We start from the raw sequence: 57,671 nt of genomic DNA on the forward strand, positions 1-57,671 counted from the left end.
CAGGCCGCAATCAGGCTGACCATACAGACAATGGCAAGCGCCGTCATTACCCATTTCTTCACGTCTTTACCCCACATATTACCCCTCCCGTATCGATAGAAGTATCATACTGTCTACCTGTATGATAGGTTAAATATAAGGGAACGACGTTTACATTGTCAACAAGAATGTTAGATAATGTTTCGTCGTGTTGAATTTTGTCGAATGCTTGCGTTAGGTTACATTACATAAGAGTGACAAAGGAGATCAGGACTGCTCATATTTGCGAATCGCTTCTTCTACGATATCCATCATTTTATGGAACTCCCGCAGCGCATGCTCCGCATCATGGTTGACCAATCCTTCGAACAACGTGCGGTGAAAAGGGTAGGTGTCGTCAAACAGCTCCTTCACGCCGAATGGACCGGAGAAAAACTTGCCGTACAGCTCGGAGATTGACTCGAACACGCTGTTCAAGAGAGGATTGGCTGCCGCTTCATATATTAATTGATGAAATTCATAATCAATAGCCGCCGTATTCAGCCCTCTGCTCTTGAAGTCATCGTATTCCTCCAGGCAAGCGCGCATCTTGTCAATCATGTCACTGTCAATGTTGCGGGCGGCCAGTTCAACTGCCTTGCCTTCCAGTGCCCGGCGAACATCGAGCACATACAGCAGAAATTTCTTCTCGTTGTCGATTTTCACCGTGCCGCTGTAACGGAAGGAGCCGATATCCTTCACATAAATCCCCTTGCCGTTCACCACCTGAACAATATCCATCGCTTCCAGATAACGCAGCGCTTCACGAAGGGAGGAGCGTCCGACACCGAATAGCTGGGTCAGTTCCTCCACAGACGGAAGCTTATCGCCTTCCTGCAAGTTTTTCTCTTCAATGTATTTCTGAATCTCTTCGGCAACCAGTTCATGAACATGCCGCTTCTGTATTTTTCGGTTCATTCTCGCCATCCTTTCCACCTATCAGATAGGTGAATGATATTGGATTTCCCATCGATTGTCAACTGCATCCATATTTGACCCCTGCCTATCAGCCGCAACAGAAACGAGCTCATAAAAACATCCTGCATCTGACACAGATGCAGGATGAATTCATGAATCGCTGAGCGTTTCGGTTTATTGAATTGCAGAGACCAGCATCAACACCACGTCTCTGCGGGTTACAGCGCCATCGCCTGCCGGTGCGGCAGCTGCTTCATCGCCCGCCGCCGCAGCGATAATCGCCGCAGCTTCAGCCGCTGTCAACGTTTGCTTCGGACCGAAGGACGATCCAGCCAGCGTCTCCAGCAAGCCAGCTTCCTTCAAGGACGCTACGGCAGGCAGCGCCCAGGCTGGAATGCTGCTCTCATCCGCATAGCCTGCGGATGCTGCCGATCCGGCGATGTCGAACGCACGGCTGACCAGCACCGCAAATTCAGCACGGGTGACAGCCTGGTCCGGACGGAATGTGCCATCCTGATAACCGTTGACCAAGCCTGCGTCGGCAGCGGCCTGGATAGCGTCAGCATCCTTGTCATTCACAAGGTCTTTAAAGACGCTTTCTCCCGCTGCGCCATCCGTTGCGCCGCCAGCTTCCCCAGGAAGCGCAGCTCCCTTCAGGTCAATACTGCGTCCTTCCACAGCCGCATCCACAACATCAAGCTGCTCCAGATACTCGCGGAAGATTTCATAGTCTACAATATTCAGCTCATAGAAACGGTCAGCGTCCTTCGCTTGCTTCATCGCTCTGTAGAAGTCCCCGCCATCGGCCATGTAGGAGTTGGTAGCCACAATATAATATGCGTTAGGCTCCATATCTGTATAAGTGCCGTCCGCATTCTGGATTTGAACTTTCACGATGCGCTCGCCTTGCTGCGTTACGCTGCCGCTAACGGCGTCAATCTGTTCGCCCTGCTTCGTGGAATCATAGTAGAAGCGCATGCCCGATACTTGCGGGAAGCGTCCTTCCCCGTTTTCCACACCGCTAATACCGTTCTCCAAGGCAGCGGCGATCTCTGCACCTGTCATTTTCAGCGCCGACAAATTATTCGCAAACGGCATTGTCGTCAACAGATGCCCCAGCGTAATATCCCCGGCTGGAATCGAAGCGCGGATACCTCCAGCGTTCTGAATGGTCACGTACCCTTTTACATCGTCTTCCTGCACGAGGCTCATCACTTTGGCGCGCATGCCGTCCGCGATCAGATTGCCGAGATTCGTTTCCTGTGTACGGACATTGCTGCGCTCTCCGTCCAGCTCAACCTCGGAGCTGGCCACCACGGTTTTCTTCAATTCTTCCAGTGCCGCTGCATATTCCTGAACCTTTGCTTCAGCAGCAGCATCGCCTTGGATGAGGAAATTGCCTTCATCGTCCTTGGCATCAAGATTGATCAGCTTATAGTCCCAATCCGTCAAAACACCATTCTCGTCAAACGTCACATCCAGTTGTCCCAAATTGACGTTGTATTCACCTGTCTGTACGATCAGAGTCGGTTCAGCATCCGCATGAAACACTTCCGCTTGATCAAGCTTCGTATGGGAGTGGCCGCCAACGATAACGTCCAGGCCTTTCACCGCTTCGGCAAGCTTGCGGTCTTCAGCATATCCGAGGTGAGTCACTGCGATGATTTTGTTAACCCCGGCTGCTTCAAGCGCATTCACCTGTTTCTGAGCCGCTTCCACTTCATATTCGAATTTGATATGGTCTCCCGGGGAGGCCAGTACAGCTGTTTCCGGTGTTGTCAGACCGATGATCCCTACCTTCTCGCCTTTCACTTCCTTGATCAGGGCAGGGTAGATTTCACCGGCATTGCCTGGAGTACCGATCTCTTCATTAGCGAATCCGTTCAAGGCAGGCTCGGCGCTAAAATCAACGTTCGAGCTGACGAACGGGAACTTCGCTTCCTTCACGAATTCAGCCAGCACCTCCGGCCCGCGGTCAAATTCATGATTGCCGAAAGTCATGGCATCGTATTTCATCAAGTTCATAAAGTAAAGATCAGCAAGTCCATTATATTGATTGAAGTACAAGGTTCCGGAAAATACATCCCCGGCATCGAGCAGCAGCGTGCTGTCATTCCTTGCTTCGTTCACCGCAGTAACCCGGCGGGCTACATTGTCCAAATGAGCATGGGTGTCGTTAGTATGTAAGATACGAAGTTCAAAACCTTGGGCTTCTCCTTCTGCTGCAAAAACACTTCCCGTACCCGCCGGCAGCAGGCCAACGACCAATAGCGCAGCAATCAGAAGTTTGCCCAGTGGACGCTTGAATACATTCATGAATATAAATCCTCCCTATCAATTTATGTGGCTACCTATTAACTATAAATTTAATAGCTTTGCATGTAAATCCTCGTGTCACATCTAATCTTCTAAATTTTAGGATGCCAATGACGAAATAAATGGGGACCGGGGCAGGGATATCCACCCTGTCCCGGTCCGTTCAGCGATCAACTCGGTTCACTGAAATCTCCCGCTCCTATCGCAGGTTTCTCTTGATTCTCTCTTGTTCTCTATTCCAGAAAGTCTAGCAGTTTCAGCGTCCGATGGAGGACCAGCACGCCCTGTGCTCGCGTCACCTTGTCGAAGGATCCAAATTCGCTTCGCTGGTCGCCCTGTAGGATGCCAAGCCCTGCAAGGTAGCCGACGTCCGAGGCAGCCCACATCGGTATGAGTCCCTGATCACGGAAACGGCTCAGTGCACCGTTTGTATCCATGCCGGTGTCAGCCGCCGCTTCCTCCATGACACGAATCGCCCGGGCGGCCATAACCGCCATCTCCGCTCTCGTTAGACCCGAGTTCGGAGCGAATGCGCCTCCTGCGCCGCCTTGTACGATGCCGTATTGTACGGCCGCCGCAATTTCACCGGCGAAGCGGTCACTGCTGCGCACATCGGTGAATCCTGCGCTGCTCTTGGAAGGGGCAAGCCCCAATCCGTGGATCAGAAGCGCTGTAAACTCGGCTCTTGTCATTTCCCTTCCCGGGACAAAAGTCTCGTCGCTCATGCCGCTGACAAGCAGCCTTGATGCCAGAAGCTCGATCTCCTTTTGTGCCCAGTGACCGTTCGTGTCGGCGAAGGATTGCGTGTGCCGCAGCAGAACATACACACCCGAAGCCGCTGCGTGTCTGATCTCCACCGCCGGCTTCCCGCTGACCGTCACCCTTGACGAAGGCACAAACCGGAAGCTGTCGGTCTCCGGATCGTACAGCGCTGCGATGATGCCGCTTCCGCTCACACCGGAAGGAAGCGGAATGATCCGGCTGGCAACCGCCTTGCCGAAGCTGTCAAGCGGCTGCTCCTTCCCTTCTTCTCCAATCGCAACGCTGAATTGAAATACACCGTCTGTCAGTACCGATGCGCCGATGAACGCCGCCTTGTCCGCCACAGCAGCCGCTGTGACAGACCCTGCCGGTCCTACAGACACCTTCAGGTGAAGTCCTTCGCTTCCGCCAGACTGTGAATCAAGAGGAAGCGTGGCCAGCGGGATGCGGTAGGAGGCCAGCCCGGTCTCTACAACAAGCGCCGTCTCTTCCGCCAGCTCCAGAGCTTCGGCCAGCCGGGCTACCGGGATGTAAATATCGGCCGCGCGATTCAATTCAGCGGCGCTCACGATCAGCTCCTTCTGCTGGCGGCTTGCCACACTTTCCACCGCACGCCTCAGAGCTTCATCCTGTATCCGCACCTGATCTGTTGATGTGCCCGAAGCATCCGTCTGCGCCGTCACGAGCAGATCCTCGCCGCTTAGCACATTCGCTTCGCCAGATGGCTCATTCCCTGCCGATGGAGGGGCCGGCTGCGAGGATGGAGGCGTTGCGCTTCCGCCGCCGGAACCTCCCGATCCGCCTGTACCGCCGGAGCCGCCCGTACCAGGGCCAGGGGACGGACCGCCGTTATCGGCCGGCTTCTTCTGCTCCACAATCCGCCCTTCCACCGTCGGTGACACGGTGCCGCCAAGTCGGCTGACATGCTCCATGAAGATTTCGTAATCCGGATAGCCCAAATCTTCGTTATATTTCCCTTCGGCAATCGCTGCGGCGAAGGAGGCGTAGCCGTCTCCGCCGTTGGCAACGAAGCTGTTCGTGGCCAGACGGTAAACTTCCGTCAGGACTAGAGGTACATAAGCGTTGCCTTTTTGAATCTGGATATCGTAGACCTTATCGCCAGCCGGGGCATTCGGGTCCCACTTGAATTTCATGCCGGCAATTTGCGGGAATTTCCCCGGCAGATCCGCCAGCTTGGCGCCGCTGACCCCGTTCTCCAGCCCGTCCTTAAGCTGTTGCCCTGTGACGTCCAGCACGAACAGTGTGTTGCCAAACGGCATAACCGTGCGCAGCTCGCCCATCGTAATCTCGCCTTCATCGATGGAGGCGCGAATCCCCCCGCCGTTCATAATGGCAATATCGGCGTTTTTGATTTCCTTAGCTTTGGCCAGCATGCCGTCTGCAATCAGATTGCCGAGGTTCGTCTCCCTGGCGCGCACATGCTCCCGCTGCCCGTCGAGCGGAACCGCTGCAATGCCGATCACCTGCTTCATCAGCTCTTCGAGTTCAGCTTTATACGGCTCCAGCATTCTTGTGGCCTCCGGGTCCTCCGGAACGGTCTCGTCAACCACCAGCAACTCCCCGCTGAGCTGGCCTTCTTCCGTTAACACAACGCCTTCCTCGTTGAAGCGCAAATCCACCCGTCCGAGGAATTTGCCCCATTCGTTCGCCTGCACAATGACCGTAGGTGTCTGATGCTCCTCATCAATCACCACCTCCGGCTTCGATAACGTCGTGTGCGTATGGCCGCCAACGATAAGGTCGATGCCTTCCACCTTCTCGGCAATTTCCTTGTCTCTGGCATAGCCGATATGCGTCAGCCCGATGATGATGTTAATACCTTCAGCCTCCATCGCCGCCACAGTCTCCCGCGCAGCTTCCACCGCATCGCGGAAGTCAACGTCTTTGCCTGGACTGGAGGTTTCCTTCGTATCTTCAGTCGTCAGACCGAATACGCCCACCTTCTTGCCGTCCACCAGCAGCGTAACATATGGATACACGCCCGCGAGATCGGCTGTTTTCGGCTTCGAAACGTCGATTGCCGCCGGCGCCTTGATCAGATTGGAAATGTCCTTGTCCTTGCTCAGATCTACATTGGAGCTGACCATCGGGAATTTCGCCTGGCGGACAAAATCAGCCAGCACCTTGGTCCCCTGGTCAAATTCATGGTTACCGAAGGTCATTGCATCATAGCCCATATAGTTCATGAACATCAGGTCGGCCAGACCTAACCATTTCGTAAAATACAGATCGCCCGAGAACACATCCCCGGCATCCAGCAGCAGGCTGTTTCCGGCTTCGCTGCGCACCGCGTTGACAAGCGTGGCGCGTCTTGCCACATCTCCCAGATGCGCGTGCGTGTCATTCGTATGCATAACCGTCAGCTTCCAGCCCTCCTCGGAGGCGCCGTCTGCTACCTTGACTGCCACTTCTGCCGAGCCGTAGCCGTCGTCGCTCAGCACCGTAATGACAGCTTCCCCTTTCGATACCGGGGTAACAACACCGCTCGCATCTACTGTCGCCACACTTGCATCCGAGGATCTCCACTGCAGTCCCGGCACAGCGCCGCCAGCAGCCTCAACCTCAGCCACAAGCTGCACCGGCTGCCCGCCCGGGGAAAGCTCCAAGGATGTTCTGTCTACGGTGATTTTCGTCACCTTGAGCTCAAGAACCGCCACCGTGCCGCTTACTTCATTCGCAACGAGCAGCAGCGGCCGCCCTGTCGGGCTGTCCGAAGCCGGAATAAAATCCAGTCCCTCTGGCGCCGAATCGGATCCAAGTCCGGCTTCAAAGTCGCGCGTATTCGTATAATTCAGGAAGACCGGGCTGTACGGATCCGTCACATCATACGTCATGACGCCGCCAATGCGCTCCAGGCCGATGAAGGCCAGCACTTTCTGACCGACCTTGCCTACCTCAACATATTCCGGCTCCGGCCCCTTCTTCGTGCTTCGGTTGTCCATCTCAGGCTTGTCATTGCTGGCGTTGAAATAACGCGGAAGACGCTCGGCCGTTATTCGCTCAAAATCACTGCCGCTGTCATACACCTGAGACATATCCGCGGCATTCCAGATCGAGAACGAACGCGCCCCGTACAGATACAAGCCGTCATGACCCATATCGCTCGCGACTTCAACCTTGTCGTAAGTGCTGCCTTTATCGGCCAGGAACTGCGCTGCCGACGAGGAAGGCGACAAAGCGGCTTTCATCTCGCCGATGTCGCTCTCATTGGAGCGATCATCCCATCCGGTGGCATCCCCTTCGTTCGCGGACAGAATATACTGCTGACCGCCCACGCTGTACGAAGCGATGCCATCTGGCATATAGATGCCGTAGAATGGCGCATTTTCCAGCTTGATAGCTCCATCTCTCAGCAGATCCAGCTCATTGCCCGGCTGGCTGAAATCCTTATAACCAAGCCCGCGCACCGCCGTAATCGACTTTCCGGCGATATCGACGATCGCAATGGCATTGTTCTCCTGAAGAGATACATAAGCCGTCCCTTCATCCTCGGACAAGGCAATGAACTCCGGCTCCAGATCGAATCTGGCATCGGCTTTCGTGCCTTTGCTTCGGATCATTCCGTCTGCTTCCACCGGTCCGCGGATATGCACATCGTTGTCAATTATCGACGGATCGTCGAATTTGAGCAGATGGATCTCATCTGTCATCGTATCAATGATCGTTACGCTTCCCTCCGGATCGGGAGCATCCTCTATCCGAGGCTCCCCTTCATCCGCGGTCAGAATATAACGTCCGTCGGACGTATACTTAACCATATCCGGCTGAATGCCTGTCTCATACGAAGTGATCAGATTGCCCTCGTAATCGAGGACAAGCACCTTTCCGGCCTTGGTATGATCCTGCTCCTGCACAGCAACCGCCACCTGCTTCGTTGCCGTGCTGACATCGACGCTGGTCAAATCGCCAAAGACGAACCCGCCTGTGTTCACCAGCTCTTCTACATTCACCTGCTTGTCCTTCTTCGGAGTGCCGTCGGCCAGCAACGACACAATTTCCAGGCTTGCAGGCTGTGTCGATCCGTTCACCAGATAAAATTTATGATTATCTTTGTTGTATTTAATAATTTCGGCAACGCCGCCGTCCTTGTTCGATGTGCCCACCGCATAGTGACCTATTTTCTCAATTGTAATCTGGTCTGCTGCGATCGGATCACGCTTGCCAAGCACGCGCAGCTCATAATCCGACTGAGCCGTGTTCACGTCACGGTCCTGGACGGTCACCCGAATCAGGTACGTCCCTTCTTGCCCTGCAGCTGGCACGCCGGTGATGCTGCCCGAGTCCGGCGCGATCGACAAGCCGGATGGCAGTCCGTCTGCCGTGAACGTATACGGAGCTTGTCCGCCATATACGTCCAGTGTTACGGCATAAGCCTCTTCTTCGTAAGCTTCCGGCAGATCGCGATCGGCAAGCCCGAAATCGGCCGCCAACGCGCCGTGCTGAAGCGACTGTATGCTGCCTTCCTGCTGGGCAGTCTGGCTATTCTCCGCTGCCAATACAGCGCCCGGCGATAACAGCGAGGCTAACGTGATTTCAAAAGCCATCCATAATGAGACCACTTTCATGATCCTGTGCTTCAAAATTAGCTCCCCCTGTTCCAACTTGGAATCCATCATTCTCAAGTGTAAGGAGCGATTGTTAACAGAGCCTCAAAATTTTCGGCGAATTATGTAAAAAAAAGCCCCCCATGCAAAAAGCCGAGCCCCCGGGTTGGAACCCGGATTGGCTCGGCAGTCATGACAGGCGCGCACGAGATCCGTCTCGCGGCCCGCCCATCTTCATATTCAATTCGCAACGGAAGGCTTGGATTGCAGGGAAATGGCAAACAGCACGCCCCAGATCAGCAGGAACCCAAGCATCTGGGCGCCTGTGACAACCTCACCGAACACCATCCAGTTGATGAGCACGCCCGCCATCGGAAAGCTCAGTTCCGCCAGGGTAGCCACAGAAGCCTTGGTTGTCGTCAAGCCTTTATAGTACACGAGCAGACTGAGCAGCCCCGGCAGCAGCGCCTGCCCCAGCAAATTGAGCGCCACAGCCCCGAAGGCGACGGTGTTCACCGCCGGCAGATTCCATGCGGCTCCCTCGCTCGCCGTAATGACAAGCAGCAGCGGCAGCGCCAGCACAAAGCGCAGTGAAGTCACCGTCTCGTACTTCAGCTTGCCAACCATCAGCCGTCCCATCACGGTAGATCCGCCCCACAGCGCGGCCGCTGCCAGAGAGAGCAGGCTGCCGACCTGCACGAATTCATTCCAGTGCCCGATCGGCACCGCAAAGCCGAAAGTAAGCATGTAGGTCCCCGTCAGCGCAATCAGCAGCATCCAGGCAAAGTGGCGAGGAAGCTTCTCCTTCAGCAGCAGCGCTGCAAGAATGATGGCAAACAGCGGCTGCAGCTTCTGCAGCAAGAGCACTGCGTTCAGATTGCCGCTGGTCAGTCCCATGGTGAACAGCACGGTGGCCAGCGCCGAGCCACCCCATGAGATGAACAGCAGCGCCCCGACATGGCGCCAGCCAAGCAGCTTGAATTCCTTGCGATTTTTCCAAATGATCGGTATCGCTATAAAAGAAATGATGACATGCTCCAACAGAACGATCTGGGCCGAGGTCAGATTATTCAGCAGAATGACCCGAAATAACGGATCGGCGCCCCATAGCGCGGCTCCGAGCACGACCAGCCAGAATCCTCCCCGAAATTGGCTTTTGACTTGCTCACCGCTTCCCGAATTATACGATTGTACAGGCACGGTTGTACTTGCGTTCTCCATCTTGCTATCTCCTTGTCCTGAATACGGAGGTCTTACTACTAGCAGAAAACCCCCGTCATCGGCACATGGCCGACAATCGGGGGTTGATCAAATAAGCCTGCATGATGGCGACAGAAAGCCGCTTCGCATGCAAACCGTAACTTGATCTTCTCCCATCCGGACTTTAACCGTCGGCTTTGGATTTTCACCAAATCAGTCGCTAATCTCCATGCACAAAAGTGCACAACCATAGCGAGTCGCGGGCTTAGGCTTCTTATGACAGAAACAACTGGCATACGAAACCATCACCGCCGGTCAGGAATTTCACCATACCCCGAAGATCCATATTCATGTTTTATTTTTATAAGCTTCAATTTACTTATAATTCCTATAAGCTTACTTACCTACATGTATTATACCATGAATGCTTTCATGGAAATACATTTTTTTTCATAACAAGTGAATCGACCAATGGAAACGGCGCAGACATCCACATCCACTACACCGCTTAACCACGATACTGAGAATTATATAGCAAATATATAAAAGTTTCTACTATTCATTTAAATAATTTTAAGTAATTTAAATGAATGATGTTCTGATCACAGTATCTATATTTTAAACTAAACCAAAATGCCTCATCGTTGCTATGATAATCAGCACAAACCAGCGCAACACAAAAATGCCCCACACGACAAGGATCGCGATGAACAGCACCGCAACCGCTAACTCGGTTTTCGAATAATGGCCGTAATTTCTTATCGATTTGAATAGCCATCCGAACCGCTTTTTGAAACTCCGCTTGTACGTGGTCCTCGGCTCCATATAACCCCAGCCTCCTTAGCTTGACCCTTTAATGAACAGGCGGCTGCGTCTGTAATCATTATCAACGATGCTCCTGTTGCAGCGCTTGGTTGAATTGTACCATTTCATATGGGAAATTTCACCATCTAATCCTCTCTTCCCTGGTAAAACGCAAACAAGCGGCTCACACAAGGATATCCTTGCGCGAGCCGCTGTGCTGCGGGCTGATTGCGACGTATTAGTGTCTGTTACATCTTATTCACCCTGGTAACGATCATATGCCGTCTGATATACGCGCATATACTCCTCCAGCCCCATCCGGTTGATCGTGTTCACATATTCTTCCCACTGGCTGAAGGAAGCGGAGCCGTTCACGAACTTGGCCTCCATCTCATTCACGTAGTCCTGAATATCCTTACCGATCGACGACATAATTTCATTCTCTTCATTCGTGAAGTTGAAGTTGTACAGAATGTCCTTAACGGCATACGGCTCTGCCTTGGCAGCCGCCTCCATCGCACTCGGAAGCGTCTCGGAGCCCTTGAACCAGTTCTCGCGCACGAGGCCTGGATAGCTGCCGCCCAGCCAAGTGAAGTATTTGGCCATCGCCTGATCCTGAGTCAGCCCGTCCGGGTTATTGGTGATCTCGTCCACATACTCCAGCTCGCCGTTAGCCGTTGTAGTAAAGGTCTCGCCTTCCTTGCCCATGAAGTAGAACTGTGCACCCTCATCCCCATAGAAGTAATCCATCCAGCGAACGGTCGCTTCCGGATGCGGGTTCTTATCGGTGATCGCAAACGCGCCAACATGCACCATCGGCACCTTCACATGGGAATACAACTGGTCGCCATGCGGCCCTTTCAGTGCGCCAAGACCGATATACTCCGTGCGGCCCATCACCGTTTCCGGATTCGGCACGATGGTCGAGCCAAGCAGACCCTCCTGGCCTTTAGCGTTCAGCGCGCCGCCTTCAATGGTGAAGATCTCCTTGTCCAGCAGACCCTCGGTATACAGCTTGTTGACAAACTCCAGCATTTCCTTGTACTCCGGCTGCGTCTTCGTGAAGCGAAGCTTGCCCGTGTCCGGGTCCACATCCACGAATTTATGGCCAAGACCGCTGGTCCCAAGTCCCCATGATCCCTTCAAATGATCGATGAGTCCGGTGATGCCGGTTGCGCTGAACGGAACCTCATCATGGACGCCGTTGCCGTTCAGATCCGTTTCTTTTACCGCCTTCAAATATTGGTAGAACTCCTCGATCGTCTCCGGTTCCTTCATCCCAAGCTGGTCCAGCCATTCCTGGTTCACCCACAGCGGTGTTCCCACCAGCATTGACAGCAGCGCCGGATCATAGAACGATGGCATGGAATAGATGTTGCCGTCCGGCATCGTCAGCCCTTTACGGATATCCGGATATTCCTCCATCAGCTTCTTGAAGTTGGGCGCATATTGATCAATCAGATCGTTCAACGGAATGAACACCCCTTGCTCTCCATAGCGCATCAGATCTGAAGAACCGATCCGGGCCGAGTAGAATACATCGGGATAATCTCCACCGGCCAGTGCCAGATTCCGCTTCTCCGTCAGCGTCTCAAACGGTACCAGATCGAAGGTCACATCAATATTGGTCATTTCCTTATAGGTTTTCCACACCAGCGTTTCCTCGAACTTGCTGCCGTTGGTCGGCGATTTGCCTGTGAAGAAGCGGAGCGATATCGGCTCATTCACAATCGGCATGCCCGTCTCGTTCAGAAGGTTAGGCTGTTCGCCGCTCTCCTCCGGCGCGCTCTCCGAGCTGCCGCCGCAGCCTGCCAGAAGTCCTGTACCAAGTACTAACGCTAACGCGGCCGAAACCCATTTTTTCCGTGACATTGTTGTTGTCCTCCCATATTTCTTCATTTTATGAATCTATGCGTCAACCTTTAATCGAACCAATCATGACACCTTTCACAAAATACTTCTGCAGGAACGGGTACAGCATCAGCATCGGCAGGTTGGTTACAATAACAGCCGCATACTTGATCGCCTCCGCATCCATCAGGCTTCGCGCCAGGGAATCGTCGCTGATGTCCACCATCTCCTGCATCTGCCCCTGCACCAGAATCTCCCGCAGGAACAGCTGAAGCGGATAATTGTCGCGACTCGACAAGTAAATCATGGCATTGAAGTACGAGTTCCAGTGCCCGACGGCATAGAAGAGCACCATCACCGCCAAAATCGGACCGGACAGCGGAAGCACAATCCGCAGCAGCACCCGCATATTCGAGCATCCGTCAATAAACGCCGCCTCCTGCAGCTCCTTCGGAATCGAGCTTTGGAAGAACGTCCTCATGATGAGGATGTTCCATACGGACACAGCGGTCGGGATAATCATCACCCAGAAACTATCCAGCATGCCGAGTTCCTTGATGAGCAGGTAGTTCGGAATCATGCCGCCGCTGAAGAACATCGTGAACACGATGATCAAGGTGAATACGCCGCGCCCCGTGAAATCCGCTCGCGACAGCGGGTAAGCCGCTGCGATTGTCATGACCAGATTTAAAGACGTCCCCGCCGCCGTATACAGCAAGGTGTTCAGGAAGCCGCGTCCAATCTCCGAATTGGCGAACAGCCGCTCATAACCGACAAACGACCACTCCTTGGGCCACAGCCATACTTCCCCGCGCATGACCGTCTCCGGCGCGCTGAAGGAAGCAATCAGCACAAAATATAAAGGATACAACACCAGAAGGGTGATCACCGTCAGTATACAATAGATCGCCACGCTGGCTATCCGTTCACTTCGGCTTTGAGGCATCCGTCCATTCCTCCTTACCATAAGCTGCTTGAGCTGACCTTGCGTGCAATCCGGTTCACCGAGATCAGCAGAATGAAGTTGACAACCGAGTTGAACAGCCCAACGGCAGCGGAGTAGCTGTACTGCGCCCCAAGAATGCCGCTTCGGTACACATTGGTCGAGATGACGTCAGATGCTTCCATGTTCAGTGAATTTTGCATTAGAAACACCTTCTCAAACCCGACGCCAAGAATCGATCCGATATTCAAAATAAGCAAAATAACAATCGTCGGCATGATGCCCGGCAAATTAATATGCCATATACGCCGCAGCCAGCTGGCCCCGTCGACCTTCGCCGCTTCATGCAGTTGGGGATCGATGCCCGCCAGCGCCGCCAAATAGATGATCGAGCTCCAGCCCATGCCCTGCCACACGCCGGACCAGACATAGATGCTCTTGAACCAGGACGGCTCTGTCATGAAGGAAATAGGCTCCCCGCCGAAAGCGGCGATTACCTGATTCACCAGGCCGCTGACCGGCGACAGAAACATCATAATCATACCGACCATTACAACCGTGGACAGAAAATGCGGAGCATACGTCACCGTCTGCACCATTCTCCGAAACTTGCTGTTTCGCACCTCATTGATCATCAGCGCCAGAATAATCGGGATCGGAAACCCGACGGCCAGCTCGTACAATCCGATGCCCAGCGTGTTGCGAAGAATCCGCCAGAAATAATAGCTGTCAAAAAAACGTTCAAAATGCTTGAGCCCCACCCACGGGCTGTCCAAGATGCCTTTGGTCGCAATGAAGTCTCTGAATGCAATCTGCACGCCATACATCGGCACATAATGAAAGACAATGAAGTACAGCAGTACCGGAGCGAACAGCACGTACAGCTGCCAGTTCCTTCGCATGTGCATGGCCTGCCTTCGCCAGCGTATCGTCTTCTTCGTACGATGATGGGTTAACGATTCCACGCGCTCGATCCGCTGTTCCAAAATCGGCATTCCCCCTTTTTTCAGCCTAAGCCTGCGATGTGCGACTTTATGTGTTCAGATGGACGATCAGCTCTCTTGCTGGCCCTAGCCATCGCCGTGAGCTTGTCCACGTCTGCATCATAATCGAGAGATGCGCCGAGGACTATTGACCATTCTTTTGATATGATTCACTGGATTGGATCGCGGAGGGGTTAGCCGGATTTGCTAAATCAAGTCCTAATATCTTAAATAATGACTAATGATTTTTAACGGAGGATTAACATCGGGCAACCGACATCTTAATACTTATCCTTTTCAATCAGGGGGGGCATCATCCTGCTGATCGGCATACTCGCTTTTCTAAGCACAGTTGCATTTGCACGTTACATTGAACGAGGGGCGGTGTTTAAAATGAAGGTGATCGTTATTTTGACAATTTCAGCGCACGACTGCTGCTGGGAATTCTGTCTGTGTTCATCACAGCCCCAGTGAGTAAACAAAATCCCCCGGAGGTATCGCTCGTAAGCGGCTTTCCTCTGGGGGATTTCTGACATAACCTAAATATCGTTTATATACTTCGATGCAGATAGAATTTACCCACTAGACGACCTTTTCAACCTTAAACAATCTCATCAGAAAATGGGACAGGAACGCTGTCACGATACAGATCATTCCACTGTATGCAGCATAACGGAAGTCCAGAAAGCTGAAATCCATCCGAAGATAGTTCACCGCAGGAAATGCTGCGACAATGCCCACCAGAATGAAAATTCTAAATATTTTCAGTACAGTTTCACTTCCGTTGGTAGCCCAAACAATCGCATTAGCCATATACAAAAATGCAGCTATGCATAAAACAATGGTCAGACCAGAAGAGAAAAGACTCGTTGACCACGCAGACCTAAACCCTAACAGAGTAAATACAAACCAAATTAGAACACCATTCATGATTGCCATAGCTACAACGCGGATCAGGGCAAACAACCACACTGCAAGCATGATTTTACCGGGTTTGGACACTACCGCAAGCAGAAAACTCAGGTTCTTTTCAGCTTTTTCTTTCGTGAAGAACTGTAAGACATGAGGTATACCGACATACAATGCAAACACCAATGCAGAAGACAGGAGACCAACAGCAATCAATGAATTGGTAAACATGACACGATGTTCCCGGGTCTCATTCAACTTGTGCAACAGTGGAACAAGACCATCGATCGTCAAACCCAGACTTGCTTCCAGTTCCCCTAGTTGACCGATCGTAAACACGAAGAAAATGCCAAACATCAATATTTGCATGGTCAATGACCTTTTCCAATTGAGGGTTTGCACATCTTTTCTTAATAACGGCAGCAAGTACAGTCTCTCCTTCCCCAAAAAGATTACTTTACACGTTAGTTTTGTACAGCGGCTTGTTTGGTTGTTCTGTAAAAGTCCTCCAATGAGCTTTTTTCCTTGAAAAATTCCTGGATTTCTATGCCGTGCTGCAGTAGAATTTGTAGCGGCTGTTTAATAACCTCCGATTCAACCATAAATGTTACAGACTGCTCATCATGACTCACAACCGTCATTCCATCAATATCCTGAAGAATACTCACCACCAGTTGCGGGTTGTCACAAGTAACGACGTAACGTTGGGTCATTCCAGTGATCGCCTGAAGTGCTTGATCTGCTACAATGCGGCCTTGATGTATCATAATAACCTGATCAGCAATTTTCTCCAGATCAAATAAATCATGAGAGCTGATAAGGATTGAAGTACCCTGCTTCGAACAGATTTCACTGAGTTTGTCTCGTAGAAAAATTTTGGAATCCGGATCAAGACCGTTGAAGGGCTCATCCAGAATAAGCAGCTCGGGTTCGTGCAATAATTCACGTATTATCATAAGCTTCTGCTTCATGCCTTTGGAAAAACGTCCCACCTTCAAAGAAGTTTTCAACTCAAAATGTTGCACAAGCTCGTTGTATCGTGCTGCAATTTTCTCTTTTTGCATACCTCGGAGGCGTGCAAAAAACAGGACATTCTCCCAAGCTGACATTTCACCGTACAATCCACCCTCGTCAAATACGATACCAAAACGGTTCCTGCTCTTCTGACTCATGTTATACGCTGGCTCGCCAAAGATCGTACATGCCCCTGTCGTTGGAGGGTAAAGTCCTGCAATGCAGCGAATGGTAGACGTTTTACCCGCTCCGTTCTCGCCAATCAAAGCACAGATTTGCCCGGAGTGCGTAGTAATGTCAATATTTTTAAGTACATGGTTTCCCTGCAGGTTCAGATTTAATCCACGTGTTTCAATGATCTGTGATCCCATGATTTCCCCCCTCTAAGGATGACCACGAAGGGTCACATATTCATGTGTATCTGCTGCCCACCAGGGTTAGCCCCTCCATGGGCCATTTCCGTATCCAATGCATTTGGAAAATCGGAGATAAATGGTTGAAGCTGATACTTCTCCAGCAATGCCCTCAAATGAACGAGCTGTTCCGGCAGAGCATTCGGAAGGATATTGTCCAGAACTCCTCATCCTCCTTATACTCCCTTACTCTATCAATGCTACCATTATGGGATTTATAGTTACTCCAAAGTCAGCCATAGCCTGAACATTTCCCAGCACTTTTGCAAGGTAACCTGTGAAAGATACATACTCACCTAAAGTTAGCGTTTTCCCCAAAATCATGATTCCGGAGAACAGTAATACTACAGCCCCGCCATAATTCGCCTGTAATAAGCGGAATTGGCATCGCAATTAATTCTTGAACATGCCAATAATCATAAATGTTGCAATATACAGGACAAAAACGATGGCCAGAATCATGCTCATCCTGCTTTTGTTCTTGACCTTCCTGTTCAGAAAGACAGTTAGTATGCCTATGGCCACAATACTTAAAATCATTATTAAATTGTTCATACCAAGCTCTCCTTTAAAGCCTGTCTACATGAATTAAGCTGAGCTGCATACCCAATGAATTGAAATATTTATAGTAGTCTACAATTTCCTCACGAATATATAGTTATTTATTTAATACTACATTAAAACAGAAGGGAATTCCTGTTTTTCTCAATTTATTCATATTTTCGTAGAAATTTGAGAAGTCAGGACGGTTTTCTATCATTCGATTGGTTAAATCCTGATTATGGGAGGATGCATGGATAACCAAGCTGGCACCGGACAACTCTTCCCAGTTCAGCTCTCCTACGTCCATTAAGTTCGTATAGATAAAGATATTACGGTAACCGAGTTGACGTGCCTCTGCAAGAATTACAGAGAGAAGATCCCACTGCAACAACGGTTCTCCACCAATGATATGCAGTGATTGAGCACACAGAAAAGGAAGAACACGCCGATATAAGGCGTGTTCCGATTGAAAGCCGAGGTGCCTCGGCCTCTTTCTTGTTCGTTCGGTTTTGTTTTATTCCTTTCACAACTTCATTCAAACCCTGAAAGATCGATTGCTGCATAGTTTTTGGATGTCATCTTGCTGACCGCCCATCGAGTTCGTCGTGATGAGATGCTCATGCTAGCCGTCATTCCCGGTCCGCGGCAGCGGCGAGCTCCAGCAGCTTGTCAAGAATATGGGAATAGGATAGCCCGCTGGCTTGGAGCATACTTGGGTAGCGGGAGCTCGATGTGAAGCCCGGTATCGTATTGACTTCGTTAAACACAATTCTTCCGTCGTCAGCCAGGAACATATCCACCCGCGCCAATCCTCTACAGCCCAGTATTCTATAAATCGATCGTGCCGTCTCCTTGACCCTGTCCGCCGTTTCCTCATCAATGCGGGCAGGCAAGTGGATCTTGGAATGGGCCAGCGTATACTTCTCGGCATAATCAAAAAAGCTCCCTTGCAGTTCAATCTCGTCAACAACACCAATCAGCGGATCTGAATTGCCCAGAACCGCACACCCCACCTCAAAGCCGTCGATGTTCTCCTCAATGACTACTTTGTTGTCGTGGCCAAAGGCGGTTTCGATACCTGCCGCCAATTCCTCCATGTTGTTAACCTTCGTTATACCGAGCGATGAACCTGACCTTGCCGGCTTGACGAAGAGCGGGAAGCCCAGCGCTTGCGCTTCTGACAGACGCGCTTCTATGTCTTCATTCTTATTCATCGTAAAGGAGCTCGGCGTACCGATGCCCGCAGCTTGCACCAGCTGATGCGCAAGCTCTTTGTCCATGCATAACGCGGAGGACAACATCCCGCACCCCACAAACGGAATGCCCGAGAGTTCCAATAATCCTTGCAGGGTGCCATCCTCTCCGTATTTGCCATGAAGGACCGGAAATACCACATCCACCGGCGTGACGCGGAACTCCGTTCCGACAAGCTCTACCAGTCCCTGCACCTCTCTGCTTGGGGAGAGAAAAGACGGCCTGCAGCTAGGATGAATATGCCAGCGGTCTTGGCGAATATCCTCGATGCTCCCGCCGTATCCAAGCCAGGCCCCTTCCCGTGTAATTCCGATCAATACAAGATCATATTTCGCGGGATCCAAATGCTCGATTACCGCAGCGGCGGAGTTCAACGATACGTCGTACTCGCCGGAACGGCCGCCGAACAATACCGCAATCGTCTTTTTGTCCATCGTTATTTGCCTCCTTAAACTTTAAGTTAGTGTTTCGGATGTTCGGAAATCGTTGTAATGATGAATCCGTCCCGATTATTTCCGGATATGCTGTAAGCGTCGTTTGTCAGGATGGGAATCTCGGTATCGTCTCCCTTATCTGCCGGCACGTAATAAATCTTTGTCGTCCTGTTCGTTTCCCGCAGCGTTAGCTGCTCCCCGGAATACCGATATGTCTGAACGAAGTCGATATACTCCTCCAAACAAAGATCCTTCTCCTCCATGATCCGGGAATGAGGGTATCCTACATATCGAAAGTGCCACGGTTCATGGGAAATTTGAGTGATCGACTCCTTTTCCTTCTTATACCGGAGAATAAAGCCGTAATTCGCAGCTTGTTCCCTGAAGGACCTGTATATCCCTCTGTCCGGGAATGTCGGTGCGATAAAATCGAGTTTGGATTTCAACCTGCCGACATCGATTGCAAGTCCCGTTTGGTGCTCGCTGTGACCAGGCCAAGCTACATATTGGGACGTATAGTCGGCCCCCCGTTCGATTAGAGAATCGTTATAGATTCGGGTCTGTTCTTCTTTCGTTCGATAACCGCTGACCGCAAGGATATCATCCATGCCTCCGCAAGCCTTCAGCAGCGCATAAAGCTGCTCCAGGCATTGCTTGTCCAATCTCATTCCCTTGTCTAGCTGATGAATAGAAGGGTAGACATCCAGAGACCTAAGTTGATCGGCTTGTACCGGGAGTCTGACTGGGTGCTGCCGGTTGACCAATACTAGCTCCCCTCTGAATATATCTTCGTGGCTTGCGCGAATGTTATAATGCTTCTGCCTCACTTCGAATGGCTTCATTCGGAATCCCCCCACGATTTCTGTAAATTCTGGTGACTCGCTCCGTGATGGAGCTCGAGATTTCCTGCGGCACAACCTCGATACGATCGGCAATTTCCTGAATGGAGATGCTCTGTTCCTCCGAGCTGCCAATCAGAGTAACTTTCGTCCCCACGGGAACATCCTTTGGAAGCTCCACCGTAATTTGATCCATGGAGATTTTCCCGATTATTCTTGCCCGTTGCCCTTCGACCAGCACTTCCGCATGCCGCATGCTTTGCGACCAGCCATCGGCATAGCCGATCGGAATCGTGCCGATCCATTGATCCTGTCCGGCCTGATAGGCATTGTCATAGCCTAGGTATTCCCCTTGATTCAGCCTCTTCGTGTGCATTAATCGGCTGTGCAGACTGAGTGCCGGCTTTAAGGTGATGCCCGTAACCAGATGTTTCGGATAATAGCCGTACATGGCGGCTCCGATGCGAACCATGTCCATGCACAGTTCCGGAAAACGAAGCGCCGCCGCGCTTGCCGCGCAGTGATAATGGTTAACGGGGAGCTTGCTGCTCCATCGTTTCATTTCCTGAAAACGCCGAACTTGAAGCTCAAGATAACTGCTGTCTGCATGGCTGGCCGTAGCAAAATGCGTATAAACCCCGTCCACCACAATATCCGGTGCATTCAGCCACGGAACCATGTCTCTCCATTCCTCTACCGTTCGAACTCCGATGCGTCCGAGCCCGGTGTCCATTTTTATATGAACATACAGCTGCCCCCCGGTATGGACGGGCTTGTACGCCCGCATCTCCCGAAACCAGGAGGCTCGTGTAACGGTAAGCATCAAATCATGCTTCAGAGCCAGCGGGGTGAGCTCTGGACGAATCGGAGTCAATATAAGAATCGGCAGCTTCAGGCCGGCCTTCCTTAAACGAAGGGCTTCTTCCATATAAGCAACCGCTAAATAGTCCGCTCCTGCCTGAACGGCCTCCCTAGCTGTTTGGATATCCCCGTGACCGTACCCGTTTGCCTTCACTACCGCCATCAGCTTGGTGGAACGGGGCAGAAATTCGCGGATCGCCACCACGTTCTGGCGAATTTGTGTTAAGTCGATTTCGGCCCAAGTGTCACGGTACATCAGCATATCTCCTGTATCGCACGGGACGGGTTGTTTTTCCTGCCCCTCTTCCTTCGCTCCGTTTCCAGGGCGGATGAAGGGAGCAGCATGTGCATTCGATGCTTCGAAATATATAGGAAACGGTATACTGCTCATCGTTGTCTCCTCCTGAGAACGTGCTTGTAGAATATTTACGAATTCGTATTCAGCTTAAACCAACCGGTTGTCCAGTTCCTATCGATCATACTTACGCCAAACTAACAATCTTGTAAGAATCCCTCACTCACTGAACAAAAGGGATAACCATGCAAAGGCGGAAAGCAGAGAGTAATTTTCTATGCGTATGCGGATTTCCTAAATCAAGTCCTATGATCTTAAATAATGACTAATGATTTTTAACGGTGGATTAACATCGGGCAACCCGCCCCTTAATACTCCTCCTTTATAATGTGAGGAATCCATACTGCATACAAAGGAGGATTGCCTTGAATTGGATCAAAGAGAAGAGCCGGACGTTGTTCTTTAAAATCTTCATTAGTTTTCTGTCCATCATCGTCGTTTTTGGTCTGTTTTATGCCGCTATCTTCCATCTATTTAAAACAGGCTTGCAGCAGGAAATCATTAAAACAAGCCAGCGTGATGTCACCGACACGGCAGAGCGGTTCTCCAACCAGTTCAGACGGCTGCAGGTGCTGATGCTGGATATTTCCAGCCAATCCGAGCTGATCGGGTTCAATAACGAGCTGCGTCACCAATCGGGGAATAATGTCAACTATTTAAAAGCGCTGCAAGTGATTCGGCAGATGCGAAGCGATATTTACAACCCGCTGTTTTACCTCGAGGACACGCTCATTTATTTCCATGCGCATGACGTGGTGCTCAGCAAGTCCGGCAGCGGCAGCGCTTCGTATATGTTCAATCGCTCTTATGCCAGTCCGGAATATGGGTACAGCTTCTGGCAGGGCCTGGATCAGAACGAGACGTTCCAGCTGTTCCCGGCATCTATGTTCCAGATCAACAATCAGTTGTCGGAAAAGAATCTGCTGCCCTTTGTGTACAGACATCCCGACCGCTACTACAGCATCATTGCCCTTATGGACATTGAGCAAGCAGCCGGATCGTTCTTTGGCCAATCCGGAGACCGCATGCTTGCGATTATGGATAAGGAAGGCCAGCTGCTGTACAGCCAGGGGTTACTGGCCGACAGCATGCCGGCTTCCATTCGTGCAGGCCAGCCCGAGGTCGTCCTGCAGGATAATACCTATTATTTTGCACAGCCGCTCCCGGAAGGGCTAGTCTTTGTGTCCGCCGTGCCGTATAGCCATGTGACCTCCCAGCTGAGCCGCCTGACCGGGGCGCTGACTGTGATGTTCTTCCTGTCCATCGGCATCGCTCTGACGGCTTCCTATTTGCTGAGCCGCAGGCTGCACAAGCCGGTGAAGCATATTTTATCCACGGTGCTGGACCGGAAGTCTGCCGCTTCATCGCCAATCATCGGCGGCATCGCCGAATACGACCTGATCCAGGACCGGATTCAGGAGCTGCTTCGCGAGAAGGAGGAAATTCGGGAACAAATGAGCAAACAACAATCGGTATTAACCAGCTACTCCTATATCAGTCAATTGAAAAGCATCAATACGGATATTAGCGAGTGGGTGGACTTTCTGTCGGAGGACGGCAGCTTCAACGTCGTGCTGTACGATATCCGGTTTCGGATGAATCCGGCCTATGAACTGCCGCTGCAATCGGAGCAGGCGGTGCGCCATATTCTGGAGCATATCCACCTGATTACGGCAGAGCATTCGCCGAAATCCCATACCTTCCAGATTGAGAAGAATGAAATCATATCGATCTACAAGCGGGAGGAAGCTGGCAAGCTTGAGGCCATGCTGGAGGAGATCCGGGCTATGTTAGACCGGGAAAGGGAAGTGTTCCTGGTGACGATGGCGGTCAGCGCTGAAGTGAGCCGCTCGGCGGACTTTAACGGCGCCTATCGCCAAGTAAAAACGATGGCGGGTCAAGCAAGATTGCTGGATGAGACACAGCTCATCATGGGGCTGCGGACACTGCCGGAGGCGGTCCACCTGAGCTCTGCCCAGGAAAAAGGCCTGCATGAAGCGCTCCAGTCCGGGAGCGACGTACGCTCGCGGCAGATTGTCGAGCAGGCGCTCGAGGGGCTATACAAAAAGGAGGCCGGCATCGACCAATTCCGAATGTTTGCCGATGCCGCTGCTTCCAAAATATTGGGGCTGGTGGATATGTCCCGTATCGACAAGTCCTCGGTCCGGACGCTGAAGGATTGGAGCGGCCGGCTCCAGGAATGCCAGACGCTGGACGATTATGCCGGCGTCTTCCGGCAGCTGATCGAAGCGGCCTGCGCCCTCATTCGCAAGAAGAAGGATACCGGCGACGAGCCGCTGATCGCCATGTTCATGAATATCCTTCACACTCAGTATGCGGAGGATATATCGCTTGATTATTTATCCGCCAGGCTGAATCTGTCGAGCGCCTATCTGTCCGTGTATATCAAGGAGAAGACCGGCATGAACTTCAGCGATCATCTGCTGAACATCCGCATGAACAAAGCCAAGGAGCTGCTGGCGTGCACCAACCTTACGGTCAGTGAAATCAGCCAGCGCGTCGGCTACCTGAACATCACCTCCTTCAACAGGATGTTTAAGAAAGCCACCGGCATGACGCCAGGCGCTTACCGCAGACAGCATCTGGCGCTTACACACGCAGGCAGCTAACGCCTGACAGGATGGCCCTCGTCCTCGTCCTCGCCCTGCCGCGTGTTCCCGGCATAACGCTTCCTGAGAGCATATGAAGCTGGCCAGACCCAAAAAGCCGCCAAAGGCTGAAAACCAGCCCTTGGCGGCTCCTTCTTGTGTCCTCGTCTACCCCTGAGGCTTAGGCTTAATACTGCGTATTTCCGGATGCGGTGGTATTGCCTGATTTAAAGCCTTTGAACAATGTTGGCACGTTAGAATAGCGGGTATTCACAATTCGTCCTGTGCTTGTGCTGCTGTCCGTTCTCAGGATCGCATCCTTCACTCTGGAAATGTTGCAGTTTTCCACGTTCATCACCACTTTGTAGGTGGTGCCTCCGTTCTGCCGAACCAGCTTCCCGATGTCATCGGCCCTGAAGTTACGAATGTTGATCGTCCCCGCTGCATTGATTTGGAACACCTTGTCATACGCCTTGTAGGCTGCCCCGCCCGAGATGTTCACCGTTCCGGACGATTTAAGCGTCAGCGCATCCTCACCAACATCCTCCCAGATGACATTTGTAATCGTACAATCCCCGTAGCAGTGCACCCCGTCAGCGGCAGGAGCGCCAATCACTACATTTTTCAGGCTTGCCCCAGCCTCCAGACGAAAGATCGGCTTCTGATTCTCCGCCTGCGATCCGTCCCCCAATGTATTCGGATTAGCCACATAGGTCTGCCCTTTTCCGTCAAACGTCTGACCGGCAGGCACACGAATCGTTTCATGAACGACCGTCGGCGCCGCCTCCGCAACCTGAGGCTCAAGACCGTACAGAGACAACGTCAGCGCTGCAGACAAAATCAAACCGAGCAACTTCTTCATAATCCATCCATCCTTTCGTTATGGTGATGATTCGTACGGTTCTCCACCAGCCCCTTCCTAGTTAAAGCGGATATCATAGCGATGTGCACCTCGTATGAATCCGTTCTCATATTAGCAAAATAATTCCATAACAGGAATAATCATTATATCAGAATAAGAAATGGTCGCGATAAACAAACCTTCTCTGCATAAAACTGCGAAAATCATCCGTTCAATTACAGTCGATATCCGATCTGTTCATCATCGGCTTGCGGTTGTTAAGGAAAACGTTAGGGAATGTTCACCCTGATGTAATCAGGGTTTGATATGATATGGATATCGCTTATGAACAGGAGAGATGAAACCAACCGGCTGTGCAGGGCGTATCAATCTTTAATGTTACCTGGCAGGCAGTCTAATCACCAAGGAGGAACCCCTATGCATCATCGACTGGAACACATGAATCGCTGTCACCCGGATTATGTCACAACTTCACGCATCGCAGGCCTGATCGGAGAAGGTGTGATCATGCTGGCAGCCGTCGTTTATTTGATTATCGCTTCCCGGATCGGCTGGACGCTGATTCCTGGATGGATTGTGCTTGGATTATCACTGCCCAGCCTCTGGTTCACCTGGTATATCCCTTCGTTCACATACAAGCATTTTGGATTCATGGTTACAGATGAACAGCTGGAACTTCGCTCAGGATGGCTCTGGCTATCGGATACGCTTGTTCCGATGACACGCATCCAGCATGTGGAGCTGGAAAGCGGCCCCCTGCTCCGCAAGTACGGTCTTGCCAAAATTAAAGTTGTTACGGCTGCAACGACCCATGTCATCGAAGCGCTGAAGCTGGAGGAAGCGGAAGCGCTGAAGAAGCGGATAGGGGAACTGGCGAAAGTGGTGGAGCACGATGAATAAACCGGCTCACCTGCACAAGCTGTACATCCTGTTCCCGCTCGTCAGCATCTTCAAATCGCTGGCCCCGGCCTGGATTCTGATTGGCATCCAGCTGCTTCGCGGACGGCCGCTTGAGCAGCTGCCATGGAACTGGATTGCCATCGGCGTGCTGGCTGTCGTTCTGCTCGCCATCGTCTTTGGCTATTTCCAGTGGAAGCGATTTACGTACCAGTTGGAGGATTCCAGAATGGTGATCCGAAGAGGCGTGCTATTCCGCGATGAACGGTCGCTGTATACCGGAAGAATCCACTCGATGAATATTGAGCAGCCGCTGCTGCAGCGCATGCTTGGCATCATGCAGGTGAGGATCGAAACGCCCGGCAAGAAGGATGACGGAAGCGTCCTCCCGGCCGTATCGGGTCATGCCGCGGAGTTGCTCCAGAAGTGGCTTCGCGAGCGAACCCAGACCGGGAGCACCGGACTGGCCGGAGCGCATTACAAGACCAAGAGTGAGGACCAGACGGAGGATGACACCGATCCAGCCGCCGTTTCCATGCCGGCTTCATCGTCTGGCCCCGTACCACATGCAGATGCCGGCATTCCGGCGGGAAGTGCTGTACAACCGGATGTGGGCCCCGACTCGGGCCAGCAGAGTAACGCGGCGTCCGATCAGATCAGTCCGGGAGAGCTATCAGGGTCGTCCTCGCAGTCACATGACCAGGAAGTGTCCCGGCATACTCTGATGCAGCTCTCTAACGGAAAACTGCTGACAGCCGCCCTGACCTCCCCCAATCTGTCGCTGGCGGTGGCTTTCATCGGCGGTCTGATCTCCTTCGCTGACAATCTGCTGCCGGACTGGATGTATGACACCCTCCTGCAATCTGCCGGAGGCCTGTCCTATGGCAGCTGGATAATAGTTATCATCTTTGCCCTGACACTGACATGGCTGTTGTCGGGTCTACTGTACACCCTGAAATATGCGGGGTTTACCGTGGAGCAGATCGAAAGGCAAATTGCCGTCAGCTGCGGCTTGCTAGAGAAAAAAAGAGTGCTGTTCTCCCCTGAGCGCGTGCTGGCTGTTACGGTAAAGGAAGGGGTCATCCGCCGCTGGTTCGGCTATGCCGAAGTCCGATTGCATGTGCTGACTTCAAGCGAGGACAAGACTTTCATGCTGCATCCCTTGCTTAAGAAAGATGAGATTCCTGCACTTCTGGGGAACGTCGTCCCTCAGTTCGAGGCACATCCGATCACCGCTTCTCCCCCTCGGAGAGCACTGTGGATGTACCTCGTATGGAAGCTTGTTGCTGCTTCAGCTGCCATTGCGGCCAGTCTGTCCTATTTCGGCCTTCCGGGCCTATGGAGCCTGCTGCTTCTGCCGCTTGCCGTTCTGTGGGGAATGCTCGCACATCGGGATGCCGGCATGAATCTGACGGGCAAGCAGCTGACGATCCGCAGCCGGTTTATCGCCCTGTCAACCCGCTATATGCGCCGCCCGCATATCGTGTCGCTCAAAGCATCCGCATCCCGCATGCAGCGGCGGAAGGCTCTTCTATCGATGAAGGTTAACATGTTCTCCAGTGAAGCCAGCGAAAGCCTGCGGGGAATGGACCAGCAGCACATCGAAGCGGTATGGCGCTGGTACGAACCCGGCAGCCATGCCAGAAGATCGTCCGCGGAGCTGCAAGAGAAGAGCATTACAGAATGACGGCATCCACCTGCCAGCCGGAATCAGGAGCATTTTTACATGGATTGGCTATAGCATTTATCGTGTTACTTATGAATTCGTTAAGACGTCCGCTCTGGCTCAACTTTGGCTCGTGCCTGTGGACCGAAACCGGCAAGCTTGTAGATCCACAGTGTCACGCCAAGAAATACAGCGTAAATGCCTACGGTCAGGATAATGTTCGACGGATTGGTCATCAGATTGTCTCCCACGAGCACAAACAGCAGCATCGCCGGAATTTTCCCAAGGGACGAGGCTACACTGTAGGACAGGAACGACATTGTGCTTAACGCTGCGTACACATTAATGAAGATCGAAGGAATGACCGGGATTAATCGGGAGAACAGAATCGCCAGGAATGCGTTGCGCTCGAACATGGCTGTCACTCTGCCCAGACGATGCTGGCCATGCAGGAGACGGCTCCCCCATTCCGCATACCCATACCTGACCCATGCAAACATCAGGATCGAGGCCATCGCGGAGCCGGCCCAGGTGACAACCCCGCCAGCCATCGGCCCTAGCGCCGCTCCGATCACCCCTCCCACCACCGGGTAGGGGATGACGGGAAACAATGCCATGACCGTAGCCATCAAGGTAACGAGTACGAGGTTATCCGCAGACTGCAGCCACTGCAAAATGTCACTTCCATAAACATAGATCAGGCAGCCAATGGCAATATAGGCCGCTGCCATCCCTACTTTCTTCAGCATATATACACGCTCCGGTTATCAAGTTAACCCCATTGTAGCATGGACCAGGATGGTGGACAAAAAGTCTACGCGCCCAGGGAGTATGCTCGAGTATTTGATCCGGCAGGATGGCCCAAGCCTAAAAAGCAAAGAAAAAAGAGCCTTAGAAGTGAACGCTCCCCTGGGCTAGGTGTATCTAACCCAGGAAAACTTTCAAAAGCTCTGGCTCTTTGTAGCTCTCTGGCAATCAATCACAACGGCGACAGTTGTCAGCGGTAGGCGCCGTAGATATGCTCCTGAACTAAATGGCTGTTTCCTGCGATTCCGAAGGATATTTCAGTCCCCACGGCTCGCGAATCCGGTCAAGCAGCTTCATAATCGCAAGCGACTCGTCCAGCGGAATGATATCACTTTCAAGGCGGCCTTCAAGAAGACACTTGCCAACCTCATAGGCTTCAAAGGCGTAGCCCTTTTCCTTCCGATCATCCTTAAAGTGAACGGGCTCTTCTCCCTGGACATGAAGCGAAGCCGAAGTGGCATTGAGGAAGGACGGGATGTGGATATAGCCTTCAGTGCCAAAAATATACGCCTCATTGGTAAGCCCAAGCCGGATCGCTCCGTTGAGCGACGCGGACTTGCCGCCTTCATAGGTGAGAAGGACGGAGAACTGCTCATCCACGCCTGTCTCCCCGATATGAGCGGTGCTGTGGATCTGCTCCGGCTCGGCCCCAAAGATCATCGAAGCAAACGATACCGGGTAGATCCCGGCATCCAGCAGCGCGCCTCCGCCCAGCTCCAGATTCAGCAACCGGCCTTCGGGGTTCCAGCCGCTCCGGAAGCCGAAATCGGCTTTCACCAAGCGCGCCTCTCCAATGCGGCCGTCCTTCAGCCATTCCCGCACCTGGCGGATCGGAGGCAGGAAGCGTGTCCACATCGCTTCCATCAGGAACAGCTTGTCCTTCCGGGCAGCATTGATTAACTCTTCCAGCTCCGCTCCATTGATGGTGAACGGCTTCTCGCACAGGACAGCCTTGCCTGCACGCAGGCTCAGCAGGACGTTATCCCGGTGCAGCGGATGCGGGGTCGCAATATAGACGGCATCCACATCCTGATCCTGTACCAGTTCCTCATAGCTTCCATACGCACGGGGTACGCTGAATTTTGCCGCAAATGCTCCAGCGCTATCCGATGTACGCGAACCGACGGCCAACAGCTCCGCATTGTCTGTGTAGGCCAGGTCAGCGGCAAATTGCTCCGCAATCCAGCCTGTCCCCATAATGCCCCAACGAATCTTGCCCGAATTGTTCAATATTGTCTCCTCCACGGTTCTCGTTCTGCTTGTTATTGTTTGTCTCCAAAGAGCGGATGCAGGTTCGGGGTCCCCATTGTTGTAAGCGATTCCCGAAAACGGTGTGCAAGACCGGACGCTGCCCCGTCTATTAACGATGTCGATCCATGATGTCTTGATTCATTATATCGTATTTTCGAGATTCTAACGCATCATAATGGAACTTCTAATAAAACTTTAAGCGCACACCGGTTAATAGAAAACCCCATGGCAAGGCCCCCAGCACATGAACTGCGCTGGGGGCCTTGTCAGATGTTTATTTCGAGCCCCAGATCGACTCGTTATTGCTTCCGATCAGCGAGAAGGTCATAACCTCGTTATGGCTGGAGAGCTCATTCTTCTGCTTGAAGAACACACCCTTGTATGTCACACCATTAATGACCATGGTGCAATAATAAGTGCCCGGCGTGTGAGACCATGTTCCCCTTACATCGCCCGTGATGGTGCCGTTCGCATTTAAAGTGACGCTGCGGGTAGGCAGCATGCCCACCCCGGATGTTGAGGCATCCAGTCCCATATTGATGAATTGATACGTTCCAGCCATTTCGTTCATGCTGTAACCCGTCTCCGAGATGCGGCTTCCCAGAAACTCATATACCGCCGTGACAGGCCAGTTATCCTCATTCAGGAATTGCTGATGCACCCGTACCTCGTGCATTTCCGTTCCATTGTTGAATCGGGTATGGTAAACCAGATACCGCGCGCCATCTGTATCAATCAGCGCCGAGTTATGACCTCCCGACTTATAACCTAGCGGAATGCCCGAGAGATTGTAATTGCCGAACAATTTAATCCCGTAATTCGCTTGATTGATGGAAGCGGAAGGATACACGGCCTGATTGCCTGCCGCGTCTGTATACGGACCGTCAATTGTTCTAGAGCGGTATAGACGGATGTGATAACCGCCTTGGTTCGCCAGACCGCCGTATGTGATATACAGATAGTAATAGCCTGTGTCCTCATCATAGACGATATAAGGGGCCTCCCCGGTTTTGCCGTAACCGCCGGCGATACGTTTGCCGAAGTAACGATCTGTGTTGCCGCTGTCTGTTCCCGGATAATATGGTCTGCCTGTTTCGGGATCAAGCTCCAGCATATAGATGCCGCCAGACCAAGACCCGTAGCTCATCCAGAGCCTGCCGGAAGTATCGTAGGTCAGAGCGGGATCGATGGCGTTAGGGAACAGCGTATTGTTATAACCGCCGTTGTTATTGAACCAGCCGCTGCGGACTCCCGATAAGGTACCGTTGTCGATCAGATCCGGGATGTTGGTATTCTGAACCCAAATATCCACGGTTTTCGTCCCGAGCGGTGACGTGGTCGTAATCGGGTTGCTTGTGCGTGTGAAACCGGAATAAACGATGGTATCGATATATTCATATGGACCTGTGATGGACTTGGATACGCCAAATCCGATCGCGGAACGGATATAGGTTGACGATGTGCTGTAATACAGCATATAAGCTCCTCTGGAGCCATCGGCCCATACATAAGATGGATTATAGGTCACATCAGGCGCCCATACCGCGTGGCCTCCCGAGCTGTCCTGATCATTATAACCTGCCCACGCAAACGATGGCGCAAGTGCCGAGGTCAGAGCCGCACCCGTGCTTCTGGCTGCATTGCCCGTGCCTCCCGCCTTGATCAGCTTCCATCTTTGCATGTCTCCGCCCCAATAGTTCCACTGCTGGACATTGGCGCCCGCAGCTGTGCTTCCATCCGCGACGTCCAGTGCAGAAGCATAGTTGGAGGCCTTGGTCAGAAAAGAAACCGTTCCATCCTCGTTCTGCTGGATTCGGAACAGCTGCATAGGGCCGCCCCAGTATGTCCATTGCTCAATATTGGTGCCATCGGCAGGGGAGCCGCTGTTCACATCAATGCTGCTCTGGTAGGAAGAGTTAGCTGTCAGAATATAATAGTCTCCGTTGCTGTGATGCACAATTCTGAACTTCTGCGCATCGGAGCCGTTATACGACCATTGTCGGATGTTTGTTCCGTCGGCTGCCACCCCGTCGGCAACATCCAGGTACAATCCGCTGTTCTTATTCTTGATATAATAATAGCCTTCATAGGTGGATGGCGCATACAGGGTGCGATTGGTGTAGCCCTGGGTTCCGACAGGCGACCAGTTTCTCAGATCCGTACTGCTCGCCTGGGCCAGGTGGGAACCGAAAACATAATATCTGTTCGTTGAAGAATCGTAGTATACGGATGGATCATGGACCGTTACTCTCGTCGTATTAGAGGTGGTTGATGAGCTTGCGGCACCCCATGCGCCTTCACTGCTTACACTGACCGCAAGAAATATAAATACTAGAGCCAGAATGCCCAGCTTGCTCCACAGATTGTGAATCAGATGCATGATCGAACACTCCCTTCATCATGAAATCTAATATGCTTAGTCTCTCGAAATCCTGTTTCCTTCGGAATCATGCTTTCTTTGCATCATAGCTTTGGCTAGGTCGCAGGCGTCCCTGTATTCATTATTAAGCGCTTTCAAAGCTGAAGTTAAGCTGACATCACTGCAATAGAGACAATAACCACCTCATTTCATCCATTATTTTTATATTTATGCAAAAATAGTTTTATATGTATATCATACACTGGACAACATGTCGAAGTAAGGTGAATTTTGACGTTACACATTCCACAGATCAACAAAAAAAGGCCTCTTCTTTCGATCATGTGAACGACCGGAAGAAGAGGCTTCGGACATGTGTGATATTCCAAAATAATAGTTTAATTCATAGTCTCTACTTTCAGCTCATAGAGCAGGTTGTAAATCACCTGGGCACTTTCCGCCCTTGTCATCAGACCGGACGGCTCGAAGCGGCTTGCGCCCCGACCCTGGACAAGGCCAAGTGCATAGGCCTGCTCGATGGACTCCTGGGCCCATGCCGGTGAGGATGCAATGTCACTGAATGGTACGTTTGCGGTACCGGCCGCCTCGCGTTGTCCAGCTGCGTAAGTGAAGCTTCGAACCAGCATGACGGCCATTTCCTGGCGTGTGATGGAAGCATCCGGTGCAAAGCGGTCTGCCGTTATGCCCTGGATGATGCCTGCTTGCACAGCAGCGGCCACCGCATCCGCGTACCATTTGTCACCCGGCACGTCGGCAAACGATGACGTTTCGCCAGCCTGCAGCTCAAGCAGACGCACCAGCATGGCTGTGAATTCCGCACGGGTTACGGTCCGGGCCGGGGAGAAGTGTTCCATGCTTACACCCTGAACCAGCTGTCTAGCGGCCAAGTCGCTGATAACATCCGCTGCCCAGTGCGAAGAAGGCACATCGGCGAAGTCTTTGGAATAATCGAGCAAGCCATACGTACCGGATTCCTTGATGTTCGCCCTCATAAGCCCTTGTTCATTCACGCCGCCTACATATTTCAGCTGACCGTCGTCCATTAGCTGATACAGACCGATGCGTCTGCCGGCTTCACTCTGCAGAGGCAATCCGATCGTTAACCTCTCATCAAACCCGGACAGATTCAAGGCGTTCCCCGCCTCATCCACCCATGCAAGGCGAAGATCCAGCAGTTCTCCCACGGGATTCAGTGTTGCCCGCGTGAGCGATGCGGCAGCCGCCAATCGCTGCATCCGCTCCGCCGAAGACAGCGGCTCGAGGGACAGCCGGATCATCCCCTGATCCGATTGCCCGGCTGGCGCAAGCTGAGCCAGCTGACGCAGCAGTTCAGGCGGTAAGGTAATGTACGCATTGCTTGCCTCAATCCGGATCATGCCGTCGCCTATAAGGTCGGCAGCATTGCCCGGGAGTGTCAATTCGCTGATCGCGCCGTCAATGACCAGTCTCGCCTCCCCGTTCACCAGCCTGGAAGTTACATCGTCCGCCGTCAGCGTAAGGCTGCCGGAAGGCAGTGGTCCCGGCGGCGTGACCGGCGGTGTCTCTGGCGGGGCAACTGGCGGTTGTACCGGCGGCTGTACCGGTGGTGCAACCGGCGGCGCTGGCGGCGGATTCGGCGCCGGCACACCCGGTGTATCGCCACGCAGGCGGACCCTGAGCTCATACTCGGCATGGAACAGATCATAAGTGGCGCGAATGACCGTCACGCCTTCTGCAAGCGCATGGACGACACCGGTGTCACTGACGGAAGCGATGTCCGGCCTGCTGCTTGCATATACGACGCCTTCCGTCAACCGGATGCGCGTACCGTCGGTATACACAGCCTCGGTCACCGTCACATCCGTATCACCTACCTGCAGCTCTCTTTTGCCTTGAAGCTCCACATGCTGTACGGTCCCCTCCGGCAGTCGGTCGACCTTCACATGAACATCGGCATACACGCCCGGAGCCGAGACGCTGGTCGCTCTAACCACCGCATCACCGAGCCCCAAGGCTGTAACGATCCCGTCAGCGGACACCTCGATCACCTGCTCCGGCTCCGAGCTGTAAACCGACCATACGACGCTCGCATCAGCTCTCTCCGGCCGAACTGTCGCTTTCAGCGCCTGACTTTCTCCCACGGCCAGCGTCAGTTGATCCGGTACAACTTCGATTCGCTCCGGCACAGGAACGTTATCGTTCTTCGTCAGCGTAAACTCGTCCACGATGCGGCCGTGGATCGTCTTGGCCACATAGCGAAGCTCATCGCCTACAATCTCAATCGATGCATACATCTGGGTCTGCTCTTCATCCACGACCTCATGCCATCCTCTTTCCGTGTGAGAATAGAACTTCGGCCCGGTTGAACCGGCAACGACATACGTCGTGCCTTTGCCGTCTGGAGAAATCTGCTTGTTCTTCATCGGATAAGACCGGACATAGATGTGATCATGACCGTTCAGCACCAGGTCCACCCCATGCGCCTCCAATACCGGCGCCCACAGCTCGCGAACCTCGGCCGTATCATAGATGCTGCCGTATGGCCCGCGGTGGAACATAGCGATTGTCCAAGGCTTATCATTATGAGCCAGATCCCGCTCCAGCCAATCCTTCTGATCCTCCAGCTTGTATTCACTGTTCAGCACGACGAAATGCATATTGTTGTAATCGAACGAGAAATTCGTGCCCTTAAGGTGATCCAATCCGTTGCCAGGCTGGTTGAAGTGCGCGAGGAAATCACCGTTCTCCTTCGTGCCCATCACCTCATGATTGCCGATGGCCGATACCAGCGTCGTGTTCATCAGATGCCCTTGAGCCGCGCCGAACCAATGGTTCCACTGCTCCTCCAGGAAGCCTTTGTCCACCATATCGCCGGCATGAACCATAAACTCCGCATCCGGATGCTCCTGAACAGCCTTGTCCACTGTATGGCCCCAAAGCTTGAATTCATTGGCCGTCGCTGCCTGGGAATCGGCAAAATACAAAAACTTCGTCCGCTCCCCATCGCCGTCGGCGGTCTTGAACGTGCCTTCACCGCTGTAATGACCTTGGCCATCTCCGACACGGTACACATATTCCGTCCCTGGCGCAAGGCCGGCGGCCGTCGCCTTATGGACACGAACCGTGCCCAGATCCAGCGTATGATACAGCTCGCTGCTGCCATCAAACCGCTGTACATTCGGCGCATCAAAGCTTGTAAATGCCGAACGCTCAGCCAGCTCGACCACCGTCCCGGTCGTTCCCGGATCGGTATGCCAGGCAAACATTCTGGACTCGGCCGGATCTTCGCCCATGCCGACGCTGATGTTCGACGGAACCGGACTGCCCGCCAATGGCGAAACGGTGAATTCCGCGGCCTGGCTGTAGTGCTGATCCTTGACAGCCTGAACGCTGTAGGTTCTCACATTCGCCGTGAGGACACGGGTGCTGAGTATGCCCAGTCCATTCGTGATTCCGATTTCCGCTCCGTCCGCAAGAATCGATGCCCCTTCGACCGGCAGCCCTTGCTTGTCCTCGAGCTTGAACTCCGTCTCATAGCCTTCCACGATGCCATCCGCATTCCAGCTAAGCACATAGGCGGTCTCAATCCTGGAGTGCAGCGGCAGGCCATAGAATGAAAACTCGGTGCTGCCTGTATCGACAAAAGATACCGCCCCCGATGTTAGTCGGATTGTGCTCGTGCCGGCCGCATCCCGTTTGACATCATAGCGGATCTGCCCGATCAGGTCCTGATCGTTTAACGCTGCGGTATCGATGTCCTTCCAGCTCACCTTCACCACACCGGTTGTGCTGTTGATATCCGCCTGCACCTGCGATGTGCTCAGCTTCCCTCCCGGAATCAGCTCCAGGTTCTCCACCTTGGACATATCGAATGCGAACTCAACCTGTCCGCTGCGGATGTGCGATGTCCGCACGCCGCCGATATCAACCGTATACGTCCCTCCGGCATACACAGTATCCGGCGTGTCGTAGACTACCCGGGCTGCACCCGTGTCGACTGTAAAATGCCATTCTTCGCTTGTCTGATTGCCCGACATATCGCGCACCATCACCTGGACCTGGTGCACCCCGTCCGCCAGCGGGATTCCGGGCGTGTAATGAATGCGCCCTTCCGGCGGATAGAGCGTATGCGGCACCAGGCTTCCATCCAGGTACAAGCGGATTTTGTCCGGATCAATCAAGGTGGTTCCCGGATTCTTCACCGGATCATATCCCTCGTCCTCCGCATACACCGTGATCGTCGGCGTATTATTGGCGATCACCTCTCCGTCCGCAGGAGAGAAATCGCGCAGCACCGGCGGATCGATATCATCATTGGCCGGGCCGTACAATGCGCGAATTTCATCCACATAGATAACCCCGGCATCCTTTTTCTCCGCTTGGGTCTCCATGTACCGGACCGGCATATCCATCGTGAGCGGAAGCTCTCTGCCCTTCGGCACCGTCGCCTCAAGGTATCTCCAGCCCGTAAAATCAACACCCGTCGTCTGATTGGTGAAATCCAGCGGGATGGCGCCTTTGCTGTCACGCAGCTGCGCACGCAACCAGTGCCGGTTGCCATCGCCATACACCCACATGCTGATTTTCTCCGGGTAACCCGGAATCTGCAAACTGTCATCCAAGGTTTTCGTATGAAGATACGCACCGGAGGTTCCCGTCATTCCTGTAAAATCGTACTCCAGCTTAAGCGAGCCGTTGCCGGAACGGACATAGGTATCCTCTGTTTCAATAGAGACCCGCGTCGATTTAACCTGCGCACCGGAGCTCGGCCTGTAGCGGTCCAGCCCGTTCTCGAAGTCCTCCAACATGACCGGAGGCAGGCCAACATTGACCTCAATCGAAGTTTCAGCCTGACCATATTTCACATAGATTCTGCCGGTCACGCCCTGCTCGTCCGTTGCCGTAAACGTTCCGCTGGCATCAATGATGCCGATATCCCCCTCAGTCCGCCACTCGAACCGGCTGTTATCCGCCTGGACGACCTGTCCGTTTCGCAGCGCCGTAACACTTAGCGTCTCCGTGGAGCCTGAGGCGAATGTCTTGACCGTATCGGCAAAAGACAGCTCGGTCAGCTCATCCACGACCTCGACACGCGCACTGCCGCTTAGCCCCCCGGATTGCACCTTAATGTCCGCAGCTCCCGCTGCGTTTCCGGCTCTGAACAAGCCGCCGCCATCCACGCTGCCCACAGATGAGTCCACGCTCCATACAGGCGTTCCCGTCATCTCTGCCGGATGGAGATTGGCATCCACAGCGGCAGCTTGGAAGCTGACCGTTGAGCCTGTCAGCACTCTTTCCAATGCCGGCGTCACCACAAGCTTGTCGGCTGCGCCTTCAGGCGCTTTATTCACCAGCAGAATGCCGTTTGCCGTCTTGCGCTCACCGCCATCAGAAGGAGAATTAAGCACGGTTCGCTCCTTCGCCCCCGGCAGTCTCGCAACGAAGGTCGAAGAGCCGCCGCCATCCAGGTTAATGGCATTGACGACCCCAAGCTCCTGCAGAATCTCCCCGAGCTGGACGTAGTTCACCCCTTCACTGAAGCCCGGCTGACGCCCGTCGATTTCGAACATGACGATCGAGCCATCCGCCTTCGTGCCAATCGCTGTTCGCGGATGGATGGCCGGATCGGCATGCTGCTGCACAACCCCGTCCTTCACAAGCTGAACATTGCCTCCGACAGCCATCGTGACATCCTTCCATTCCCCCTGCAGCTCGAAGCTTGCCGTGACCTCATCCCCGATCTGGAGCCCGGACAGCTTGCTTCGATGCTGGCCCGACGCGGACAACACCACCTGGTTGGCCCCGAGCGGGGAATTGCCCTTGTTATGATGGATGGAGACCACTTTCATGGTCAGCGTCTCCCCGCTAGCTACTCTTCCATTCACAACGTCCAGCACCACTTCATCCCCAAGATCATTGGTCATGGTAGACGTGTGGAACTTGTCCGTATATAGAACCAGCTCCTCATTCCCGCGCATCCGGTTGATGGAGGAGAGCGCGCTTGTCATGCCGTTGATGGTGACGCTCCGGCTGAGCGTCGGCGTTCCGAACAGGCTTGTGCCGTCCTCCTTGATGCCGAATGCCACTCTGCTTCCCTGCGGGCTGTTCAGAATCTCTCCCTCTCCCATGAACAGACCGAGCGGAATCCCGGTCGACATATCATAGAAGTCCGCATTCACCGCGGCGATGACCCGATTCCCTTCCCGGTCGACATCGGCCGCCATTTTGCTGACTCCCTCCATACCATATACCTTGCCGTTCGTCATGCCCGGTTGAAGCTCCAGGCTTCCCTGGGACGGCTGAAACTCCACCATATGAACCTTCTGTTCACCGCTGCCTTTGCTCATATTCATCCAGGTGTAGACCGCACCGGGTCCGATCTCCATCCGGCGGGTATCCACAACAGAGGAGCCCTGGGTTGCAGCAGCAGCTTGTCCGACTGGAAGCAGCAATGACAGAACCATCACCCCGCTTAACAGCGATGACAGCATCCTCTTGCTCCTCACGAAATTCATAAATTCCCTCCTTCCAATAATAAAAAGCCCTACCCGGGCAGTATAACGATAGCCTGTAAATTCCATCTCCCTTCTTTGTTAATCAATGGTTAATTCTTTCATTCTCCATCGTGTTCATAATAGGACTTACCTTTATCTTAATGAAAATTTATTCCGTTAATCAATGATACTTTTGAATTTTTATTTCTCTTCATAGACAGGCATATGGGCCGAATTTCGTAGTTCAGGAGTATAGTTCGAACGACATGTACATGTAACACAAAGAGCCGCAGTCCTGTGACTGCGGCTCCATGCTCCGGATTATTTAGGCTTCACATTGCCTTTGGAATCGATTTTGGCATTGTATGATAGCTTATTCAGTTTGGCAATGAGGTTGTTGTTGTATTTGGAATCCATCAGCGTTGGCTGTCCTTGAATGATTTTTACCGGGGTAACCCGGCTGGTGATCTTTGAACCCTGGATATCAAAATGCACCATCATCGACAGCAATGTCTTGTCTCCCCCGCGGGTGGAGCGATTAAACACAAAGTTGCCAAGGGAATAATAGATCGGTTTCCCCTTGTAATACTCAATTCCCATCAGTGTGTGGCTGTGCGAGCCGATGATGATGTCCGCTCCGGCATCGATCATCTGCTTAGCCATCTTGCGGGCGTAATCCTCCGGATAGTCCGCAAATTCCTGATTCCAGTGTATGTACACAATCGTGACATCGTTGTCCTTGGCCGATTTTTTGATATGAGTGAGCATCGGCTCCATCGCATATGCGCCGGCAACGCCCGGATTATTCTTGCCTGCAATCCACGAGTTGTGCGGAACGACCCGGCTGACGCCGAGCACCGCGATCTTTTTCCCCTTGACGGTTTTCACATAAGGCTTGAAGGCCTCGTCAATGTTACTGCCCGCCCCCGTATGCCCGATCTTCTGCCGCCGCAGATGAATCATCGTGTCCATCATCGCCTGTGGGCCGTAATCCAGGATGTGATTGTTCGCAAGCGTAACACCGTCAATTCCGGCGTAGACCAGACCCTTGAGGGTATCCGGCTTGGAGCGGAAGGCAAAGGTTTTGTCCGCCTTTTTCCCCCGGATCGAGACCGGTGTCTCCAGATTGGCAAAGGCCAAATCGGCCTGCTTGAGCGTAGGTGCTACCTTTTTAAACGGAAACAGGTTGCCGTAGCGCTCGATCTGGTTCCCGACATAGCCATCCAGCAGAATGTCCCCTACAAAAATCAGCTCTATCGGCTCATTTGTAGGCTTGGTGGATGCCGCGGATGCCGCAGACGCCGGAAGAAGCATCATCACGACCAGCACAAGCACCAACCACTTCTTCATTATCGATCGCCGCCTTTCGTGGTGTAGTATCGTGTTTATCCATTCTTATACGCCTTAGACTGGAAAAAGTCGCTAAAGGTTGCAGGAAGCTGAGGTCAGTCAGCGTCATGAACCGAAAAAAATAATTGAACATGACGATAAATCGCTATATATTTATACATAACGCAATCAATACGAAGAATTTGTTTACGTTTCGAAACCACCAAACCTCAATAATGAGCGAAAAAGGAGATTTGCGATGCATCTCAATTCCGGAGCGCACACGCCCTTTCTTATTGATGAAACGGATCGCAGCATTATTGCCATCCTGGGAAAGCATGGACGCATGTCCTACACGGATCTGGCCAAAGAGATCGGCCTGTCCCGGGTCGCTGTGCAGGCCAGGGTACAGACGCTGCTGGAGAACGGCGTCATTGAACGTTTTGCGGCCGTGATCAACCCGGAGAAGGTGGGTATTCACGTATCCGCTTTTTTTAATGTGGAGGTGGAGCCGAAGTACTTGCAGCAGGTCGCCGATCAGCTGGAGCAGGAGCCTTACGTCACCAGCCTGTATCACATGACCGGTCCGAGCAAGCTGCACATGCATGGGCTGTTCGCCGACCATAAAGAGATGGAAATGTTCCTGAACGAGAAGCTGTACCCTCTGCCCGGCATTACGAGCGTGGACACGCAAATTTTGATCAAACGGTATAAAAGCCGGATGGGTATCCGACTGTAAATCTTACTTATCTTAACGGACAGAAAGGAATCATCACATTGAATCGTATAAAAAGCAATCCATACATCGAGCTGACTGTCGGCATGTTTCGAACCGGCATTCTGGGTTACGGCGGCGGTCCGTCTGTCATCCCGCTTATCCGTTATGAAGCGGTGACACGATATCGCTGGCTGAACGACGATGAGTTCGGCGAGGTGCTGGCTTTGGCCAATGCGCTGCCGGGGCCGATCGCCACCAAAATGGCCGCCTACCTCGGCTATCGCGAGAAGGGTGCGCTCGGGGCCGTGCTGGCCGTGCTGGCGCATATTCTGCCTACCTGTATTGCGATGGTCGCACTGCTGTCCGCAGTCACTGTGCTGAGCAGCTCCAAGATTGTAGCCGGCATGATCGCTGGCGTAACGCCAGTCATTGCCGTGATGCTCGGAACGATGGCGTATGAGTTCGGGGAGAAAGCCGTCAAGGGACTTGGCCTATACGTTGGCATCGGCATGTTCATCCTGTCCTTCCTGCTGCTGGAGGCGGTGCAGATCCATCCGGCCATCGTCATTATGCTGTTCCTGGCATATGGAGCGGTGCATTTCCGCGTGCTCGCGAAGCTGAAGAAAGAGCGGAAGAACAAGGAGGGATCGGCATGATGGAAGATTGGCTGCAGCTGTTAATCAGCTTTTTTGTCGCGAACGTCCTTGGCTACGGCGGAGGCCCGGCCTCCATTCCGCTCATGTATAAGGAGATTGTCACGAACCACGGCTGGCTGAACGATGTGGAGTTCTCCAACATGCTCGCGCTTGGCAATGCGCTGCCGGGGCCAATCGCCACCAAAATCGCGGCCTTTGTCGGCTACGGTGTAACCGGCTGGCTCGGCTTCATTCTTGCCATTGCGGCCACTGTCGTACCGTCAGCCATGGCGCTGATCTGGCTGCTGAACCTGCTGCAGAAATACCGCAGCTCGCCCGTCGTGAAAGGTATGACCCTGCTCGTCCAGCCGGTCATCGCCATCATGATGCTGGTGCTGACCTGGCAGATCGGCAAGAGCTCGGTCCTCTCCATCGGTTACCTTCAATTTTTCGGAATTGCAGCGGTCGCCTTCTGGGCGATGAACAAACGCAAAATCCACCCGGCGCTGGTGATCGTCGCGGCCTTTGCTTACGGCGGGCTGGTGCTCTCCCAGACGATGTAAGGTGAGGCAGGTTGGGAGTTCAATTCTGATAGAAGAAGTATTCAGGGAGCCGGACCGGATTACACAACAAAAAAACGCCCGTCACCAAACCGAATGCCTAAACCTAGGCTTTTCGTTCGTCGACGGGCATATCGTATTTGTTCCTTATCCATGGGCCAGCAGCTCTTTCAGCTGCTTGATCTGCTTTCGTTCTCCGGCAAGAACAAGCGTTGCACCAGCAACCAGTTTATCGTCCGGACCAGGATTAATCTTCTGCTCGTTTCTCTTTATAATGGCAATGATGTTGGCACCAGTCCTGGGACGTACCTGAAGTTCGGCGATGGATTTGTCCACACATTTGAAATGCGGCTCAATCCGCGTCCACTCAATCATCAAATCTTCCAGCGTGACCTCAATCGTCTCAAGCGCTCTTGGTTTATATGTCATGCCGCCAAGAATTCCGGCAATCTGTCTGGCTTCGTCATCCTCCAGCGTAATCTGGGAAAGGGTCTCCTCCGGATTATCGTTATCAAAATGGTACATCTCTCTGCGGCCATCGTCATGGATAACAACGACCAGCTTATCGCCGGACCTTGCCTGAATAAGGAACTTCTTCCCAATCCCCGGCAAATCGGTTTCGCGAATAATACTCATCTGGTAATCCTCCGTTTTCGTGTAATCAGCGCTACTAAAAGCCAATACTCCCTATTACGGATCAGCCTGAGCGAATGTTTCAAATTTCGCCGTCCGCTTAATCCATCTCTTCTGCCTCTGGAGCAGCAAGAAGGATCAGTGCATCAATCTGCGCTCCAGAAACTCAATAATACCCTGAAATATCCCGAACTTAAAGACCATTTTTCAAAAAAATCCGTGCAACTTTATCCAAACCGGGCAGCCATAGTGCCATTAAGCGCAACAGGAAAGTTCAATAGCTTATTCTTTCCATATCATTAAATTCATAACCGTGATCATGCGGACCAGCCAAACCGGAAATTATTTATTTTATTTCTGAACAAGCCGGTCTGCCGGGAACACAAGTCCGATCTGACGCCGCGCTTCCTCCATAATCTCCGCCGTCACCAGGGAGTTCGTCCAAGTGTTGACCGCACTTTCCCTCTCTCCTCGATTCAGCAGGTCGATAAACTCCCGGGCTTCGTAATACATCGACTCATGCTGCTGCAGCTGTGTCAGATTCTCCACCGTGCCGTCGCGATAGTGAATTTTCACATCATAGGGCTGGTTGATCTTATCAATGAGCATCGTCCCGTTCTCTCCCTGAATTTCGGCAGGCGCATAGGAATCGCTGATTTTGGAATGCATGATAACCCCGTCCATTTCCGGATAGGACAGAAGCAGGCTGCCTTCCCCGTCCACGCCCGAGGACAGCATCACGCCGGATGCCTGAACCGTGTCAGGCTTGCCGAACAGGGTCACCATCGGATAGATACAGTAAATCCCAAGATCCATCAGAGAACCGTTGGAGAACTCGGGATTAAAAGCATTAAGAATTGTCCCCTGCTTGTAGGCATCATAACGCGAAGAATATTGGCAATAGCTTGCAAAATAACGGCGAATCTGCCCCAGCTTGTACAGATTATCCCTCACCGTTCTGAAATTCGGCATCAAGGTCGATTTCATCGCTTCCATGAGCAGCACATCATAGGTTCGGGCTGCGTCAATCATCCGCTTCACCTCAGCCGTGTTCGACGCCATCGGCTTCTCACACAGCACATGCTTCCCATAGCTCATACACAGAACAGCCTGATCTGCATGAAAGGAGTTCGGGCTTGCAATATAAACCGCATCCACCTCTCGATCTTCCAGCATATCCTCCAGCCGGGTGAACACTTTAGGCTCCGCATATTTGGCGGCAAAAGCCTTCCCCTTCTCCTCCGACCTTGAATACACCGCTGACAATACAAATTCCTCCGTATCCAGTGCGGCTTGAATGAACCGCTCGGTAATCCAGTTGGTTCCGATAATGCCGAAACGGACGGTCATCGCATTCACTTCCTTTCCCCTGTTTATCCGTGCTTACGTCTCATACACCACTTATGTTACTTCCAACCTTCGAATGCAGCGATCTTCTCCCGCGCCGTCTCCGGGATCGGTGTGCTCTTGCCGGTCGCTGTGTCCACCAGCACAATCGTCCCTCGTCCGGCAGCCTTCAGCTCGTCATTCACAACCACCGCATAATGAACATCCATGGAGGAACGTCCGATCTCCGCCACCTTGACATGGAGCTTAAGCGGGTCCCGCAAATATAACTGGGCCAAATACTGACATTCCAGATCGGCAACAACCGACACCTGCTGCTTGCTGAACAGCTCATCGGTCAGCTCCAGATTCTCGAAGTATTCAATTCGCCCCTGCTCAAAGTACATAAAATAACTCGTATTGTTCACATGACCGAGAATATCCGTCTCACAGTACCGGATTTTGATCGGAATCGAAAATTGGAATGAATCCAGCCAGGTGTTCGGGTCCGGCGTCATAAAGCTTGGTTTTCTCATGATGATCCCACCTCCGGTAATCAAGGCTCCTCTTCAGAAGCCATCACTTCTACAAGAATATAGAATACAAGCAGTGCCCGTCAATAGAAGAGGCGGGGGAATGATGGTTGCTCCATGCCGCTTTGTACCGTTATCCCTTTCGTTCAGGAAGCTCCCTGATCCTGCGGGATCATGCTGCTGAGCTTGGCGCAACCGCTTCTCGAATATCCGGACAGCGAGTCGTGCTCCAGCCAGTATATCAAAAAAAAGGAGACAGGCCGGTCAGCCCCGGTCTGTCTCCTTCAGAATTGCAGCAAGCTGCGATTCGATTCATTCAGCTTCGTTTCTTATAATACGTTAGCGCCAGGGCAAGGGCCAGCACCGATCCCTTAACGATATCCATCGCATAGTACGGTACCGACAGCATGATAAGCCCGTTCTGCAAAATACCGATCAGCACGGCTCCAACAAACGTGCCAAGCGCATTCGGACGGCCTGCGCCAAAGACGGAGTAGCCGATGAAGGCCGCCGCCACCGCATCCATCAGATAAGGGCCGCCGGAGTTCACCTCGGCGGTCATGACACGCGCGCCAAGCATGATCCCGCCAATGGCGGCAAACAGCGCCGACACCAGGTACGCAACCAGCCGGTAGCGGCTGACCGGAATGCCGGACAACGCCGCTGCTTCGCGGTTGCCGCCGATCATGTACATATACCGGCCATGCTTCGTATAGGTCAGGAACAGATGCACCACGACCACAACCAGCACCATAATGATGATGATCCACGGCACCTGCCCAATCTTTCCGAACACCGCCGGGATTTTGCCGGTTGCAAAATCGCCGTTAGGCATGATCATATTTTGCGAGATGGTCGCTCCCCGGGTATAGGTCAATGCCACGCCCTGGAAAATAAACATCGTCGCCAGCGTCATCAGCATATCGTCGATCTTGAAATTAATGACCAGAAACGCATTCACCAGACCGACAGCCAGACAGAACAGCAACGTCAGCCCGATGCCGATGCCGATATTCTGCCCATGCCACACAAACATCGAGATGACCAGCGCATTCGCAAGCGAGGCGGTCGAACCGACGGACAGGTCAAATCCTCCCACAGACAAGGAAACGGTCAAGCCGACGGCAATGATCGTGACAATCGAGATGGAGCGAAGGATGTTAATAATATTGCTTGGGTTCAGAAAGTTGTCGGCCATTATGCCAAAAACCGCAATGAGCACAACAACGGTAATGATCGTGCCGTACTTGTATAGAAAATCAAATGCGAAGCTCGCCGTCCGCTTTTCTTTTACAGGTCTTGCTGCATTCATGTCAATCCGCCTCCCGTGCAGTAAAGCAAAATCTCCTCTTCATCGGTGGAACTCGTCTCCAGCTCTTGGATGACGGCGCCGTCATACATGACATACACCCGGTCGGTAATGCCGATAATTTCGGACAGCTCGCTTGTCGCATACAGCACACATTTACCGCGCTCCGCCAGCTCGTGGACCAGCTTGAATATATCCCGCTTGGCTCCAACGTCCACCCCTTTTGTCGGCTCGTCAAAAATATACACATCCGCATCCGCAAGCAGCCATTTGCCAATCGCAACCTTCTGCTGGTTGCCCCCTGACAAGTTGCGTACCCGCGCCTTCTCGTTCGGCGTTTTGATGCCGAGACTGTCGATCATCTCTTGAGCCGCCTGCTTCTCCTTGGAGGAGCTAAGCCAGCTCCCCCATGCCGTGAACCGGGACAGCACCGTAGCGGTCAGGTTCGCGGATACGGCTTCTTCCACGAACACGCCTTCGCGGCGGCGCTCCTCAGGCACAAGCGCGATGCCTTGCTGAACAGCGGCATGCGGGGAAGAGAGTCTTAGCTTGCGGCCGTTCAGCAGGATGTCGCCCGTTGCGGTTGCCGATGCGCCGAACAAGGCGCGGCACAGCTCCGTCTTGCCCGCGCCGACCAGCCCTGCGAGCCCGACGATTTCCCCCTTGCGGATCTGGAGATCAACATGATTCACTTTGCCCGGGTCAACGATGCCGCGAGCTTCAAACACCACCTCCCCGACAGATTTCTCCGTCTTGGGAAACTGCTGCTCCATCTTGGTGCCGAGCATATGCTCAACGACACTCCCCTGCTCAAGATTGACGATTTGATCGGTGATAATATGCTGTCCATCCCGCATAATCGTAATCTCATCACAGATTTCGTACAGCTCCGGCAGCCGATGGGAGATGAAAATCACGCTGACCCCCTCTTCCTTCAGCTTCCGCACAAGCATGAACAACTGCTCGGTTTCACTGTGACTGAGCGGTGCCGTCGGCTCGTCCAGCACCAGAATGCGGCACTGCCTGGACACTGCCCGGGCAATAAGCACCATCTGCTTCTCTGCCAGCGTCAGTTCCTTGACCGCCTTCCGGCTCGGAATGCCGATGTTCATCCGCTCCATCACCGTTTGCGCTTCCTTATGCAGTTCATTCCAGCGGACGAGCCATTTGCCCTTCATATCATGGACCATCCGGTCCAGCATAATGTTCTCGCCAACCGTCAGGCTCGGAATGAGCGCGGTGTCCACTTCCTGGTACACCACCTGTATCCCGTAATCCTTCGCTTCCTTGGGAGAGCGGATGTGGACCTCGCGGCCCTCCATCCATATCTCGCCTTCATAGTGGGTGTAAGCCCCGGCAAGAATTTTCATCAGGGTCGATTTCCCTGCACCGTTCGCGCCGATCAAGGCGTGTGCCGTCCCTGCCGCAGTCTGAAAATCAACATTCGATAACGCTTTGACACCCGGAAAAGATATCGAGATGTTCTTCATCTGCAGCAGCGGGGTAGAGGCTGGTGTCGCTACAGCGGTTTCAGTTGTCGTCGTTTCCGTGGAGTTCATCTCAGCGAACCTCATCCCTTCCAATAGGATAGAGCGCCCCTGTCTTCACACGAAGACAAGAGCGCCTTAAAGACTTGCTGCTTATTTACCGTTAGCTTCCTTCAAAGCCTTCATCCAATCCTCTTCAAAATCGGTGCTTTCTCCCCAACCCGGAATTACATTCGCCAGGTTCACCATATTTACTTCTTCCCCTGCCTGCTCCAGGGTCGCACGGTCAATCAAGGTTGGCTGCAGGTTATACGTGTCCGGCGTATCCTCGCCTGCAATCTTCTTCGCCAGGAGGCGGACATTGATCGCGCCGATCATCTTCGGATCAACCGCCGCTGTGGCCACCCAAGGGCTGTCCGCATTCTGCATGATCTCCAGATCCGCATTCGACACGTCGATGCCATAGATCTTGATTTCATTGCGTCCCGCTTCGGTAATCGCTCTGGCCGCACCGATCGCGAAGGCATCCCAAGTTGCGAAGATTGCGTCGATCTCTCCTGCCGGATACTTGGTCAGCAGCGCCGACACTGCATTCTGCGTATCGACCGAGGTCTGGTTGCTGGCTACGCCAAAGCGCTCAAGCTCCTTGATTCCCGGATTGTTGCTCAGCACTTCCTGATACACCTGGTTCCGCCGAACCATTGGCGGAAATCCGTCGACCCATAAGTAGACGATATTGGCATCCGGCCCCTGTTCCTCGACCAGTCGATCCAGCGCCAGCTGAGCCAGCTGCTCATCGTCCTGGGATGTTTGCGTGACACCTTCAACCTCTCCGACCTCAGGTACGGAGTCGAAGGTGACAACCGGGATGCCTTTCTCCCGAATTTTCCGAATATCCTCTACGGTCGCAGGATCATCCCCGTGAGATATAATGAAGCCATCGTACCCGCTGTCGATCGCCTGGGCGATTGCATCGTGAAATTTCGCGGAATCTCCGTCAGCGGAGAACGTATCTACTTTAAAACCCAGCGCCTCGCCTTCCTGCTTGGCTCCCGCCAGGAATTGCGCCGTATGATCATCGCCGCCGATTTTCCGAACGACCATCAGCTTGATTTCATCCTTCTCTGCAATGCCGGCAGGCAGATTCTCTACCTTTGCCGCTGCGCTGCCCGAGCTCTGCGTGCCGCCGCTTTGTCCGCATCCGGTCAATACCATCACCAATGCCAGCGCCAGCAACGTCAGTTTTTGTGCTGTTATACCGACTCTCATGTCCTCTTTCCCCCTGTAGCCATTTAAAGTGTTAATACCAGTAATCCTATAGGATTTTCAATATGCCGTCAATAGATTTCCGCTATTCCTGCTAGATTTATTTAAAATATGAGCGATTTAGTTTGCCGTCCTCAGTTGACCCTGCAATCTGCAACAAAAAAAGAGCCACCCCCCGAAGATAGCAGCTCTATCACGAACACGGATTACAATCACGATTACGCGTTTACGCGATCATGGATGCCTAACATCAATGCTAACATGGAACATGAATGCCTAAATTATCCATCCATTACAACTCGATTCGGACACCCAGTGTCTCCAGCCACGCTTTGGCGATCAGGCCATGCCCCGCCGGGGAAGGATGAACACCGTCCGGAGCCCAGAACGCCGCCTCGCGGCGGGCTGAGGCTGCGGCGAATAATCCGTCCAGCGGCACCAGCAGCGCCCCGTACTCCACCGCCAGCTCCCGCACCGCATGAATCTTCGGGTCCAGATCCTCTCTCCAGGCTCTGCGATCCTCCGGATGCGGCAGAACGAATGGCTCGACGAGAACCAGATTGGCATCCAGCCCGGCCTTCGTCCGCTCGATCAGTTGACGGTAGCCGGCCTTGAAATCTTCCGTGCTCGTCGGATCACCGCTGTCATACCTGCGCCAGCAATCATTGATGCCAATATAGATCGACACCCAGTTCGGCTTCAGATCAAGGCAGTCCTCCTGCCAGCGTTCATTCAGATCCACAACCCGATTCCCGCTGATGCCCCGGTTCAGAAATTTCACGCCAAGCTCCGGGAATTTCATCCCGAACAGGCTGTCCACTAATAACGGATAGCCGTTCCCGAGATCTGACGGGTTGCTCCGGTCTCGCCCACAATCCGTAATGCTGTCCCCTTGAAACAGGACGATATCTCCTTGCTGTAATCGGCTCATTTGGCACAATTCCTCCTTCTGTTTCCCTGCTGCTGGTTGTACAGCGAAATATGCGCCTTCCGCACGGCTGTGCTATGGAAGCGCTTGTACAGTAAAGGTATTAGCCATGAAGGTGTAAAATCCTTCTTTATTATGAACGATCGCAGGGCATCCATCCCTATCTCATCATCTCGGCCTATCCCATCATCTCGGCATTCCTTCATCGCAGCAGCGCATCATGCACCGGAAGGCATGGCCACCCAGTGCCCTTTGGACACCTCCACCAGCTCGGAATGCTCCAGTTGATACTTGTCTTCTCCCGTACGCTCTTCGAGAAGCACGCGCTTCCTCCGCGATTCCACTTTCGGGTCCGGGATTGGGATCGCCTCCAGCAAAGATTTCGTATATGCATGCATCGGATTGGAGTACAGCTCTTCGCTTTCCGCAAGCTCGACAATTTTCCCCATGTACATAACGGCCACGCGATCGCTGATGTGCTTCACCATCGACAGATCATGCGCAATGAACAGATAGGTGAGACCCAGCCGCTGCTGCAGCTCCTCGAGCAGCTTCACGATCTGCGACTGGATCGATACATCCAAGGCGGAGAGCGGCTCGTCGCAGACGATGAATTTCGGCTCTACGGCAAGCGCTCGGGCGATACCGATCCGCTGACGCTGACCGCCAGAGAACTCATGCGGATACCGGGACGCATAGGCCGGGTCCAGGCCGACCATATCGAGCAGCTCCTCTACCCGACGTCTCCGCTCCTGCTTGCTGCCGGTCAGTTTGTGAACATCCAGCGCCTCACCGATGATGTCAACCACCTTCAGCCGAGGATTCAGCGAAGCATACGGGTCCTGAAAGATCATCTGCATATGCCGCCGCATCGCTTTCATCTCGGAGGGGGACAAGCGGTTGACCGAGATGCCCTGATACAGCACCTCGCCGCCGGTCGGCTGATGAAGCCGCAGAATCGCCCGGCCTGTCGTCGATTTGCCGCTGCCGGACTCACCGACAACCCCGAGCGTTTCACCGGCCTTAATATGGAAGCTAATATCGTTAACCGCCTTTAAAACCTTGCCCTTGCCCATATCAAAATGCTGCTTCAGCGACTTCACCTCCAGCAGCGGCCCCTTGTAATCCGTGCCTGGGATGATCAGGGGCGCCGGCTTCGGCTTCTTCTTCTCATGCAGGCGCGGAAGCGCGTTTAACAGCTTCATCGTGTACGGATGCTGCGGATTCTCGAATATCTCCTCCGTCGTCCCCGTCTCCACAATTTCGCCTTCCTTCATAACGACCACCCTGTCGCACATGCCAGCCACAACACCGAGATCATGCGTGATCAATATGATGGAGGAACCGAAGCGCTCCTGCATATCTTTCATCAGGTTCAGAATTTGGGCCTGGATCGTCACATCCAGCGCCGTCGTAGGCTCATCTGCGATGAGCAGGGCCGGGCGGCAGGCAAGCGCAATCGCGATCATCACCCGCTGGCGCATTCCGCCGGAGAACTCGTGCGGATATTGATTGTAACGAGTCTCGCTGTCCGGAATTCCGACCAGCTTCAGCATGTCCAGCGCCTGCTTCTTCGCCTCCGGCTTGGACAGCTGCTGGTGCTTCACCAAACCTTCGGCGATCTGCTCCCCAATTCGGATTGTCGGGTTGAGCGAGGTCATCGGATCTTGAAATATCATGCCGATATCCCGGCCCCGAATGCTCTCCATCTCCTTCTCCGATTTTTCAGCCAGATTCTGTCCCAGAAAGCGAATCTCGCCGCCTTTCATATAGGAAGGAGGGGATGGCAGAAGGCGCATGATCGAGCGGGCGGTGACACTCTTGCCGCTGCCGGATTCCCCTACGATGCCGAGCGTCTCCCCTTTTCTAACCTCAAAGCTGACATCCTTGACCGCATGAAACTCCGAGTCACGCGAACGAAAAGCGACGCTCAAGTTGTTAACCTGCAATATCGTTTCCAATTCTCTCACCTGCCACTGTACGTTTATATCAACTATTGTTAAACTCAAATCTATTGACTTTCAAAATAGGCTCCCATAAAATATACTATATCAATCGGAATAATGCAATTTATGTCGAGGAGGAAGTTCATTATGAAGGGGGCAGAAGCGGCAGCGCAGAACCGGCTTGTCTCTACCATCAGCAATACGTATCGCAAGATTCTTCTGAATCCTTCTTATAAATACTTGTTGTTGCTGCTTGGAGCACCCGTAAATCTCGTTGTGTTCCTGATCTATTGGATCTGGCGAAGGAAAGATCCCTCTACACAGGCGGAAGAGCGAATTCATAGCCAGCTTGTGGAATCCGGGGCTCTGATCAAGCTTCGTGCAGACATCTATGAGCAAGAGAAGCGTAAGGCCGCCTTTTTCAAACGAACGGCGGATGAGCGGCAGCTTCAGCGCCAGGCCGAGCGCATCGCAGACGTCCAATTGCGAGAGCTCGTCAAGGAGCAAGCCGCCAAGGAATTGAAGCTGAGCGGACAGCAGCGTCTGAGCATGGCCGATACATTCGAACGGCTTTTGCAGCACCCGTTATTTTTGGCCGCATCATTCATTCCCGGCCTGCTTATGTACATTCTTATATTTCTATATAGCAATCCTTATATGAAATATATTTTCGAAAGGCTTGTGATGACGGTTTTCGTTATTTTCGGCGTAGCCTTTCTCGTTTTCACCATTCTGTACCTGTCACCCTTTAATCCGGCGGCCAACATTCTGGGCCAGACGGCAACAGCCGATCAGATTGCCGCCTTTAACCGGATCCACGGGCTCGATCAGAGCTACTGGGTGCAGCTGTGGAACAACATCAAGGGGATTGCCTTCTTCGATCTCGGAAGATCGTTCTCCGGCAACGAGGATATTACAGCGAGCATCGCAAGGAAGTTTCCGATCACGTTGACGCTGGCGCTCATCTCGTTGATTGTAGCGGTGGCGATTGCGTTGCCGAGCGGGATTATTTCCGCCACGAGACCGAATTCGTTCTTTGACTATACGTTCATGTTTGTTGCCTTGATCGGACTGTCGATTCCGAACTTCTGGCAAGGCCTGATCCTGATTCTGAACTTCTCGATCAAACTGAACTGGCTGCCTGCAACCTTCAATCCGGCCAACTGGCTGTCGATGATCATGCCGGTGATCGTGCTGGGGACAAGCCTTACCGCTTCGGTCGCCAGAATGACGCGGTCCTCCACGCTGGAGGTCATTAACGAGGATTATATGCTGACAGCCAAGGCCAAAGGGCTCGGCAAGCAGACCATTCTGATGAAGCACGCGGTCCGCAATGCCCTGATTCCGATCATTACCGTCATCGGTCTACTGTTCGGGGGGATGCTGGGCGGTGCAGCCGTCACGGAGAAGGTATTCAATATTAGCGGGATCGGCAGCTATATCGTGGACAAGCAATTCATCCCCGATATTCCGGCGATTATGGGCGGCGTAGTATATACAGCCATCACCATCTCGCTGATCAACGTGATCATTGATATTTTATATGCATTCTTTGATCCGAGAATCAGATCCAAGATGAAACAATACTAAAGCAGGTGTACTCATGATCAATAAGCTTAATTCCAAGCGACATACCAATCACCAGCTGAAATCGTCCCCCGAGTACAGCCAGGCGAGCTTCACATTTGTCTTGTCTTTGGCGATCACGGTCATCCTTCTGCTAAATAGCTTTCATTATGCGGATGGAACGGTACGCTCCTGGGTCTTCCTCGCCTTTGCAGCTTATGCGGTGTTCACCATTATTCAGCTGATCATCGCCATTCTGATCCGGCGGGACCTGCTTCAAGCGGGTGATATCCGGCGCTCTACCAGACTGCTGGGCTATGTGCAGCTGCTGAGCATTCTTTCCGGCAATCTGTTCACCACCGTATTCGGGTGCAACCTGGTCAAGAAGCGGAAGCCGCCCGAGTACACCATCGCGGTCTACATGCTGCTGACCCAGCTGTGTGTCATGGCGATATCGGCCTTGAATTTATTCAAGCCATATGTGTCCAACACCTTTCTGCCGGCGATGTTCGGGTTATTGATCATCACGGTCTTTCATTTCGCATCACTGCTGCTGGTCGCCAAATACGTGGACGGACACTACGCCCATCCCAAGCTGGTGTGGATCGCGCTGCCGCTCGCGCTGTCAGCGGTATCCGGCAATCTGTTCGCCCTGGTGCTCGGCATTAATCTGCTGGCCAAAATCCGCCGCAATGGCAACCCCGCGCTCACGCGCTGGGGAGACGTATGGGTGAAGCTGACAGGCAATTCAACCGCGATGCTCGGCCTGTTCTTTGTTGTCTTTCTGTTCTGCCTGTCGGTGTGCAGCCTGCTCACCTTCGAGTACAGCTTCGCGATTGATAACAACTACAGCGCCATTCTGCTGCCGCCGAGTCTGGAATATCCGCTCGGGACGGATAACTTCGGCCGCGATCTGTTCTCCAGAATTGTGTACGGCGCAAGAATATCCCTGATTGTCGGCTTCGCCTCCACGCTCGTCCCGGTTGTGATCGGGGGCATCCTCGGTGCGATTTCCGGATACTACGGACGTCACACCGACAACATCATTATGCGGATGCTCGACGTGCTGTACGCGATCCCGGGAATTCTGCTTGCGGTGGCGATCATCGCCGCGTTTGGGGCCAATACCGTCAACCTGATTATTGCCCTCAGCGTGGGGGCCATTCCTACCTATGCAAGGACGATGCGAGCCAATGTGCTGCTCGTGTCCACCTATGAATACGTCGATGCGGCACGGGCATTCGGCTCAAGCAATCTGTCGATTATTTTCAAGCATATCGTGCCGAATTCGCTGGCCCCGATGATCGTGAAATCCACGCTTACGATTGGTTCAGCCGTCATTGCAACGAGCAGCTTGAGTTATCTGGGGCTTGGCGTCGAGCCGCATATCCCGGAATGGGGCAATATTCTCAAGATCGGCAGCACTTATCTGGAAACTCATTCTTATCTGGCCATTTATCCGGGTCTTGCCATCATTTTGCTTGTCCTCTCCTTTAACTTTCTGGGAGACGGGCTGCGGGACGCGCTCGATCCGAAACTGGATTAAACTTCAACGCCGTTCACTCAGGATTTTGCAAAATACGATTCCGGCATTGCAAAAGCCTTATTTTATATAACATTACCCAGGAGGTCATCATCATGAAAAAGAACAACCTGCTGCTGCTCATGCTTACGCTTGTCATCGTGCTTGCGGGCTGCAGCGTTACGACCAAAGAAGATGCACAGCAACAAAACCAGCAAGACCCTGCAGCGGAAACACCGGCCGATAACACGGCAGTCGATATTGAACTGCTCGGCATGAGCGCAAACGAATCCGATCTTAACATCATCCGCGACCAGCTCAGCAAGAACGGCTTCAACGTGAAGCTCAACCTGCAGCCGGACTACGGCAGCTACAAAGCTCAGCAGGATGCCGGCAACTTCGACATCGCCCTGTCCAGCTGGACCACCGTCACCGGGAACCCTGACTATGCGGTTCGTTCCCTGTTCAAGACCGGCGGCGACTACAGCATTATGTCGGATGAAGAGGTGGACCGTCTGATCGATGAGGCAGCCACCCAGACGCCTGAAGAAGCGGTTGAGACATATCGTCAGCTTGAGCAGCGTCTCGTGACAGACAAAGCGTACATTGCACCACTGTACATTTCTTTGAAGAGCCAGGCTTTCAACAAAGAGGTGCTGGACCCAAGCTCCGTACGCCTCTCGAAGTCCCGTTCCCTGCCATGGGAAGAAGTCGATTTCAATGATACATCCAAGCGCGCTACCGAGCCGCTCATTTTGTCCCAAGCCAACTCCGAGCTGACCTCGCTCGACCCGATCAAGGGCAACGACGGCTCGATCAACATCATCAACACCAACATGAACGTGCGTCTGATCAACCTGACGGATGATGACAAAATCACTTCCGAAGGCTCCCTGTCCTACAATCATGCCATAGGCGAGGGAAATTATGATTATTACTTCATTCTGCGCGATGATATTAACTTCGCCAGAATCAACAACAAACAAGCCGAGGATTCCGGCGAGCGCGTTGGTGCCGATGACGTCATCTTCTCGATGAACAGAGCGAAAGACAAAGACTCGGTGCCGGACCACCGTACGTATACCCTTCACGAGCATATCAATACTGTAGAAGCGGTAACCGATCTGAGCGAGCTGGAAAATACGAAAGTATCCGGGTCCAGTGAAAGCATCAAGGATGCGCTGGAAAAAGGATTGTCCACCAAAATCTCTGCTCTGGTCAGCGACAAAAATCAGGCCAACAGCAGCGAAGGAAAATACCAGGTCATCAAGCTGACAACGACCGAGCCGTTCCCGCAAGTGCTGAACTATCTTGCCCACCAATCGGCAGGCATCGTGTCCAAGCAGCAGGTTGAAAAAATCAACACGTATGACATCAACAACTTTGATATCAACAAAGACATTCCATACGGGGATCAAAGATCCGTAACCGAAGGGGATGGCTACAACAATACGCTTTATGCCAGCGGCCCGTATATTCTGTCTTACAAAAATGATTACGAAGCCGTCTTCTACAAAAATCCGGGCTACATGAGTGGCACCGAGCATGAGCCAAGAATCGAGCAAATCAACGTCCGCTTCATCAAGGACGCCGAAAGCACACTGTCTGCGCTTCGCAGCGGCGAGATTCATCTGTATTACGGCGTGCCGGAGACCCGCTATGATGTGGTTCAAAGCGACAGCAAGCTGGAGCTGACAACGATCGAGAGCAATGCGGTATCGTACCTCCTGTTCAATACGAAGAACCGGGATGTTGCTAATAGCGATGATTTGAGAAAAGCGGTGCTCTACTCCATCAATCAGGATGAGATTTTGGCCTATTACAGCAACAACAAGATCAAAGCCTACTCTACCGTAAGCCCGATCGTCAAAACCGGCAACGAGCTCGTAGCGGATCCGGCGAAGGTTCAGGAATTCCTGAACGCTTACAAAGCGAGCAAATAATAACGCAGCTTTAGCGATAAGCGGATTCGCGCTCTTGCTCGTTGTGCCTCCCTATCCCCTATCTATAGCCTTTGCATGAGTATCCCTTTTGATCAGGAGGCGGATGATGGGGGCTAAGGAAGGTTCATGGGTTCATGGGTTCATGGGTTCTTGAGTTCTTAAGTTATTGAGTTATTGAATTGCTGGGTTATTCGGCTCAAGAATTCAAGGGTTGAATAAGGACAGCTCGAGGCTGAAAACAGAGGCCGAAAAAGTTAGTCGGCTCTAAATATGCTTCTACGCTGCCTGATCAAACGGGATAATGCTGCAAAGCCCACGGATAGCACCATGCGGGTCGGGGCGCTGCCTTTGGCCCACCTGTCCGATAATGAGAAGTGGCGATACAAGGATCATCTCCTTGCATCGCCACTTTTTTATTTATCCCAAGCAATCGCAGGGCCCGCCTACATCAGCTCGAGCCGAGATCGGGAATACTGCACGTCGTTTCGGCCGGCTCTACTGCGCCGTCACCACCGCTGCCGGATCAATGCAGTCAACCATCGACCGCACCTTCACTGAACCCGGGCTTCCCGGCACGAAAGGCTGATCCTCGTCGCTGCGGCGGTAGAAGGCAACCGTCACTGGGATCCCTGGAATGAGATCAAAGTAGTTGTCGCTGTAGATCCCCTCCTCTTCCTGCGACAGCCACACATGACGCGCCAGCACATCGCTCTCCAGCACGAATGCCGTGCCGCCGTTGTCCTCCTCGATCTCGCGAACGCGAATCGTCGGACGGCTGAGTCGGAGCGCCTTGTCATTCACGAAGAAATACGTCTTGCTGTCCACTTCACTTCCGTCCTCCGTCTGCAGCCGTGCAAGCAGCACCACCTGCGCCGGATCATGACCGCCAAGCAGTTCGCTCTCCGTCTTCCGGTACACAACCAGCGCCGCCTGCTCATCCGCACGAACCGGCTGTTCGAAGGCATTCAGCTCGTTCCCCGCATAATCAAGCAGCTGAATGTGCAGTGTGCCTGCGATCTTCTCGGATACATCCGAGACGAGATGCACCAGCACTTCCTGATCCTTGCCTTCAATGGACAGGCTGACGTCCCGGAAGCTGCGCTTAGCCACGTATTGCAGCGCCTTCCATCTGCCGAGATAGTCCATGCCCGCCCAGGAAGCAACCGGCCAGCAATCGTTCATCTGCCAGTACAGCGTGCCCATGCAATACGGCTTGTTCCGGCGATGCGCCTCAATGGCCATCTTCATGGCTTCGGCCTGCTGAATCTGACTCATGTGCAGGAAGGACTCAAAATCCTTCGGCTCGTTATAATATTGCTCCATGTACGTTTTGATCAGGCGATTGCCCGCCCCATTCTTCTGGTGCGCCAGCATCACCTTCGATTCCAGCTCCATATCGCCTTCCTCCGCGTAAGTCCGCACCGTCTTCGGCTCGGGGAACGACTGGAAGCCATACTCGCTCATGAAGCGACCGACATAAACGTTATAATTGCTGAACGGCTCCTTGTTGTGCCATACGCCCCAATAATGAATGTCTCCACTTGTGGTGGACGGATTGGCATGCTGCGTTTTATCTCCGCTGAGCGATACCATCGGAGATGAAGGCCAATATTCGGCCCCTGGCGCATACGCAGAGACGGCTTCAGGCAGAATCCGGTGGAATACCGCCTCATAATCGCTCCAAATCTTCTCGCGCTGCTCCATCGTGTAATCCTTCTTCCAGCCCCATCCGGCATGCTCGTCATAATGCGCCCAGGCCGAGTCAATCTCATTGTTGCCGCACCAGAGCACGATGCTCGGGTGATTGCGAAGGCGTACAATATTCTCTTCTGCCTCCAGCCTTACGCTTTCGAGAAACGCTTCGTCACCCGGGTACATGCTGCATGCAAACATGAAGTCCTGCCACACCATGATACCGTATTCATTACACAGCTCGTAAAAAATATCCTCCTCGTAAATGCCCCCGCCCCATACACGCAGCATATTCATGTTGGATTCGGCTGCGGACGCGATTTCGTGCCGGTAACGCTCCGCCGTCACTTC

At 53.0% G+C, this 57,671-nt stretch carries 41 protein-coding genes and 1 riboswitch (2 of these 42 cut by a window edge); of the genes, 10 read left to right on the forward strand and 31 right to left on the reverse strand.

Annotation, left to right across the window (positions count from 1 at the left end):
- From MKX64_RS04830 to MKX64_RS04870, 9 genes are all read right to left on the reverse strand, one after another.
- Positions 1 to 77, reverse strand: partial view of an ABC transporter substrate-binding protein gene (locus MKX64_RS04830; RefSeq protein ID WP_230875861.1) — the start only. It extends 1,267 nt beyond the left edge of the window; 77 of the gene's 1,344 nt are visible here — the first part of the coding sequence; it begins with the start codon at positions 75 to 77; the stop codon falls past the left edge of the window.
- 169 nt (positions 78 to 246) lie between these two features.
- On the reverse strand, positions 247 to 936 hold the full coding sequence (locus MKX64_RS04835) for a FadR/GntR family transcriptional regulator (protein ID WP_095397687.1): 690 nt from the start codon (positions 934 to 936) through the stop codon (positions 247 to 249).
- Between the two features lie 174 nt (positions 937 to 1,110).
- Entirely contained in the window at positions 1,111 to 3,252 is a 2,142-nt protein-coding gene (locus tag MKX64_RS04840; protein ID WP_341035447.1) for a 5'-nucleotidase C-terminal domain-containing protein, read from the reverse strand.
- A gap of 233 nt (positions 3,253 to 3,485) precedes the next feature.
- A complete protein-coding gene (locus MKX64_RS04845) occupies positions 3,486 to 8,615 on the reverse strand; it encodes a choice-of-anchor I family protein (RefSeq protein ID WP_341035448.1) in 5,130 nt (1,709 codons plus the stop codon).
- Positions 8,616 to 8,819: 204 nt separating this feature from the next.
- Positions 8,820 to 9,800 carry a DMT family transporter gene (locus MKX64_RS04850; RefSeq protein WP_095265468.1) on the reverse strand — a complete coding sequence of 327 codons (981 nt, stop codon included), beginning with the start codon at positions 9,798 to 9,800 and terminating at the stop codon, positions 8,820 to 8,822.
- 140 nt (positions 9,801 to 9,940) lie between these two features.
- Positions 9,941 to 10,125, reverse strand: a riboswitch (FMN riboswitch).
- A gap of 272 nt (positions 10,126 to 10,397) precedes the next feature.
- Entirely contained in the window at positions 10,398 to 10,604 is a 207-nt protein-coding gene (locus tag MKX64_RS04855; RefSeq protein WP_095397620.1) for a hypothetical protein, read from the reverse strand.
- 234 nt (positions 10,605 to 10,838) lie between these two features.
- A complete protein-coding gene (locus MKX64_RS04860) occupies positions 10,839 to 12,455 on the reverse strand; it encodes an extracellular solute-binding protein (RefSeq protein WP_095265470.1) in 1,617 nt (538 codons plus the stop codon).
- A 43-nt stretch (positions 12,456 to 12,498) separates the two neighbouring features.
- Complete coding sequence (locus MKX64_RS04865; protein ID WP_095265471.1) at positions 12,499 to 13,380, reverse strand: carbohydrate ABC transporter permease; 882 nt, start codon at positions 13,378 to 13,380, stop codon at positions 12,499 to 12,501.
- Between the two features lie 14 nt (positions 13,381 to 13,394).
- Positions 13,395 to 14,285, reverse strand: a complete 891-nt coding sequence (locus MKX64_RS04870) for an ABC transporter permease (RefSeq protein ID WP_413773643.1) — start codon at positions 14,283 to 14,285, stop codon at positions 13,395 to 13,397.
- A 405-nt stretch (positions 14,286 to 14,690) separates the two neighbouring features.
- On the opposite strand from MKX64_RS04870, the gene MKX64_RS04875 reads away from it, so the two are divergent.
- Positions 14,691 to 14,834 carry a hypothetical protein gene (locus MKX64_RS04875; RefSeq protein WP_255222972.1) on the forward strand — a complete coding sequence of 48 codons (144 nt, stop codon included), beginning with the start codon at positions 14,691 to 14,693 and terminating at the stop codon, positions 14,832 to 14,834.
- 108 nt (positions 14,835 to 14,942) lie between these two features.
- On the opposite strand, the gene MKX64_RS04880 is transcribed toward MKX64_RS04875, so the two are convergent.
- The 7 genes from MKX64_RS04880 to alr all read right to left on the reverse strand — a co-directional run bounded on the left by MKX64_RS04880 (position 14,943) and on the right by alr (position 21,018).
- The gene (locus tag MKX64_RS04880) at positions 14,943 to 15,695 is read right to left on the reverse strand and encodes a hypothetical protein (protein WP_095397622.1); all 753 of its coding nucleotides are present in this window, start codon (positions 15,693 to 15,695) and stop codon (positions 14,943 to 14,945) included.
- 38 nt (positions 15,696 to 15,733) lie between these two features.
- Positions 15,734 to 16,654, reverse strand: coding sequence for an ABC transporter ATP-binding protein (locus tag MKX64_RS04885; protein WP_095397623.1), 921 nt, complete (start codon positions 16,652 to 16,654; stop codon positions 15,734 to 15,736).
- Positions 16,655 to 17,089: 435 nt separating this feature from the next.
- Positions 17,090 to 17,251: a hypothetical protein gene (locus MKX64_RS04890; RefSeq protein ID WP_155619094.1), complete on the reverse strand. Its 162-nt coding sequence runs from the start codon at positions 17,249 to 17,251 to the stop codon at positions 17,090 to 17,092.
- 103 nt (positions 17,252 to 17,354) lie between these two features.
- Positions 17,355 to 17,669 (reverse strand): radical SAM protein, encoded by a 315-nt coding sequence (locus tag MKX64_RS04895; RefSeq protein ID WP_341036247.1) that lies wholly within the window; start codon positions 17,667 to 17,669, stop codon positions 17,355 to 17,357.
- Between the two features lie 199 nt (positions 17,670 to 17,868).
- Positions 17,869 to 18,927 carry a D-alanine--D-serine ligase VanG gene (gene vanG / locus MKX64_RS04900; protein ID WP_155618307.1) on the reverse strand — a complete coding sequence of 353 codons (1,059 nt, stop codon included), beginning with the start codon at positions 18,925 to 18,927 and terminating at the stop codon, positions 17,869 to 17,871.
- Positions 18,928 to 18,953: 26 nt separating this feature from the next.
- Positions 18,954 to 19,769, reverse strand: a complete 816-nt coding sequence (locus MKX64_RS04905) for a D-alanyl-D-alanine carboxypeptidase family protein (protein WP_095397626.1) — start codon at positions 19,767 to 19,769, stop codon at positions 18,954 to 18,956.
- Positions 19,735 to 21,018 (reverse strand): alanine racemase, encoded by a 1,284-nt coding sequence (gene alr / locus MKX64_RS04910; protein ID WP_230875741.1) that lies wholly within the window; start codon positions 21,016 to 21,018, stop codon positions 19,735 to 19,737. The genes MKX64_RS04905 and alr overlap by 35 nt, the downstream gene beginning before the upstream one ends.
- Before the next feature lie 329 nt (positions 21,019 to 21,347).
- On the opposite strand from alr, the gene MKX64_RS04915 reads away from it, so the two are divergent.
- Positions 21,348 to 23,612, forward strand: coding sequence for a helix-turn-helix domain-containing protein (locus MKX64_RS04915; RefSeq protein WP_155618306.1), 2,265 nt, complete (start codon positions 21,348 to 21,350; stop codon positions 23,610 to 23,612).
- Between the two features lie 166 nt (positions 23,613 to 23,778).
- Here the strand turns inward: MKX64_RS04915 and MKX64_RS04920 are convergent, their stop codons facing one another.
- Positions 23,779 to 24,453 (reverse strand): pectate lyase, encoded by a 675-nt coding sequence (locus MKX64_RS04920; RefSeq protein WP_095265478.1) that lies wholly within the window; start codon positions 24,451 to 24,453, stop codon positions 23,779 to 23,781.
- 417 nt (positions 24,454 to 24,870) lie between these two features.
- On the opposite strand from MKX64_RS04920, the gene MKX64_RS04925 reads away from it, so the two are divergent.
- On the forward strand, positions 24,871 to 25,353 hold the full coding sequence (locus tag MKX64_RS04925) for a PH domain-containing protein (RefSeq protein WP_341035449.1): 483 nt from the start codon (positions 24,871 to 24,873) through the stop codon (positions 25,351 to 25,353).
- Positions 25,346 to 27,037, forward strand: coding sequence for a PH domain-containing protein (locus tag MKX64_RS04930; RefSeq protein WP_095265480.1), 1,692 nt, complete (start codon positions 25,346 to 25,348; stop codon positions 27,035 to 27,037). Before MKX64_RS04925 ends, MKX64_RS04930 begins: the two co-directional genes overlap by 8 nt.
- 80 nt (positions 27,038 to 27,117) lie before the next feature.
- Here the strand turns inward: MKX64_RS04930 and MKX64_RS04935 are convergent, their stop codons facing one another.
- The 5 genes from MKX64_RS04935 to MKX64_RS04955 form a co-directional block, all read right to left on the reverse strand.
- Positions 27,118 to 27,765, reverse strand: a complete 648-nt coding sequence (locus tag MKX64_RS04935; RefSeq protein ID WP_095397629.1) for a TVP38/TMEM64 family protein — start codon at positions 27,763 to 27,765, stop codon at positions 27,118 to 27,120.
- A 280-nt stretch (positions 27,766 to 28,045) separates the two neighbouring features.
- Positions 28,046 to 29,056, reverse strand: coding sequence for a Gfo/Idh/MocA family protein (locus tag MKX64_RS04940; RefSeq protein WP_330164000.1), 1,011 nt, complete (start codon positions 29,054 to 29,056; stop codon positions 28,046 to 28,048).
- Between the two features lie 292 nt (positions 29,057 to 29,348).
- The gene (locus tag MKX64_RS04945; protein WP_341035450.1) at positions 29,349 to 31,454 is read right to left on the reverse strand and encodes an RICIN domain-containing protein; all 2,106 of its coding nucleotides are present in this window, start codon (positions 31,452 to 31,454) and stop codon (positions 29,349 to 29,351) included.
- Positions 31,455 to 31,831: 377 nt separating this feature from the next.
- Positions 31,832 to 37,948 carry a phosphodiester glycosidase family protein gene (locus MKX64_RS04950; protein ID WP_341035451.1) on the reverse strand — a complete coding sequence of 2,039 codons (6,117 nt, stop codon included), beginning with the start codon at positions 37,946 to 37,948 and terminating at the stop codon, positions 31,832 to 31,834.
- A gap of 300 nt (positions 37,949 to 38,248) precedes the next feature.
- Positions 38,249 to 39,277, reverse strand: coding sequence for a CapA family protein (locus tag MKX64_RS04955; RefSeq protein WP_341035452.1), 1,029 nt, complete (start codon positions 39,275 to 39,277; stop codon positions 38,249 to 38,251).
- A gap of 238 nt (positions 39,278 to 39,515) precedes the next feature.
- Between MKX64_RS04955 and MKX64_RS04960 the strand changes: the two genes are divergently transcribed.
- The 3 genes from MKX64_RS04960 to MKX64_RS04970 are packed head-to-tail and all read left to right on the forward strand — an operon-like array spanning position 39,516 to position 41,172.
- Positions 39,516 to 39,995: an Lrp/AsnC family transcriptional regulator gene (locus tag MKX64_RS04960; protein WP_095397632.1), complete on the forward strand. Its 480-nt coding sequence runs from the start codon at positions 39,516 to 39,518 to the stop codon at positions 39,993 to 39,995.
- A 47-nt stretch (positions 39,996 to 40,042) separates the two neighbouring features.
- Positions 40,043 to 40,630, forward strand: coding sequence for a chromate transporter (locus tag MKX64_RS04965; protein WP_179292116.1), 588 nt, complete (start codon positions 40,043 to 40,045; stop codon positions 40,628 to 40,630).
- A complete protein-coding gene (locus MKX64_RS04970) occupies positions 40,630 to 41,172 on the forward strand; it encodes a chromate transporter (protein ID WP_095265582.1) in 543 nt (180 codons plus the stop codon). Before MKX64_RS04965 ends, MKX64_RS04970 begins: the two co-directional genes overlap by 1 nt.
- 144 nt (positions 41,173 to 41,316) lie before the next feature.
- Here the strand turns inward: MKX64_RS04970 and MKX64_RS04975 are convergent, their stop codons facing one another.
- The 8 genes from MKX64_RS04975 to MKX64_RS05010 all read right to left on the reverse strand — a co-directional run bounded on the left by MKX64_RS04975 (position 41,317) and on the right by MKX64_RS05010 (position 50,612).
- Positions 41,317 to 41,805: a cation:proton antiporter regulatory subunit gene (locus MKX64_RS04975; protein WP_095265486.1), complete on the reverse strand. Its 489-nt coding sequence runs from the start codon at positions 41,803 to 41,805 to the stop codon at positions 41,317 to 41,319.
- A 348-nt stretch (positions 41,806 to 42,153) separates the two neighbouring features.
- On the reverse strand, positions 42,154 to 43,152 hold the full coding sequence (locus MKX64_RS04980) for a Gfo/Idh/MocA family protein (protein WP_095265487.1): 999 nt from the start codon (positions 43,150 to 43,152) through the stop codon (positions 42,154 to 42,156).
- 56 nt (positions 43,153 to 43,208) lie between these two features.
- On the reverse strand, positions 43,209 to 43,664 hold the full coding sequence (locus tag MKX64_RS04985; protein WP_095265488.1) for an acyl-CoA thioesterase: 456 nt from the start codon (positions 43,662 to 43,664) through the stop codon (positions 43,209 to 43,211).
- A 313-nt stretch (positions 43,665 to 43,977) separates the two neighbouring features.
- Positions 43,978 to 44,973 carry an ABC transporter permease gene (locus MKX64_RS04990; protein ID WP_095265489.1) on the reverse strand — a complete coding sequence of 332 codons (996 nt, stop codon included), beginning with the start codon at positions 44,971 to 44,973 and terminating at the stop codon, positions 43,978 to 43,980.
- Positions 44,970 to 46,460: a sugar ABC transporter ATP-binding protein gene (locus tag MKX64_RS04995; RefSeq protein WP_155618314.1), complete on the reverse strand. Its 1,491-nt coding sequence runs from the start codon at positions 46,458 to 46,460 to the stop codon at positions 44,970 to 44,972. The genes MKX64_RS04990 and MKX64_RS04995 overlap by 4 nt, the downstream gene beginning before the upstream one ends.
- Positions 46,461 to 46,610: 150 nt before the next feature.
- Entirely contained in the window at positions 46,611 to 47,726 is a 1,116-nt protein-coding gene (locus MKX64_RS05000) for a sugar ABC transporter substrate-binding protein (RefSeq protein ID WP_095265490.1), read from the reverse strand.
- A gap of 289 nt (positions 47,727 to 48,015) precedes the next feature.
- Positions 48,016 to 48,654 carry an SGNH/GDSL hydrolase family protein gene (locus MKX64_RS05005; RefSeq protein WP_095265491.1) on the reverse strand — a complete coding sequence of 213 codons (639 nt, stop codon included), beginning with the start codon at positions 48,652 to 48,654 and terminating at the stop codon, positions 48,016 to 48,018.
- A 215-nt stretch (positions 48,655 to 48,869) separates the two neighbouring features.
- Positions 48,870 to 50,612 carry an ABC transporter ATP-binding protein gene (locus MKX64_RS05010; RefSeq protein ID WP_341035453.1) on the reverse strand — a complete coding sequence of 581 codons (1,743 nt, stop codon included), beginning with the start codon at positions 50,610 to 50,612 and terminating at the stop codon, positions 48,870 to 48,872.
- A 132-nt stretch (positions 50,613 to 50,744) separates the two neighbouring features.
- Here MKX64_RS05010 and MKX64_RS05015 point away from each other — a divergent pair, with 132 nt between their 5' ends.
- The 3 genes from MKX64_RS05015 to MKX64_RS05025 all read left to right on the forward strand — a co-directional run bounded on the left by MKX64_RS05015 (position 50,745) and on the right by MKX64_RS05025 (position 55,628).
- The gene (locus MKX64_RS05015; RefSeq protein ID WP_341035454.1) at positions 50,745 to 52,187 is read left to right on the forward strand and encodes an ABC transporter permease; all 1,443 of its coding nucleotides are present in this window, start codon (positions 50,745 to 50,747) and stop codon (positions 52,185 to 52,187) included.
- Positions 52,188 to 52,200: 13 nt separating this feature from the next.
- On the forward strand, positions 52,201 to 53,709 hold the full coding sequence (locus MKX64_RS05020; RefSeq protein ID WP_095265495.1) for an ABC transporter permease: 1,509 nt from the start codon (positions 52,201 to 52,203) through the stop codon (positions 53,707 to 53,709).
- Positions 53,710 to 53,801: 92 nt separating this feature from the next.
- Positions 53,802 to 55,628, forward strand: a complete 1,827-nt coding sequence (locus MKX64_RS05025; RefSeq protein ID WP_095265496.1) for an ABC transporter substrate-binding protein — start codon at positions 53,802 to 53,804, stop codon at positions 55,626 to 55,628.
- Positions 55,629 to 56,123: 495 nt separating this feature from the next.
- Here the strand turns inward: MKX64_RS05025 and MKX64_RS05030 are convergent, their stop codons facing one another.
- Positions 56,124 to 57,671: the 3' portion of a glycoside hydrolase family 2 protein gene (locus MKX64_RS05030; protein ID WP_341035455.1), read on the reverse strand. 1,020 nt of this gene lie beyond the right edge of the window; the window shows 1,548 of its 2,568 coding nt (coding positions 1,021-2,568); the start codon falls outside the window, past its right edge; its stop codon occupies positions 56,124 to 56,126.

The organism is Paenibacillus sp. FSL M8-0334 (assembly GCF_038000405.1).
GTDB classification, from domain to species: domain Bacteria; phylum Bacillota; class Bacilli; order Paenibacillales; family Paenibacillaceae; genus Paenibacillus_AQ; species Paenibacillus_AQ campinasensis.

Coding starts and splice junctions, on each gene's coding strand:
- MKX64_RS04855 (WP_095397620.1), bottom strand. CDS start 10,604: ATGGAGCCGAGGACCACGTACAAGCGGAGTTTCAAAAAGCGGTTCGGA.
- MKX64_RS04990 (WP_095265489.1), bottom strand. CDS start 44,973: ATGAATGCAGCAAGACCTGTAAAAGAAAAGCGGACGGCGAGCTTCGCA.
- MKX64_RS04870 (WP_413773643.1), bottom strand. CDS start 14,285: ATGCACATGCGAAGGAACTGGCAGCTGTACGTGCTGTTCGCTCCGGTA.
- MKX64_RS05015 (WP_341035454.1), top strand. CDS start 50,745: ATGAAGGGGGCAGAAGCGGCAGCGCAGAACCGGCTTGTCTCTACCATC.
- MKX64_RS05005 (WP_095265491.1), bottom strand. CDS start 48,654: ATGAGCCGATTACAGCAAGGAGATATCGTCCTGTTTCAAGGGGACAGC.
- MKX64_RS04945 (WP_341035450.1), bottom strand. CDS start 31,454: ATGCATCTGATTCACAATCTGTGGAGCAAGCTGGGCATTCTGGCTCTA.
- MKX64_RS04975 (WP_095265486.1), bottom strand. CDS start 41,805: ATGAGTATTATTCGCGAAACCGATTTGCCGGGGATTGGGAAGAAGTTC.
- MKX64_RS04835 (WP_095397687.1), bottom strand. CDS start 936: ATGAACCGAAAAATACAGAAGCGGCATGTTCATGAACTGGTTGCCGAA.
- MKX64_RS04985 (WP_095265488.1), bottom strand. CDS start 43,664: ATGAGAAAACCAAGCTTTATGACGCCGGACCCGAACACCTGGCTGGAT.
- MKX64_RS04970 (WP_095265582.1), top strand. CDS start 40,630: ATGGAAGATTGGCTGCAGCTGTTAATCAGCTTTTTTGTCGCGAACGTC.
- MKX64_RS04960 (WP_095397632.1), top strand. CDS start 39,516: ATGCATCTCAATTCCGGAGCGCACACGCCCTTTCTTATTGATGAAACG.
- MKX64_RS04925 (WP_341035449.1), top strand. CDS start 24,871: ATGCATCATCGACTGGAACACATGAATCGCTGTCACCCGGATTATGTC.
- vanG (WP_155618307.1), bottom strand. CDS start 18,927: ATGGACAAAAAGACGATTGCGGTATTGTTCGGCGGCCGTTCCGGCGAG.
- MKX64_RS04840 (WP_341035447.1), bottom strand. CDS start 3,252: ATGAATGTATTCAAGCGTCCACTGGGCAAACTTCTGATTGCTGCGCTA.
- MKX64_RS04950 (WP_341035451.1), bottom strand. CDS start 37,948: ATGAATTTCGTGAGGAGCAAGAGGATGCTGTCATCGCTGTTAAGCGGG.
- MKX64_RS04955 (WP_341035452.1), bottom strand. CDS start 39,277: ATGAAGAAGTGGTTGGTGCTTGTGCTGGTCGTGATGATGCTTCTTCCG.
- MKX64_RS04890 (WP_155619094.1), bottom strand. CDS start 17,251: ATGAACAATTTAATAATGATTTTAAGTATTGTGGCCATAGGCATACTA.
- MKX64_RS04860 (WP_095265470.1), bottom strand. CDS start 12,455: ATGTCACGGAAAAAATGGGTTTCGGCCGCGTTAGCGTTAGTACTTGGT.
- MKX64_RS04865 (WP_095265471.1), bottom strand. CDS start 13,380: ATGCCTCAAAGCCGAAGTGAACGGATAGCCAGCGTGGCGATCTATTGT.
- MKX64_RS04920 (WP_095265478.1), bottom strand. CDS start 24,453: ATGAAGAAGTTGCTCGGTTTGATTTTGTCTGCAGCGCTGACGTTGTCT.
- MKX64_RS04885 (WP_095397623.1), bottom strand. CDS start 16,654: ATGGGATCACAGATCATTGAAACACGTGGATTAAATCTGAACCTGCAG.
- MKX64_RS04930 (WP_095265480.1), top strand. CDS start 25,346: ATGAATAAACCGGCTCACCTGCACAAGCTGTACATCCTGTTCCCGCTC.
- MKX64_RS05020 (WP_095265495.1), top strand. CDS start 52,201: ATGATCAATAAGCTTAATTCCAAGCGACATACCAATCACCAGCTGAAA.
- MKX64_RS04935 (WP_095397629.1), bottom strand. CDS start 27,765: ATGCTGAAGAAAGTAGGGATGGCAGCGGCCTATATTGCCATTGGCTGC.
- MKX64_RS04980 (WP_095265487.1), bottom strand. CDS start 43,152: ATGACCGTCCGTTTCGGCATTATCGGAACCAACTGGATTACCGAGCGG.
- MKX64_RS04995 (WP_155618314.1), bottom strand. CDS start 46,460: ATGAAGAACATCTCGATATCTTTTCCGGGTGTCAAAGCGTTATCGAAT.
- MKX64_RS05000 (WP_095265490.1), bottom strand. CDS start 47,726: ATGAGAGTCGGTATAACAGCACAAAAACTGACGTTGCTGGCGCTGGCA.
- MKX64_RS05025 (WP_095265496.1), top strand. CDS start 53,802: ATGAAAAAGAACAACCTGCTGCTGCTCATGCTTACGCTTGTCATCGTG.
- MKX64_RS04905 (WP_095397626.1), bottom strand. CDS start 19,769: ATGAAGCCATTCGAAGTGAGGCAGAAGCATTATAACATTCGCGCAAGC.
- MKX64_RS04850 (WP_095265468.1), bottom strand. CDS start 9,800: ATGGAGAACGCAAGTACAACCGTGCCTGTACAATCGTATAATTCGGGA.
- alr (WP_230875741.1), bottom strand. CDS start 21,018: ATGAGCAGTATACCGTTTCCTATATATTTCGAAGCATCGAATGCACAT.